Source organism: Rathayibacter sp. AY1F6 (assembly GCF_002932035.1).
Taxonomy (GTDB): Bacteria; Actinomycetota; Actinomycetes; order Actinomycetales; family Microbacteriaceae; genus Rathayibacter.
The window spans coordinates 1-56,715 of the sequence record NZ_PSVD01000004.1; the positions used below are offsets into that span (position 1 = coordinate 1).

Consider the following 56,715-nt stretch of genomic DNA (forward strand, 5'->3'; position numbering starts at 1 on the left):
CCCGTGGATCATCCGCCGCCCCGCCCGCCTCCGTGCGGCGCCGGGCGGCCTCCGGTGGCGCTCGCGACCAACAACGGCGACATCGGCGGCGGCGAGGTGATGCTGCTGAGCATCGCGGAGGCGCTCAAGGCGCTCGAGGTCCCGGTCGTGGTCGTCGGCCCCTCGGAGCCGCGTGCGCTCGTCGTCGCCGCCCTCGCCGCCGGCCACCGGGTCGTCGAGCTCGAGGCCACGGGCAGACCCGCCTGGATGCGCGCGCTGCGGCGCTGGGACGCCTCCTCCCGCGAGGGCGTGCTGTGGTGCAACGGGCTGGTGCCGGCCGTCGCGACCGCAGGGCGTCCGCGGCGGATCGTGCATCTGCACCAGCGCCCGTCCGGCCTGCAGCGGCTGCTCGCGCCCGTGGCTCGCCGCGGCGCGCTGGCGACCCTCGTCCCCTCCCGCTACCTGGCGGGGGTCGTCCCCGGGTCGACCGTGCTGCCGAACTGGAGCCGCCGCGTCGACCTGCCGGAGGCGCGGCCGCGGGAGGACGGGACGACCGTCCTCGGCTTCCTCGGGCGTCCCTCGCTCGCGAAGGGGGTGCGGGTCCTCACCGAGGCGCTGGCGCTGCTGGAGGCCGGGGAACCGGGCGCGTATCGCCTGGTGCTGGCGGGCGAGCCCCGGTTCGTGGCGGAGCGGGAGCGTCGCGAGGTGGAGGCGGCCCTCGCTCCGGTCGCCGCTCTGGTGGACCGGCCGGGGTGGATCGAGCCCGGCGACCTCTTCTCGCGGATCGACCTCCTGGTGGTGCCGTCGGTGCAGCCGGAGTCGTTCGGCCTGGTCGTGACGGAGGCGATGTCGGCCGGCGTCCCCGTGGTGGTGAGCGATAGCGGTGCGCTCCCCGAGGTCGTCGGCCCGTCGATCGACGCCACGTTCCGAGCCGGGGATCCGCGGGCTCTGGCCGAGCTGATCAGAGCCCGGAAGAAGAGAGGACTATCGGAGTCGCGGGAGAGGGATCGTGCCCGCTGGAACGATTCCTACTCCCCGTCCTCCGGGAAGTCGGCTATCGACGGACTTCTGGCGCGGATGGCCCTCTCCGATGATTCCTGATCCTCCCGCCAGGAGACCGATCCGCTTTCCGGGGAATGCCGCGGGGAGCCTCTCCTCCTCCCTCGGGAAAGGACGACGATGACCCGCGAACCGGAAGTCCTCAGAGTGCTCGGACTGTTCCTCAAGCACTCGACACTGCGCCTGGCTCCGGGCGAGCCCTTCGCCCGCGGGAGGCTGCCGTACCGGGCCGACCTCCTCCGGGACGACTCGACGCGGCTCCTCGTCCCCGGTCACGCGTCTCGGCCCGCGCACGTGAAGCTCCGCGACGTCGTGGAGCACCGCACGGGGCTGAACGTGGACACGCAGCTGCGCGCGCTCCGGGCGGTCCGCTCGGCCGACGCGGTGCTCTGCGTGCTCGAGCCGGAGGCGGGCCTCCCCGCCCTGCTCCGGCGCGCGCGGCTCGGGCCGTACGGCCGCACGCCGCTCGTGGTCCTCTCCTGCTGGTGGGCGGAGGAGCTGCTCACCGGCTCGCCGGAGCGGCGCCGACAGGTGGTCCGGCTGCTCCAGGGCGTGGACCGGCTCGTCGTGCTCAGCGAGAACCAGCGCGAGGTCTTCGCCCGCCACGGCGTCGACGAGCGGCGGATCGCACCGGTGCTCTTCGGGGTCGACTCCGACTACTACCGGCCCGTTCCGCCGCGTCCGAAGCGGTTCGAGGTGCTCGCCGTCGGTGTCGACCGCGGGCGCGACTTCGACTCGCTGGTCGCCGCCGCCGAGCGCCTGCCGCACCGGCGGTTCGACATCGTGACCACTCCTGCGCGGCGGCCGTCCCGGGCGCTGCCGGCCAACGTCGTCCTGCACGACCCCGTCCCGGTCGATCGGCACCGCGACAACCTGCGCGACGCCGAGCTCGTCGTCGTCACCAGCCACGACCTCGCCTACCCGACGGGCCAGAGCGTCCTGCTGGAGGCCTCCGGCTGCGGGACCTGCACGGCGGTCACCGCGAGCGCCGCGATGACCGGCTACATCCGCGACGGCGAGACGTCCTTCGCGCTGCCCCTGCACGATCCAGCGGGGATCGCGGCGGTGCTGGAGGCGGTGCTGAGCGACGACGGGAAGCGGGCCGAGGTCGCCCGCGCGGGCCGGGAGCGGGTGCTGGCCGGGCTGAACGCGCGGCGCATGTGGGCGGGCGTCCGCGCGGTACTCCGCGACGCGGTCCGCGAGCGCGGCCGCGCCTGAGCGGCGGTCGGCCGGGGCCGCACCGGGCGACCTCCGCCCCACCGGGAAGGGCCCGCCGACCGGGACCTCCGCGCCCCGGATCCGTGGATCCGCGCCGGATCGGGTGGACGCGGGAGGCGCTACTCCGGCGGCAGAGCGCGGGCGCGGGCGGACTGCTCCGCGAGCAGAGCGAGACCCGCGCCGATCACGACGAACGAGATCGGGGCGAAGAACACCTCGCCCAGCTGCGTCGCGCACAGCAGCACCAGGATGCTCGCCGCGCCGACCGCGTGCCCCGGGCGGCTCCCGGCCCCGGCGGCCGTGGTCGCGAAGCCGGCCACGAGCACGGTGCCGACGACGCCGACGAGCAGCACGACGCCGCCCTCGGCCATCAGCGCCAGGTAGGAGTTGTGGAAGAACCAGTCGATCCCGTCGACCCGCGCGGTCGCCTCTCCGAGCCCGGAGCCGGTCCACGGCGAGAGCGCCACCTTGTCGACCGAGGCGTCGAGGATGCGGGCGCGCAGGGCGTCGGAGCCGGCCCGCTCCACCCCGTAGTCGCCGGCCGTCGCCAGGTTCCGCTCGGCCCAGAGGAACAGCAGGACGAGGCCGCCGCCGAGGAGCGCGCGGAAGAGCAGGCGCAGGTACGGCGCCGCGACGAGCCACACGAGCGCGCAGGCGTAGGCCGCCATGGACGTGCGGGAGTCGGTGGCGACGACCGCGGCGGCCCCGAGCGCGAGCACGCCGACCCGCAGCCACAGCCGCGAGCTGAGCGCCGAGACCAGCAGCGCCGCCGCTCCGTAGACGAGACCGGCCACGTTCTTGTCCTGCAGGTAGCCGGTCAGGGCGCCCTGGTAGCTGTCCGGGGCGAGTCCCGCGACGAACAGCACGGCGTTCAGCGACAGCGCCGCGGCGAGTCCTTTGAGCCCCGAGACCACGTCGATCCGCCCGCTCGCGAGGAAGCCCGCGGCGAGCATGACGAGCGCGATGTTCGCCGCCCGGCGCAGGGCGTCGAGGCCGTCGAAGGACGAGCCGGCGAGGACGAAGGCGAGCAGGGCGAGGCACAGCCACGGGTACCAGGCGGCCCGTCCGAGACGGCGGGTGGGCCGCCGGAAGAGGCTGAGGAGGACCAGGGCGGCCAGCGCCGTCTGGGCCAGCGGGACGCTCCCCGGGAGGAAGAGGGTGGGGAGCCGGTAGACCAGGAGGCCCATCAGGACGGCATCGAGTATCCGAGCGGAATGTGCTATCGGAAAGGCCTCGTGAACGAGCGGGGAACGCCTCTCGACGACGATCTCTCCCCCTGGCGCGGACATGTCGTCATCCTCGCAGAAAGGGCCTCCCGAGGGGTCGGGGACCGCCTAGGGAAAGGCGCTCCGCATTGCTAGCGTGACCGACACCTCAGCATCGTCGTGCGGCGCATGCGCGGCACGCAGAAAGGTGCGCAGTGACTGTCGTCGATCTCATCGCATTCATCCGGCGGAACTGGCGGACCCTCGTGGGCGCCGTGCTCGTCGGAGCTCTGGCGATGGCCGCCTTCTCGTTCCTCACTCCGAAGGTCTACGAGTCGAGCTCGGCCGGATTCGTGATCGCCGCGAGCGACGGCAGCTCGGCCGATGCGATCAGCGGGTCGCAGACCGCGGTGACCCGGGCGAACGCCTACCTGCCGCTGATCTCGAGCAGCGCCGTCTCCGAGCGGATCGAGGCCGACCCGGAGGCGAACCCCGGCGGAGAGGCCCTGAGCGGCCGCCTCACCGCGAGGGTCGCTCCGGGCAGCACCCTGATCGAGGTCACCGCCGCGGCCGGGACCGCGCAGAACGCCGCAGCCCTGGCCAACGGGGCGCTCGCGGCGCTGGCGGCCGTCATCACCGACATCGAGACGCAGTCCACCGCTGACCGCACACCGCAGATCACCGTCGTCCCGCTCGAGAACGCGGAGCCGCCCGCCGCCCCGACGAGCCCCGACTGGGTGCGGAACATCCTGCTCGGCGCCCTGGGCGGCCTGGTGCTCGGCTTCGGTCTCGCCTTCCTCCGCCGGGCCCTCGACATCCGCGTGCGGACCGTCGACGACCTCACCGAGCTCTTCGGCGTCGGCGTCCTCGGGCGCATCCCCAAGGCCGGACGCCCGGGCCGGACCGGCGGCCGCCGCGGCACCGACGCGCTCACCGCGGAGGCGTTCCGCTCGCTCCGGACGGGCCTGCGCTTCTCCAGCGTCGACGAGGAGACGCGCAGCGTCGTGATCACCAGCGCCAACCAGGCCGAGGGCAAGTCCACGATCGCCGCCGGACTGGCCCGCGTCACCGCGGAGTCCGGGCAGCGCACCCTCCTGGTCGACGCGGACCTCCGCCGGCCCTCCGTGGCGCGGATGCTGGACATCGACGGCGCCATCGGCCTCAGCGAGGTCCTCAGCCACCAGATCCCCGTGGACGACGCGATCCGCCCCACCGGCACCGCGGGCCTCTACGCCCTCCCGGCCGGGCACATCCCGCCGAACCCGTCCGAGATGCTCGGCTCCGAGGCGATGCGCGCCCTGGTCGCGCGCCTCTCCAAGGACTACTTCGTCATCATCGACGCCCCGCCCGTGCTGCCCGTCACGGACGCGTCCATCGTCGCGACCGTCGTCGACGGCGTCGTCTTCGTCGTCGCCTCGAACCAGACGCGCCGGCCCGAGGTGGTCGCCGCCCGGCGGATCGTCCAGCAGGTCCGCGCCCGCGTGCTCGGCACCGTGCTCAACATGGTCACCGCCCGCGACGGCGACACCGGGTACTACTACTACGACCGCAAGAACGCGTACTACGCGGAGCCGCAGCCGGCGACGGGGCGCAAGCGCGCGGCGGCGGCACCGCGCCGGTCCGAGCTCGCCCCGGTGGAGTCGCGGGCCCTGCCTCCGCAGACGTCCCGCCGGGCGGCTCGATGAGCGGGCGCCTGCTCCTGCTCTGCCATGCGAACGTGGCCCGGTCGCCCTCGGCCGAGCTGATCGCGGCGCGCCTGCTCGGCGCCGGCTCCGACTGGCGGGTCGAGAGCGCGGGAACGCACGCGGAGGCCGGCCGCGGGCTCGACCCCGAGCTCAGCGATGCGCTGCGGGCCCGCGGACTCTCCACTGCCGGGCACCGCGCGCGCCAGGCCGACGGCCGGATGCTCGCCGGCACCGATCCCGTGCTGGTGTTCGAGGCGGGCCAGCGGGAGTGGGTCACCCGCCACTTCCCGGCCGCCGCGCGCCGCACCACCACGGTCCGCCGGGCGGCGCGGCTGGCGGGAGCCGCCCCCGGCGTCCCGCTCCTGCGGCTGCTCGCCGACGACACCGCCCCCTACGGAGCCGAGGACGACTTCGCCGACCCGTTCGGGCGCGGACCGGACGTCGCCGCGGCGGCCGTCGAGGACATCGACGCCCTGCTCCGGGTGATCCTCCCCGCTCTCGGCGCTCTGCCCGTCGGCGCGGAGCCCCCGGCCGCCACCGTCCGGAGCACCCGCCGCTCGCTCCGCCGGGACCGCGCCGCCGAGACGGTCGCGAGGTGACCGCCGAGGGGGTGAGCGTCGTGATCCCGCACTACGGCGACCCCGCGCCCGCGCTCGCCCTCGTCGAGCGGCTCCGCAGCCAGGAGTCGCCCCCCGCCCTCGAGATCGTCGTCGTCGACGACGCCTCCCCGGTCCCGTTCCCGGCCGGGATCGACGGAGTGGAGGTCGTGCGGCGCGAGCGGAACGGCGGCTTCGGCGCCGCGGTGAACACGGGCGCCGCCCGGGCGCGCCACCCGCTGCTCCTGGTGCTCAACAGCGACCTCGTCGTCGGACCCTCCTTCCTCCGCGACCTGCTCGAGGCGGGACGGCCGTGGCTGCCCGCGGTCGTCGCTCCGGACCTCGTCGACGCGGGCGGGGAGCGGCAGTGGGTCGGCCGGCGCTTCCCGCGGCTGCGCCACTACGTCGTGGAGTGGCTCACTCCGCTCGCGCGCTGGCGCCCGCGGCTGCACGCCGCCGTCGGCCACGACACCCGGTGCGCCCCGGGCGCGACGGTGCCGGTGGACTGGGTGGTGGGCGCCGTGATGCTGCTGCCGGTGGCCGAGTTCCGCGCGGTCGGCGGGTTCGACGAGTCCTTCCACATGAACTGCGAGGAGGTCGACCTCCAGCGCCGGCTGCGCGAGCGCGGCGTGCCCTCGGTCTTCGCCGGCTCCGTCGTCGCCGAGCACACGGGAGGCGGCTCCTCCGACCCCGCGCGCCGGCTGATCTGGCTGGTCGCCTCGCGCCTGCGCTACGCCCGCAAGTGGGGCGGGCGCCCCGCCGCCCTCGCCGCGGCCCTGCGCGCCGCCTCCGCCGTGAACCTCGCCGCCAACGCGGTGCGCGCCGCCGCCGGCAGCGACGTGCGCCCGCTGACCGTCCTCCGGCGCGAGCTCCGGCTCGTCGCCGCCGCCGAGGCGGCGTCCCGGTGAGCGGGCCCGTGCTCGTGGTGAGCCCGGTCTTCCACGGCTACTGGGAGGCGCTCGAATCGGCGCTGGCCCACCTGGGCGACGACGTGGTCGTCCACCGCTACGACGCCGCGACCGGGCTGGGCCACGTGCGCGACGCCCTCGGCCACCGGCTCCCCGGGGGCCGGCTCCGGCGCTCGTCCATGCGCGCCGAGACCGACCGCGCGATCGCGGCGCTGCGGGCCGTCCGGCCCCGGGCCGTCCTCGTGGTGAAGGGCGACTCCCTCGGCGACGCCTGGTGGGAGGAGATCGGCCGCGCCGGCGTCCCCGTGGTGCTCTGGCTCTACGACGAGCTCCGCAACATGGGGCACCCCGTCGACCGCCTGCGCTCCCTCGCCGGGGAGGCGGTGTCGATCGTCAGCTACTCCGCCGCCGACGTCGCCGAGCTCGCCCGCGCGGGGGTTCCGGCCGGGCACCTGCCCGACGCCTTCGACTCCCTCCTCTCCTTCCGCCCCCGCCCCTCCGCCGCGGTGACCTTCGTCGGCGCCCGCTACCCCGAGCGCGAGCGCGTGCTGCGGGAGCTCGCGGCCGGCGGGGTCGCGGTCGAGGCGTACGGGCGGCAGTGGTCGCGGCACCCCTGGGACGTGGCGCGCACCGGCCGCTGGCGCTCGGCCGGCGTCCCCGCCCGCCGCGACGTCCCGCGGGCGGGCTACTACGGAGTGATGGCCGGCTCGACCGCGACCCTGGCGCTGCACGGCGCGGGCCACGGCGGGCTCTCGATGCGCGCCTTCGAGGCGCCGGGCGTCGGGGCGCTGACCCTGATCGACCGCCCCGAGGTGGCGGAGTTCTACGAGGTGGGCAGCGAGGTGCTCGTCTTCGAGGAGCGGGACCAGCTCGTCGAGCACGTGCGGCGGGCGGGCGCGGACCACTCCTGGGCGCGGCGCATCCGCGAGGCGGGCGCGCGACGCACCGGCGCCGAGCACACCTTCGTGCACCGGATGCGGGAGGTGAGGGCACTGTGGCGCTGACGCACCCGACCGACCTGGAGGCCTGGCGCCGCTGGCAGCGCGGCCGCGACCCGCTGCGCACCGCCCGGGCGGCGCTGCGGCGCTCCGAGCCGACCCGCCTGGTGCTGCACGTGCGCGGCGACCGGCCTGCGGTCCTGCTCGCGGTGGAGGCGTCGACTGCGAGCGCCCTCGCCTCGACCGCGGCCTCGCTCGCTCCTCTCGGCGGGGCTCCCGCGGCGGTCCTCGCTCCCTCCGGAGCCGGCGACGCGCTGTCCGGGCTGCTGCCGGGCCGCTGGAGGGCGCACCCGGTCGACCCGGAGGCGGACCCGCCCGCCGAGCTGCGGGGCCTCCGCGCCGTGATCGCCACCGGCCACTTCCTCGCGGCGGGAGCGGCCGCCCACCGCTGGTCCGGAATCCTCGGCGCCCGCTTCCTGGTCGTGCAGCACGGCCTGCTCACCCCCTCCGCCCCGCCGCTCCCGCCCGGAGCGACGCTGCTGGCGTTCTCGGAGGAGGACGCGGCCTTCTGGACCTCCGGCCGCAGCGACGTGGAGACCGAGGTCGTCGGCAGCCAGCTGCTCTGGACCGCGTCGCGCCGCCCGCGCCCCGAGCGGCTCGAGGAGCGGCCCCTGTTCCTCGGGCAGCTGCACGGCGCGGAGCTGCCCCGGCGGACGGCCGCGGCCACCGCCTCCCGCTTCTGCCGCGAGGCGGGCGCCGACTACCGCCCCCACCCCGCCGAGGTCGACCGCCGCTCGCGCTGGCAGCACGCGCAGTGGGAGCGCCGCGGCATCCGGGTGCTCCGCGGCGGCGACCTCGCCGCGCAGGCCCGGCCGGTCGCCTCGATCTTCTCGACCGGGGTCCTCGAGGCCGCGGCCGCCGGGATCCCCGCGTGGGTCGTCTGCGAGGACCCGCCCGCCTGGGTGCTCGAGTTCTGGAGCCGGTACCGGCTCGCGCGCTGGGGCGGGCAGACGCCGACCGCGGCTCCGCCCGTCCCGTCCGTCGAGCCGGCCGTCGCCGTCGCCCGCCGGGCACTCGCCATCGCCGAAGGAGGCACCCCGTGACCGTTCTCTGCGTCATCCCCGTGCGCGGGGGCTCGAAGGGCGTCCCGCGCAAGAACGCCCGCCCCGTCGCGGGCCGCCCGCTGGTGGTCTGGAGCATCGAGCAGGCGCTCGCTGCCGGACTCGACGTGCTCGTGTCGACCGACGACCCCGAGCTGGCCGCGATCGCGGAGGGGGCGGGAGCGGACGTGCCGTTCCTCCGGCCCGCCGAGCTGGCGCGCGACGAGACGGCGACCGAGCCCGTCGTGCTCCACGCGATCGAGCACCGGGCCGCGCTGGGTCGCCGCCCGGACGCGGTGATGCTGCTCCAGGCGACCTCGCCGATCCGGCTCCCGGGCACCCTCGCCCGCGCGCTCGAGCAGTTCGCCTCGACGGGGGTCGACTCGCTGGTGGGCGTCGTCCCGCAGACGCCGTTCCTCTGGCGGCTGCAGGAGGGGGCCGCCGTGCCGCAGTACGACGTCACGGCCCGGCCGCGGCGCCAGGACCTCGCCGAGGCCGACTTCTTCTACCGCGAGACCGGGTCCCTCTACCTCACCCGCACCGAGGTCTACGAGCGCGAGCGCAACCGGATCGGCGGCCGGGTCGGCCTGTTCGTCATGGACGAGGCGGAGGGCGGGGACATCGACACCGAGGCGGACCTCGCGGTGGTCGAGCAGACCCTCCTCAGCCTGTCGGCGGGAGGCGGCGCATGATCATCGACCGGCACCTCGCCCCGTTCATCGTCTTCGCCGAGGACCCGGTGCTCACCGCGCTGGCCAAGATCAACGCGAACAAGCAGCGGATCGTCTTCTGCGTCGACGGGCACGGGATCCTCCGCGGGTCGGTGTCCGACGGGGACTTCCGCCGCTGGATCATCGCGAACCCGACGGCCTCCCTCGACGTCCCGGCCCTCGCCGTCGCGAACACCGCCGTCCGCACGGCGGGAGCGGACGAGCCGGCCACCGCGATCGCCGCCCGGCTCGGCCGCGACGGGATCAGCCACCTCCCGCTCGTCGACGACCGCGGGCACCTCGTCGCGATCGCGGTCGAGGGCGACCGGGCGCTGCGGATCGGCCGCCACGAGGTGGGCGACGGCCACCCGGCCTTCCTGATCGCGGAGATCGGCAACAACCACAACGGATCGGTCGATCTGGCGCGGCGGCTGGTCGACCTCGCGGTCGAGGCGGGCGCCGACGCGGTGAAGTTCCAGCTGCGCGACCTCGACTCCCTCTACCGGCGCGCCGGCGGGGCCACCGCGGGGGAGGACCTCGGCGCCCAGTACACGATCGACCTCCTGCGCCGCTTCTCGCTGCTCGCCGAGCCGCTCCTCCGGGTCTTCGACCACGCGGCCGAGGCCGGGATCGACATCCTCTGCACCCCGTGGGACGCCCCGAGCGTGCAGGCGCTCGTCGACTACGGGATCCCGGGCCTCAAGATCGCCTCGGCGGACCTCACCAACCACGGCCTGATCGAGGACGCTGGCACCCGGGGGCTGCCCCTGCTGCTCAGCACCGGGATGTCCCGCGAGTCCGAGATCCTCGAGTCGGTCGCGCTGCTGCGCTCGCTCGGCACCTCCTTCGCCCTGCTGCACACCCAGTCGACGTACCCGGCGCCCTACCGCGACCTCAACCTCGCCTACCTCGACCGGCTCGCCGAGATCGGCGGCGGCGTCGTCGGCTACTCCGGCCACGAGCGGGGCTGGCACGTCCCCGTCGCCGCCGTCGCCCGCGGGGCCCGCATCGTCGAGAAGCACTTCACGGTCGACCGGGGGATGGAGGGCAACGACCATACGGTGTCCCTGCTCCCGGACGAGTTCCGCCGCATGGTCGGCGAGATCCGCGACATCGAGGACTCGCTCGGCACGCGCGACGCCCGATCGGTCTCGACGGGGGAGTCGATGAACCGCGTCTCGCTCGCGAAGTCGCTGGTCGCCTCCCGCGACCTCTCGATCGGGGACGTGGTGCGCGCCGCCGACGTCGTCGTCCGCAGCCCCGGCCGGGGCCTCCAGCCCAACGAGCTGCCGCAGCTGCTCGGCCGCGCGCTCCACCGCGACGTCGAGGAGGGCGGGTTCTTCTTCGCCGGCGACCTGCGCGAGAGCACGCCGTCCGGCCGGCCGTTCCGGTTCCGCCGCCCCTGGGGCCTGCCGGTGCGGTACCACGACCACGCGGCGCTCGCCGCGGAGTCGAACGCCGACTTCCTCGAGTTCCACTTCTCGTACCGCGACCTGGAGATCGAGCCGGACGACGTGTTCACCCGCCGCCTCGACTCCGGCTTCACCACCCACCTGCCGGACCTGTTCGCGGGCGACTTCCTCGTCGACCTCGCCTCCTTCGACGACGACGTGTGGGAGCGCTCGATCGCGGAGGTGCAGCGCACCGTCGAGACCACCCGGAGCCTCGCGCGCTGGTTCCGCCAGGAGGAGGACCCGATGATGGTCGTCACGATGGGCGGCTTCACCCGGCACGCGCACGTGGCTCCGGATCAGCGCGCTCCCCTCTACGAGCGCGTCGCCGACGCCCTCGAGCGGATCGACGCGAGCGGCGTCCGCGTGCTGGCGCAGACCCTCCCGCCCTACCCGTGGCTCATGGGCGGGCAGCAGTTCCACAACCTCTTCGTGGACCCGCGCGACACCGCCGAGTTCGCGGCCGCGACCGGCACGCCGCTCTGCCTCGACGCCTCGCACACCAAGCTCGCGGCGAACCACCTCGGGCTCGCCTTCTCGGAGGCGGTGGCGCTGCTCGCTCCGCTCAGCGCGCACCTGCACCTCGTCGACGCGACGGGTGTCGACGGCGAGGGGGTGCAGATCGGCGAGGGCGAGATCGACTGGCCGGACTTCGCGGCGTCGCTCGACGAGCTGGCGCCCGGGGTGCCGTTCATCCCCGAGATCTGGCAGGGGCACGTGAACAGCGGCGAGGGCTTCTGGACCGCGCTCGAGCGGCTGGAGGAGTGGCTGTGACCCCGCTCGCGCTCTGGGCGGTGCCGGTCGGCGAGTTCGGCGGGGTGGCCCGCCACGTCCTCGACGCCGCCCGGCACGGGATCCCCGGCCACCGGCTCGTCGTGCTCTGCCCGGAGGGAGCGCTCGCCGAGCGGCTGCGGGAGCAGGGCTCGGCCGTGACGACCGGGTGCTTCGGAGTGTCCGCCGGTGCCGCCGCCTCCGTGGCGACCCTGCGCGCGACCGCGGCGGCTCTCCGCCCGGCGGTCGTCCACTCCCACCTCGCCCACGCCGACCTCGTGACCGCGGCGACCCCGCTGCCCCGCGGGGTCCGCCGCGTCACGACGGAGCACGGCATCGCCGGGCCCGACGTCTACCACCGCACCGCCCTGCGGGCGCGGACGACCGCGGCGGCGCACCACGCGCGGCTGCGGTCCTTCGACTCCGCGATCGCCGTCTCGGAGGCCACCCGCCGCACCATGATCGAGAAGTGGCGGCCGAGCCTGCCGGTGCAGGTCGTGCTCAACGGAGTCGACGCCGCGCCCCGCGACCGCGAGCCGGGGGAGCCCGGGTCGCTCCGGGTCCTCTCGCTCGCGCGCCTGGCGCCGGAGAAGCGCCTGGACGCGCTGCTCGAGGCCTTCGCGGTGCTGCGCCGGCGCGTCCCCGGCGCCACGCTGACCGTCGCCGGCGAGGGTCCGCTCGACGGCACCCTGCGCGCCCGGGCCGAGCGGCTCGGCCTCGGCGACGCCGTGTCGTTCCCCGGCTTCGCCGATCCGGAGGCGGCGCTCGCCGCGGCGGACGTCGTCGCCCAGCTCTCGGTCTGGGAGAACTGCTCCTACACGCTGCTCGACGCGGCCGCCCGCGGGATCGGCGTGGTCGCCTCCGCGGTGGGCGGGAACCCCGAGATTGTCGAGCGGGACTCGCTGGTCGACGCCGACGACCCGGAGGCGGTGGCCGCGGCGCTGGAGCGGCAGGCGTCGAGGGCCGCGGCTCCTCGCGCCGTGCGGGACGTCGCCGCCATGTGCGGCGGGATCGCCGCCGTGTACGAGGGGGTGGCGGCGTGAGCGGCGGGTCCCTGCGGCCGGGGCTGCGCACCCTCCTCTCGCTGGCCGGCGCCGCCTCTCCGGGCTGGATCACCGCCGCCGTCGCGGGCTCCCTCGCGCTCGCGGTCCTCGACACCCTGGGCGTCGCCGCGATGGTGCCGCTCATGGCGCTGCTCACCGGGACCGACACCACCACGGGCGCGCTCGGCGTCCTCTCCGGCGTCCTCGGCTCGACGGACGTCCAGACCCTCCTCCCGATCATCGCCGGCTTCGTCGCGGTCGTCTTCGTGCTCAAGAGCGCCGGGACGATCGTCTTCCGGTGGTGGCTGCTCGGCCGCACCACGCGGATATCGGCCGACGCTGCGACGGAGCTGCTCCGGCGGTACGTCCTCGCGCCCTACGCCGTCCACCGCTCCCGGCGCCTCGCCGAGGTGTACCGGACCATCAACGACGCCAGCGCGCAGGCGGCCGGCGTGCTGCTCGGCGTGATCGGCATCGCCTCCGACCTGCTGGTGCTCGTCGCGATCGTGGCGATCCTGCTGGTCGCCTCGCCGGTCGCGACCCTGTTCGCGGCCGTCTTCTTCGCGGTGCTGCTCGGCGGCGTCCAGGCGCTCCTGCGGCGGCGGCAGGGCCGGATCGGCGAGGAGATGGCGGAGGCGGCGCTGGAGTCGTGGCAGTTCCTGCTCCCCTCGCTCGACGGGTTCCGCGAGGCGCGCCTCACGTCGAGCGCGGCGAGCCTGGTCGCCGGCTTCAGCGGGGCCAAGCGCCGCAGCGCCCAGGCTCTGCGCTCCCTCTCGCTCGTCTCGGAGCTGCCGAAGTACCTGCTCGAGATCGGCTTCGTCGTCGCCGTCGTGGGCGTCTCGGGGATCCTCGTCGCCACCGGCTCCGGCGCCGAGGCGCTCTCCGTCCTGGGCGTCTTCGCGGCCGCCTCCCTCCGCGCCCTGCCGACCCTCAACCGCGTCTCGGCCACCTTCGCGATCGTGCGCAGCGGGCAGGTGGGGCTGCGGATCGTCTCCGAGGCGGCCGAGGAGCTCGCCTCCGAGGGGGCGCACGACGAGAGGCCCGGGCCGGGCGGCCGCTACTCCGGCGACATCGCGCTCGAGCACGTCACGTACCGCTACGCCGACTCCGACGTGGACGTGGTGCGGGACGTCTCGCTGGTGATCCAGCGGAACGCCACGACCGCCTTCGTCGGATCCAGCGGCGCCGGCAAGAGCACCCTCCTCGACCTGGTCCTCGGCCTGCTCCCGCCCACGAGCGGCCGGATCCTCTGCGGTGGGCGGCCGATCGACGAGGACCCGGCGGCCTGGTACGCGGGGCTCGGCGTGGTGCCGCAGGACGTGTTCCTCCTGGACGCGACGGTCGCCGCGAACGTCGCCTTCGGGGTGCCGGCGGCCGAGGTCGACCACGAGCGCGTGCGCGAGGTGCTGCGGACGGCGCAGCTCGAGGAGTTCGTCGGCGGGCTGCCGCAGGGTCTGGACACCCGCGTGGGCGAGCGCGGCGTCCGCCTCTCCGGCGGCCAGCGCCAGCGGCTCGGCCTCGCCCGGGCGCTGTACCGGCGCCCCTCCGTCCTCGTCCTCGACGAGGCGACGTCGGCGCTCGACAACCGCACGGAGCACGAGATCTCGCGGGCCGTCGCCGAGCTGCACGGCAGCATGACCGTCCTCGTGGTCGCCCACCGGCTCTCGACCGTGCGCGGCACCGACCGGCTGCTCTTCCTCGACGGCGGCCGGATCGAGGGGGCCGGCACCTTCGAGGAGGTGCGGGCCGCGCACCCCGGCTTCGCCCAGCTCGTGGCGCTCGGAGAGCTCTCGTGAGCGGGGGAGGCCCGCGGTGGTGACGCTCGGCGACGTCCGCTCGGCACTGCTGGCGCCCCTCCGCCGAAAGGGCACGACGGTGCTGCTGCCCGGCGAGTCGTTCGGGATCGGGAACCTCGCCTACTTCTGGCTGCAGGCCCACGCCCGCCGGAGCCGCGGGGTGCCGACCGCGGTGCGTGCGACGCGGAGGACCGCGGAGTGGGCGGAGGTCTTCCCGCGGGTCGTCGAGGAGCTCGTGGTGCCCCCGGCGGGGATGTCGTTCTTCAGCCCCCGCGAGCTCGGGAGCGTTCACCAGGATTTCGGCGTGGAGTTCACGGCGGACGAGCTGGCGGACTTCGTCGCGACGATGCTGCTCCCGCCCGGCGGCCCGTTCACCGCTCTGGTGGCGGCGGCGCGACCGGAGGCGGACCTCACCGTGAACATCCGGCGCGGCGACTACTACAGCGTCCCGGCCTTCCGCGGCCGCTACTCCTTCGACGTGGTCGAGTACGTCGACGCGGCGCTCGCCCTGGCCCGCGAGCGGGAGCCCGTGCGCAGCGTCCTGATCGTGTCGGACGACCTCGACTGGTGCCGGGTGAAGCTGGCCCGCGTCCTCGAGGGCCTCGAGGTGCGCTTCCCGGGGGCGGGGACGCCGGTGCCGCAGCAGCTCGCCCTGCTGGCCGCGTCCCGCCGCCTGGTGCTGACGAACTCGACCTTCTCGTACTGGGGCGCGCATCTCGGCGACCACGTGCACGGCGGAGCCGACGTGATCGCGGCGTGGTTCCACAGCCGCGCGTGGAACGGCGGGGCGGCGACGCAGCTCGACCCGCGCTGGCGGGTGGTCCGCGACCTCCCCGGCGGCTGGGACGGCTGACGCGGAGAGTCGGAGTCCGGCGGCTGGGACGGCTGACGCGGAGAGTCGGAGTCCGGCGGCTGCGCGGGGCTCGCGGGTACCGGCGGGGGCTGCGGGCGGGCGGCTCCGGGGGCGCGACCGGGCATGGACGGCTGCGGGCGGGCGGATGTGCGAGGACGGCTCCGGGCTCGCGGCTCCGTGCTCTCGGCTCGGCTCTCGGCCGCGGGCTCTCGGCTCCGGGCTCGCGGCTCCGGGCCTCAGCGCAGGACGTGGCCCTCGACGTCGACGGGAGCCCGGGCGGTGAGGCGCTTCAGCCGCATCGCGGGGCGCTCGACCAGCAGCCAGCTCGCCCACGCGAGGGGGACCGTCGCTGCGACCGAGAGCGCGATGTACGCCCAGAGCGGCACGTCGGCTCCGGCTCCGACGATCGCCAGCGAGAGCAGCTGCTGCACGGGGAACGCGTAGATGTACATCCCGTAGGAGACGTCGTGGGTCGCGCCCACTCGGCGCAGGGGGAGCCGGGCGCCGAGCGCGACCATCAGATAGGCGAGGGGGAGGCCGGCGAGCATGCGGTAGAGGCCGGTCGCGATCACGAGGACGAGAAGCACGGCCGCGACGGCGGTGAGCGCGCCCGTCAGGGGGAGGCGGTCGCGGTACAGGTGCACGAGCGCGCCGGCGAGGAAGTACCCGACGAGCGTCACCGTCTGGTTGAGGGGTGCCGGGAACGGGACGAGGTCCGTCGCGAGCACCGCCGCGACGAGGGTGAGGCCCGCGAATCCCGTGACCACGAGGGGCCGCACCCAGCGCGCGGGCGCCAGGGAGACGAGCAGGCCGATGACGACGTAGCTGACGAACTCGTAGAACAGGCTCCAGAGCGAGCCGTTCCACGCGCCCGGGTAGGGCACGGAGCCGAGCATCCCCGCGATCCCGTACTCCCGGATGTAGAGGGTCGCATTGGCGACCACGAAGCGCGCCGCCCCGGCCGCGCTGTACTCGCCGGCTCCGAGGAGGAGCGACGCGAGCGGTGCGGCGACGAAGGCCACGACCAGGAGCGAGACGAGGAAGGCGGGATAGATGCGGAGGAAGCGCCGCCAGAGGAAGTCGACCAGCGATCGCGAGCGCAGCCGGCTCGCGGTGATCAGGAAGCCGGAGGTGGCGAAGAACCCGCCGACCGCCCAGGCGCCGAGGGTGGAGCCGCCGAACCCGGGGTCGTCGCCGTAGCCGCCGAGGGGGAAGGAGTGCGACACGATGACGAGGACCGCCAGCCCGAGCCGCAGGGCGTTGATGCTGTTCGACCGCGGGTCGAAGGCGGAGCCGACGGTCGGGCGCGTGCGTGGCGCGCGGGCGGGCGCGGCGGTGCGCCGGCCGTTCTCCTGGCGGGTCATGCGCACATCCTGCTGACCCCGGCCGCCGCCGTCGATCGGGCGTGGGACGCGCCGCGCTCCTCCCGGAGGGCCCGCGCGCCAGCAACGACGCGCGCTCCCCCCTGCGGACCCGCCGCGGAGCTGACGCGGACTGACGTGCGGCCTGCGGCTGATCCCTCTCCGCCCGGTCGTCCCTCCGTCGCCCTCTCCGCGAGACGCCGCTCCGGTAGCGACACGCCGGAGCGGGCGTACCGGAGCGGCACCTCGTGGCAGGCGGTCGGATCACGCCGGTCGGACCGCGCCGGTCGGATCACGCCGGTCGGATCACGCCGGTCAGAGCAGCCCGTCCGTGAGGTTGTCCGGCGTGCCGAAGCGGTGGGCCGTGATCGACACGGCCTGCTCGCGGAGGAACGGCAGCAGCTCCAGCCGGCCCGCCTCGGTCGCCGGGCCGGCGTAGACCGCGAGGTCGGGGCGCCCGCCCGTCACGGCCGTCACCGTCGCGGCGGACGCGCCCAGCAGGCGCACCCGTCCGGCGCCGTGCGCGCGCACCCGCGCCTCCCACGCCGCGTCGTCCTCGACCACGACGGCGCCGGCCGCCTCGTCGAGACCGGCGGCGAGCTGCGGAGGCAGCGCCGCGGCGCTCGAGACGACCACCCGTGCCTGCGCGGTCGCCGCCGCGACGGCCACCCGCACGAGCGAGCCCAGCGGCTCCCCGGCGGCCAGGCGCACCAGCACGGCGGAGTCGTAGGGCAGGCGGCGGAAGACGTTGCGCTCCGCCTCCAGCCCCGTCACGTCGCGAGGAGTGCCCGCGGCCCACGCCGCCGCGCAGCTGCGCGCCGTCCGCTCCACCGCGGCGTGCTCCTCCGCCGGGAGCTCCGCGCGCGACGCGGCGAGCAGGCGGGCGGCCGGTCCGACGACCGGAGCGGTCGCCTCCGACGGCGCCGCGGTCCAGGAGCCCAGGCCGAGCAGGTAGTCCGGTCCGCCCGCCTTGGTGCCCGGGCCGACCGCCGACTTCTTCCAGCCGCCGAACGGCTGGCGCTGCACGATAGCCCCGGTGATCCCGCGGTTCACGTAGAGGTTGCCCGCCTCGATCCCGTCGAGCCAGGTGCCGATCTCCTCCGGGTCGAGCGCGTGCAGGCCCGAGGTGAGCCCGTAGTCGACCTCGTTGACGATGGCGATCGCCTCGTCGAGGGTCGCCGCCGTCATGATCCCGAGGATCGGCCCGAAGTACTCGGTGCGGTGGAACTCGGAGCCGCGGCGCACGCCGTCGCGGACGCCGGGGCTCCACAGGCGTCCGGAGTCGTCGAGGCTCCGCGGCTGCAGCAGCCAGGTCTCACCGGCGCCGAGCGCGGTCAGGCCGCGCAGCAGCTTGCCCTCGGCGGGTTCGATCACCGGCCCCATCCGCGTCGCGGGGTCGGTCGGGTAGCCGACCGTGAGGGAGGAGACCGCATCGAGCAGCTGCGCGCGGAACCGCTTCGAGCGCGCGACGGAGCCCACCAGCACCACGAGCGAGGCGGCGGAGCACTTCTGGCCCGCGTGCCCGAAGGCGCTCGCCACCACGTCCTTCACCGCCAGGTCGAGGTCGGCCGAGGGGGTGACCACGATCGCGTTCTTGCCGCTCGTCTCGGCGAGCAGCGGGAGGTCGTTCCGGAAGGAGCGGAACAGCTCCGCCGTCTCGTAGGCGCCGGTGAGGATCACCCGGTCGACCTGCGGGGAGGCGATCAGGTCGCGCCCCAGCTCCTCCTCCGGCAGGCGGAGCAGGCGCAGGGCCTCGCGGGGCACGCCCGCCGCCCACAGCGCCTCCGCCACCACGGCGCCGCAGCGCGCGGTCGGACCGGCGGGCTTGAGCACCACGGCGGAGCCGGCCGCGAGCGCCGCGAGGACGCCGCCGGCCGGGATCGCGACCGGGAAGTTCCACGGCGGAGCGACCAGGGTCAGCGCGGCCGGGTGGAAGCGGGCGCCGTCGACCGCGTCGAGCTCGAGGGCGCGCTCGGCGTAGTAGTGGGCGAAGTCCACGGCCTCCGAGACCTCGGGGTCGCCCTGGTCGAGGGTCTTGCCGCCCTCGGCCGCCATGACCTCGAGAAGCTCGGCGCGGCGCGCCTCCAGCTCGTCGCCGGCGCGGTGCAGGATGCGGGCACGCTCCTCGGCCGGGACGTCGCTCCAGCCGCTGCCGCGGGCGCCGGAGAGCACCGACTCCAGCTCGTCGAGGGTGCCGATCGTGGCGGCCTCGATCGCGTCGGCGCCGGCCCGGGAGGAGGGGACGCGCGCGAGGATCACCTGCGCCCACTCGCGGTTCGCGGCGACGGACGGGTCGGTGTCGGGGGTGCTGCGGAAGTCGCCCGGTCCCGGACGGCCGCACGCGGCGAACCGGTCGGGCACGCGGTGCGCCGGGGGGACGGCCCCGTCGAGGGCGGCGACGGAGGCGCGGAACCGCTCCTCCTCCCTCGCGAAGAGCGCCGGGTCGGCCTCGAGCTCGAAGACGGCCGACATGAAGTTCTGGCTCGACGCGCCCTCCTCCAGCCGGCGGATCAGGTAGGCGATCGCCACGTCGAACTCGGCCGGCGCGACGACCGGCGTGTAGAGCAGGAGCGAGCCGACCGTGCGGCGCACCGCCTCCGCCTGGCCCTGGGCCATGCCGAGGAGCATCTCGTACTCGATCCCCTCGCGGACGCCGCGGGTGCCGGCCAGCAGCCACGAGTACGCGACGTCGAAGAGGTTGTGCCCGGCGACGCCGACCCGCACGTTGCGGATCCGCTCCGGGTGCAGCGCGTAGTCGACGACGCGCTTGTAGTTCGTGTCGGAGTCCTGCTTGCTGCTCCAGGTCGCCAGCGGCCAGCCGTGGACCGAGGCCTCGACCTGCTCCATCGGCAGGTTCGCGCCCTTGACCAGGCGCACCTTGATGCCGGCGCCGCCGCGGGCCCGGCGGGCGGCGCTCCACTCCTGCAGGCGGATCATCGCCGAGAGCGCGTCCGGCAGGTAGGCCTGCAGCACGATGCCGGCCTCGAGACCGAGGAACTCCGGCCGGTCGAGGATGCGGGTGAAGACCGCGATGGTGAGGTCGAGGTCCTTGTACTCCTCCATGTCGAGGTTGATGAACTTCTGCGGCGAGGAGGCTGCGGCCCGGGCGAACAGCGGCGCCAGCTCCTCGACGATGTCGTCGACCGCGGCGTCGAAGGCCCACGGGTTGTGCGGGGCGGTGCTCGAGGAGACCTTGATCGAGACGTAGTCGACGTCGTCGCGGGCGAGGAGCCGGTGCGTCCCCTCCAGGCGGCGGTGGGCCTCCTCGCGGCCGAGGACGGCCTCGCCGAGCAGGTTCATGTTGAGCCGGACGCCGTCGCGGCGGATCGCGGCGATGGCCGGGCCCAGGCGGGAGTCGGTCGCGTCGATGATCAGGTGGCCGACCATCCGTCGCAGCACCCGGCGCGCGATCGGCACCACGACGTCCGGGAGGAGCGGCGCCATGACGCCGCCGAGGGCGACCGCGCCGCGCATCGGAGCCGGGAGGAAGGACGGCACGCCGCCCGCGATCGCCTTCAGCGCCGCCGCCGCGACGCGGGCGTCCTCGGGGCGGACGACGCCGTCGACGAAGCCGACCGTGAAGTCCAGGCCGGCCGGGTCCTTCAGCACGCCCGCCAGCTGCGCCCCGGAGGCGTCGATCGGGATCGCGGACGCCTCGCGCAGCCAGCGCCGCACCAGGGCGACGCTCTCGTCGACCAGGCGGGGATCGATCGAATCGGCGGACGGGCCGTCGGCCGCGGGGCCGGTGGCGAGAGCGGGGCTGGCGAGATCCGTCATGGTGCGGTCCTTCTGCTCTGAGGCGGGTGCCTTCAGTATTCGACCGACTACCGTTGAGCAGAAGCGACCGTTTCTTACCGGTACCGGTCAGCTCAGCTGAACGATCGGAGAGACGCCGTGCTCGATGTCCGCCGCCTGGTCCTGCTCCGCGAGGTGGCCATCCGCGGCACTCTCGCCGCCGCGGCCGAGGCCCTCGCCTACAGTCCCTCCGCCGTCTCGCAGCAGCTCGCCGTGCTCGAGCGCGAGGCCGGCGTCGAGCTGCTGCGGAAGGCGGGCCGGCGCGTGCAGCTCACACCCCAGGCCGAGATCCTGGTCGAAGCGGCCGGCGAGGTGATGGCCCTGCTCGAGCGGGCGGAGGCGGCGCTCGCGGCCTCGGGGGAGTCGGTGACCGGGCGGGTGCGCGTCGCGGTGTTCCAGTCGGCCGCGCTCGCGCTCATGCCGGGCGCGCTCCGGGCCGTCGCCGACCGCTTCCCGGAGGTGCGGATCGAGATGGTGCAGCGCGAGCCGGAGGGCGCTCTGCACGAGACGTCGTGGGCGCGGGAGTTCGACCTCGTCGTCGCCGAGCAGTACCCCGGCCACTCGACCTCCTGGCTGCCCGGACTGGTGCGCAGCGACCTGACGTCCGACGCGATCCGCCTCGCCGTGAGCCGCGACTCCGCCGTCGTCGACCTCGCCTCGGCCCGCGACTCCGCCTGGGTGATGGAGCCGCGCGGTACCGCGAGCCGCCACTTCGCCGAGCAGACCTGCCGGGTCGCGGGCTTCGAGCCGGACGTCCGCTTCGAGACCGCCGACCTGCAGGCGCAGATCCGACTCGCCGCCTCCGGCCACGCCGTCGCCCTGATGCCCGACCTGGTCTGGGCGGGCGAGGCGCCGGACTGCCGCCTCCTCGAGCTGCCCGGCACGCCCCGCCGCACGATCTTCACCGCCCAGCGCGAGGCGCAGCTGGCGTCGCCGGCCGTGCGGGTGTTCCGGGAGTGCCTGGCGGAGGTGGCGGGGCGGTTCGCGTGAGGCTGGGGGTGTGCGGGAGTGCGTGAGGCGGGGGCGGTTCGGTGCGGTTCAGGTGAGCGGGGGCGTGTGTGGCGGTGCGGTTCGGGTGAGCGGGGGCGTGTGTGGCGGTGCGGTTCGGGTGAGCGGGGGCGTGTGGCGGTGCGGATCGGGTGAGCGGGGGGCGTGTGTGGCGGTGCGGTTCGCGTGAGCGGGGGGCGTGTGGCGGTGCGTGTGGCGGGGTGTTGCGCCGGTGTCCTGCGCGCGCCGCCCCGAGGACGGCGGGGATGTGCGGTGTCGGCTGCGGTGATCCCTCCCTCCACAGGAGGGCTTCACTCCGGTTCTCCACGGATATGACGATCCGTCGCTTCCGTGTCGGTGGTCGCCGATTGAATACACGTATGACGATGATCAGCGGGTCCACAGCAGCGGAGGCGGTGCTCAGCGAGGTGCGTGCTCGCGGCGACCGAGCCGCGGCGCTGGCCCGCTCGGCGTCCCCGCTGCTCCTGGCCGCGGCCGAGGAGCTGCACGCCGGGCACCGGGCCGCGCTCGAGCGTCCGGAGTCGTTCGCCCGCGGCTCGGCGTCGCACGCGTCGAGCGACCTCGCCGAGCGGTCGATCCGTGCGGAGTTCGCCGTCGCCCTCGGAGTCTCCGAGCGGGTCGCCTCCCGCGAGCTCGACCACGCGCGCCTCCTCGTCGAAGACCTGCCGGCCACCCGCGCCGCCCTCGCCGGGGCGCGCCTGCGGTGGGAGGCGGGCCAGGTCGTCTGCGCCGTCGCGGCCACCCTGCCTCCGGGCTCCCGCGCCGCGTTCGATACGCGGGCGGCCGAGCTCGCGGCCCGCACCACGCCGACCCAGCTGCGGCGCGCTCTGGCGCGGCTGCGGGAGGAGCTCCACGAGCAGCCCCTCGCCGAGCGCCACCGACGTGCCCGCGAGGACCGCGCGGTCTGGCTGACCCCCGAGGTCGACGGCATGGCGACGCTCTGCGCCCTCCTCCCCGCCCCGGTCGCCGTGGGGGCGTACAGCCGCCTCGACCGGATCGCCCGGATCCTCCGCGACGGCGCCGAGGGGCCGGCGGGGGCGGAGCCGCCTGCCGCCACGGATGCGGGCTCCTGCGGGGCGGAGTCGAGCGGGACGACCGGGGCGGAGCCGACCGGAATCACCGGGGCGTGCGACGTCGACGCGATCTCCGGAGCGGGCGACGAGCGGACCCTCGCCCAGCTGCGAGCCGACGCTCTGGCCGACCTCCTCTGCGAGGCGGACGTCATCGGCACGGCGCCCGACCCGGTCGGCGCCGATCGGCCCGTTCCGACTCTCGTCACCGGCGTGCGCGCCGAGGTGCGGGTCACCCTGTCGGCGAGCACCGCGTCCGGCGCCGACGACGCCTCCGCCGAGCTCGACGGCTACGGCCCGATCCCGGCGGACGTCGCCCGGAGCCTCGTCCCCGCGACCGTCACCCGCGTGCTGACCGAGCCCCGGACGGGCGCCGTCCTCTCGGTCGGGCGCACACGCCGACTGCCGCACCGCGAGCTGCGGCTCCTCCTCCAGCTCCGCGACGTGACCTGCCGCTTCCCCGGCTGCACCCGCTCCGCCGCGGGCGCCGAGGCCGACCACGTCGTCGAGTGGCGAAACGGCGGCGGCACCGACCCCGCCAACCTCGCCAGCCTCTGCGTCGCCCATCACCACGTGCGGCACGGCGACCGCTGGACCTACGTCCTCCACCCCGACGGCACCGCCGACTGGACCACCCCCACCGGCCGCCGCATCACCACGCGCCCGCCGGGCCTCGAGGAACGGCTCCGTCCAGGCCCGCCCGCGACTCCGAGGTTCGCGGACCGGCCGCCGCCGTTCTGACACGCTGCCGTGCTGCCGTGCTGCCGTGCTGCCGTGCTGCCGTGCTGCCGTGCTGCCGTGCTGCCGTTCCGCCGTGCACCCCTGAGGGAATCGGCTGTCGGGCGGGTTCGGCCCATTGCGCGGGTTCGCACTGGTGATCGGGCCGTGCTGTCGCTCGGAGGCGAGTGCTCAGCGACCTACCGCCGCGCCACTGACGCTCGGATCTGCGCCTTCGCTCGGGTTCACGCGGCTGCACCGTCGCACCACCGCCGCACCACTGCCGCTGAGGCGCGGACCGTCACCGGGGCCGCACCGTCGCCTGACGCCGTGCCGACACCAGGGCCGTGCCTCCGCCTTGCGCCCTGCCGCCGTTCGGCCACCACGATGCAGCACCTCAGCACTCAGCACCTCAGCACCTCAGCACCTCGGCGGCTCAGCGCGCGCCGTACCGCCGTCACACGCCATCGCGACGGCCCGCCGTTCGGTCAGCGCGTCTCGCGACTGCGCTGGCGCCCCGCACGGCCCCACGGCTGATCCGGCGGGTGCGTAGTCCGGGCGCGCAGTCCGGGCGCGCCCGCGCGGTCAGTCGGCGACGCGGAGGAGCACCTCGCCCGTCGTCCCGCCCCGCGGCCGCCCCGCAGCCGCGACGCAGCCGTCCCGCCGCCGCGACGCTACGCCGCCAGGAAGCGGTCCGCCGTCCGCAGCGAGAGCGCCATCGTCGCGAGCGCCGGGTTCGCGATCAGCGCGCTCGGGAACACCGAGTTGTCGCACACCCAGAGGTTCGGCACGTCGAAGCTGCGGCCGTCCGCGTCGATCACGGCGTCGCCCGCGTCGGTGCCCATCCGCACGGTGCCGAGAGTGTGCGCCGTGCGCGCCATGACCCGCGTGCTCGTCGCGCCGGCCGCCTCCACGATCGCGGTCATCGTCCGGATCGCGTGCCGGTCGATCGCCTCCTCGTTGGCGCCCGCCGAGAACGTGATGCGCGCCTTCGGCACCCCGTGCTCGTCCAGCTCGTCGGTCAGCTCCAGCCGGTTGCCGTCGGCGGGCAGGCACTCGGCATTGATCCCGACGCCCGCCGCGAAGCGGTAGCCGTCGAGCGCGTCCATCAGATCCCTGCCCCAGAGGCCCGCGCCGCGGGCGAGCGTCGTCGCGTAGGTCAGCGGCATCACTCCGAGACTCTGGATCAGGTAGCCGCCCGCGAAGTCCGCGTCGGCCGGGCGGACGGTGTCCTCGGTGATCACCGAGGAGGGGTAGCCGCGGTAACCGCGCATCTCGTTCTCGAAGGTGCCCCAGACCTGGGTCGCCCCGTGCGCCAGGAAGTTGCGGCCCACCTGGCCGCTGCTGTTCGCGATGCCGGTGTGCAGGAGGAGCCGGGGCGTCTCGACGCCGCCCGCGCAGAGGAACAGGGCGGAGCAGCGCTGCCGGTGCTCCACTCCGCCGCTCGTGTAGACCACGGCGCACACGCGGCCCGCGGCGTCCAGCTCGATCCCGTGCACGAACGAGTCGGCCCGGATCTCGGCACCGGCCCGCACCGCCTCCGGCAGGTAGGTCACGTCCATGCTCGTCTTCGCGCCGGTCCGGCAGCCCTGATGGCACTGGCCGCAGTTGACGCAGGAGGGCCGGCCGTCGTCCCGCGGGCCGCTGAGCACGGCGGCGGGCGCGTCGGTCGCGCGCATCCCGATCGCCGCGCAGCCGCGCAGCATCATGTCGGCCGAGGCGTTCCGCGCGAGCGGGCCCTGCAGGTAGCGGCGCGACGGGTCCCACGGGTACTCGGCCGGGCCCGCCACTCCGATCGTCGCCTCCACCTTCTCGATGTACGCGGTGAGCTCGGCGTGCTCGATCGGCCAGTCGCGGCCGACGCCGGAGTCGCTCCGGAGCCGCAGGTCGCGCGGGTCGGGGCGGGGCGTGAACGCGCCCCAGTGCAGCGTCGAGCCGCCGACCCCGCGGCCGCTGTTGTTCTGCCCGAAGGCGGTGGGGGTCTCGCCTCCGCTGAGGCGCTCCTCCATCCAGTTGATCTCGACGGCCGCCGTCTCGTCGGCGGTGTGGCCGAGCGGATCTAATTGCGGCCCGGCCTCGAGGGCGACGACGCGCAGCCCGCGAGCGGCGAGCACCGAGAGCAGGGGCGCTCCGCCGGCCCCGGTGCCGATCACGACGGCGTCGACCGTCTCGTCGAGCGGGAAGCGGCGCATGCCGGTCGTGTTCATCGGTGACTCCTCGTCGTCGGTTCCCAGGTCTCGCGGTCGTCGGCGCCGAGCAGGCGGAAGCCCGTCACGAGCGGCAGCGTGTCGCCGCCACTGGCGTAGCCGTCGTAGCCGATCCGCGCCATCGATGCGGGGTGGGCCAGCCACTGCCTGACGAGGTCGACGCGGCAGTCCTCGAACCAGGCGGTCAGCTGCTCGGCACCGAGCCCGCCGGCCGAGCGGTCGCCGAGCTCCGCGGAGCCGTCGGCGATCGCGGTGAGGCGCGCGTCCTGCTCGGCGGGGCCGAGGCCGGCGAAGCCGCGGAGGGTGTCGAGCGCCAGACCGTAGGCGATCGGGTCGGCCGGCAGGTCGGCGTTGCGCCAGCCGTCGCCCTCACCGTTCGCGAGCTGCGTGTCCACCCGTGCGGCCAGGTCGATCCGGCCGCCCTCCTGCGGGACGACCCGGTCGGCGATCGCGCGCAGCTCCGCGAGCTGGGCGACGGTCAGGGCGCGGGGCGCGTACTCCGGGTCGTCGGCGAGCGCGCGCACGGCCAGCAGCCCGCGCACCCGCGTGGAGGTGCGGGCGGAGGCGATGGCCGCGCCGACGTCGGCCGGGACCGACGGCGCCGTGCCGGCCTCCTCCTCCCAGAACCGGCGGATCGCCGCCGCCACCTCGACCGGGCGCTCGAACGGCAGCAGGTGGCCCGCCCCGGCGAGCGTGAGCAGCCGGGCACGGGAGTAGAGGGAGCCGTTGAGGCGGCGCTGCGCGTCGGCGCCGAGGTCGCCGTCCTCACCGCCCGCGATCAGGAGCGCGGGCACCGCCCCGAGGGCGGCCTCGCCGGTGCGGTCCTCACGGCTGCCGTGCTCGAGCCAGTCCCGCCAGCCCTCGGGGGAGTAGCGGCGCAGCTCGGCCAGCACCTCCGCGTCGGCGTCGGCGGGCAGCGGCGAGCCGACGTTCTGGTCGACGAACTCGCGCGCCTGCGCCTCGTCGAGGTGCCCGTCGGCGACCCAGCCGAGCATGGTCGAGCGGCGCTCCTCCTCCATCGGCTCGGGCGAGAGCGGCGACCCGGCGAGGAGCACGACGCCCGCGAGCCCGAACAGGCCCGAGCGGCCGGTGACCGTGCGGGAGGCCACGAGCGAGGCGATCTTCCCGCCCATGCTGTGCCCGAGGAGCAGCCAGCGGGAGGCGCCGTGCTCGCGGATCCGGCGGATCGTGGCGGCGGTCATCTCCTCGAGCGAGGTCCCGGATCCACCGGGCAGGCCGAGCGCGACGAGGTCCGCGACGTCGGCGAGCTCGCGGCCGAGCGCGTCGAAGGCGCGGTCGTCGAGCCCGAGTCCGGGCAGGGCGAAGAGGGTGGGGCGGGGGCTGGTGGACACGGGCGTCCTGTCGGATCGGCCGCGCCACGGCAGTGGGGAGCGGGAGGGGAGCGGCGGCGGGGGCCGACCCTCCTCATCCGACCACACGGCGTGCGCGCGCCCGGACCCTTGCGCCGACGGGGCTCTCGTGCTGTGCTCTGCGCCACCGTTCCGCGCCACGATGCCGGGCGGTCGTGCCGCCCCTCTGTGCCGCGCCTCCGTGGCGGGCCTCAGAGCGGGGAGGCGAACACCACCAGGTTGTCCCGGTAGCGGCCGATCGCCGCGTCGTACTCGCCTCCGCAGGTCACGAGGATCAGCTCCTCCTCGAGGGTCGCGCCGAAGACGCGGGCGGTGGGAAACGCGGCCTTGGCGTGGGACTCGACCGCCGTCACCCGATAGCGGTGGTCGGAGCCGTCCACTCCGCTCACCGCGATCTCATCGCCCGGGGCGAGCTCGCCGAGGCGGAAGAAGACCGCGGGACCGGACCGCGAGTCGACGTGCGCCGCGATCACGGTGCGGCCGATGCCGCCCGGGCGCCCGCCTCCCGAGAACCAGCCGACGTCGTCGTAGTCCACCGGCACCTCCATCGCCCCGTCCGACTGGATGCCCAGGGCGATCAGCGGCTCGTCCAGGCCCATCGCGGGCACGCTCAGCCGGGCGGGCTCGACGCCGACGGTGCGCGCAGGCGCGGCAGCGGCGGGGTCGGGCGCGGGGACCGGGGGAGGAGTGAGCGGGGGAGCAGAAGCGAGGGCCGGAGGCGCGGGCGCGCTCGCGGGCGTCTCCGCTCCTCCGCTCCCGTCCGCGGCGGCGCACCCCGCGAGGAGCAGCACGGCGCACAGTGCCGCCGCTCCGCTCCTCGACCGGGTGCCCACGATCAGGAGGCGGTGCGCCGGCGGGCGACGACCACTCCGGCCGCGCCGAGGGCGGCGACGGCTCCGAGGCCGGCCATCGCAGCGAGACCGGACGGGCCCGTGGCGTCGCTCCCGGCGGCGGTCGCGCCGCCACCGGTCTGGAGGCCGCCGACCGGCACCTGCGAGAGCTGGCCGCGGACGACGCCCGCCGCGTACGAGGCCGTGTGGGAGTCGGCCGCGAAGGCGGCGGGATCGGCCTCGAGGGCCTTCAGCGTGAATCCGGCGCCGGTGTCCGCCCCGTTCGCCTGGATGCCCGTGGTGAAGGGGCCCTGCAGGCAGCCGCTGCTGGTGCGGGGGCCGTCTCCGACCGGCGCGGGGTTCGGGAACGCGATGCGCGGCGGGCCCGCCTTGCCCAGGGCCGCCTGGTGGATGTGCGTCGCGGTCTTCGCGGGGCTCTGGTAGTCGCCGGTCACGCCGGTGAGGGTGATGTCGTAGCAGATGACGTCGAGGTCGCTGTTGACCCGGAAGGTCATCTCGCCCGTGGCGCCGGGCTGGCCGGGGGTCGCGGCGGAGTCGGCGTTCACGACCTGGTCGGGCGTCGCCATCACCGTGAAGGCGCTGGTGAACGAGGACGGCTCGGCGACCTCGGTCTCGGCCTGGGCCGGCGCGGCGGCGAAGAAGGAGGCGGCGGCGACGGCGGTGATGCCGCCGAGGGAGAGCAGGCGGCGGCCGGCGCGGTTCCGCGCGGGGGACGTCTTCGTCATGGTGGAGCCTTTCGATCGCGAGCGCCGAGCGGGCCCGATGCAGGGAGTACGGCCGGAAGCGGCGCCGCGTTCACTCCATCTGAGAAGATCTTCACGGAGACGGTCCTCGCCTCCGATGAACGCCGCCGCCGCCGCGGCCGTACCCCCTTCCGACGGACCACCGGTCCCGACGAGGAGGCGGTGTGGCGCGCACGGCGACGGCACGACGAGACGAAGGGCCCGCGATGCCGCGCGAGCACTCGGAGGTCCCGGCTCCCGTGGTGCGCCTCGAGCCCCGGACGGCGGAGTTCGACCCGGCCGCCGCCTTCGACGAGCACGGGTCCGCCCTGCTCGGCTTCGCGCTCAACGCCCTGCGCGACCGCGGCCTCGCCGAGGACTGCGTGCAGGAGACGTTCCTGCGCGCCTGGCGCTCGCGGGCGAGCTACTCCGCCGAGCGTGCCAGCACCCGCACCTGGCTCTTCGCCATCGCACGCAACGTCGTCATCGACGTGCACCGCTCGCGGCAGCGCCTGCCGCGCCTGGTCGAGGCCGAGGTTCTGGAGGAGGTGCCCGCGGAGGACCGCGACCCCCTCGAGCCGCTCGCGATCGCCGAGGCGCTCGCGCGGCTCTCCGCCGAGCACCGGCAGGTCGTCGTCGCCGTCCACGTGAACGGCGAGACCTACGCCGAGCTGTCGGCCGCCACGAGCGTGCCGGTCGCCACCCTGCGCAGCCGCGCCTTCTACGCTCTCCGAGCGCTCCGCGGTCACCTCGCGGGCGCCGGACCCACGGACGAGGAGAGATCGTGATCGACCGAGACCAGCCCGACGGAGACGAGCCCGGCGGCCGGCGCGAGGGGCTCCTCGCCGCGGCCCTCGCCGGCGACCTCTCCGCCGAGGAGACGCGGGAGTTCGAGAGCCTGCGCGCTGCCGACCCCTCGATCGACCGCGAGCTCGCGTCGTTCGGCGCGGTGGTCGACCGGCTCGGCGCACTGGGCCGCTGGGAGGAGGCGGAGCCGTCGCCGGAGCTGCGGTCGCGCGTCGCGGCGCTCGCCGGGGAGCGGCCCGAGCGCGGGGAGAGTCTGCGTGCCTCGCGCCGCCGGGCCCCGCGCCGCCGTGCCTCGCGTCTCCGTGCCGTCCTGGCCGTCGCCGCGGCGGCCGCGCTCCTCGTCGTGGGCGGCGTCGCCGGAGCGGCCCTGCGGTCTGCCGAGGAGCGCCCCGTCGCGGGACCGCCCGGGACGCTCGGCGCCGTCGAGGCGATTGCCTTCGATGAGCGGACGGAGGGCGTGACGCTCGACGGCTCGCTCGTGGCGCACACCTGGGGCACCGAGACGATCCTCCGCGGGACCGGCTTCGCGCTCGGCGAGAGCTACGACCTCGTGCTGGTCACCGGCTCCGGTGAGCGGCTCCCGTCCGGCTCCTTCCTCGGCAGCTCCGCGGAGCTCGACTGCGAGATGAACGCGGCCGTCCTGCGCGAGTCCGTCGCCGCCGTCGAGATCACCGACGCCGGCGGCGCGCTCGTCGCCTCGGCCGCCCTCCCCGCCGTCACCTGAGAGCCGGCGGCGCGGGCTCGCGGCGCGGCTTCAGCTCGCTGACGAGCGTGCCCGCGACGATGAACCCCGCCCCGAGCAGGGCGAGCGCGGGGAGCCGGTCGCCGGCGAGGCGGCCGATCAGGCCGGCCCAGACGGGCTCGGCGGAGTAGATGATCGTGGCGCGCGACGGCGAGACCGAGCGCTGAGCCCAGTTCATCGTCAGCTGGATCAGGCAGCTGCTCGCCCCGAGCGCGAGCGCGGGGATCAGCCAGGCCCCCGAGAACGCCGGGACCGCCTCGCCCGCGAGGGGCATCGAGGCGAACCCGAGCGCGCCGGCGACCAGCAGCTGCACCACGGTCACCCGGCCGGGGTCGACGCGTCCGGCGACGAGGCCGATCAGGATGATCTCGGCCGCGATCGGCAGCGTGCTCACGATCGTCGCCACCTCGCCCGCTCCGAGCGCGACGCCCGGCTGCGGGCCCGCGATCAGGAGCAGTCCGACGAACGCCAGCGCGACGCCCACCAGCGTCAGCACGCCCGGACGGCGACGGAACACGACCCACTGGAGCAGCGGCACCAGCGGCACGTACAGCGCGGTCAGGAACGCGGAGGTGCTGCTCGGGATCGTCTGCAGCCCGTAGCTCTGCAGGCCGTAGCCCGCGAAGATCATCACCCCGATCGCGACGCCGGCCGCGAGGTCGATCCGCCGCATCCCCCGGAGCGACCGGTGGAACACGACCGCGCTGATCAGCCCCGCGATGGCGAACCGCATCCCGACGAAGAACAGCGGCCCACTGTCCTCCATCGCGATGTGCACGGCGAGGAAGGTCCCGCCCCAGATCGCGGTGATGCCGATGAGCGCCCACTCCGGACGCGTGAAGCGGAGGCCCCGGAGAGGAGAGATGTGCATCATTCTGCACATCCTAGGAGCATCAGGGGCGTGTCGGTGCAGAATAGTGCGCATGTCGGCTCCCGTCCTCGCCCACCTGGGCGGCAACCTCCGCCTCGCGCGGCGCGGAGCCGGGCTGAGCCAGACCGCGCTGGCGGCGCGCTCGGGCATCAGCCGGCGGACGATCGTCGCGGCCGAGGCCGGCGAGGCCAACATCTCGCTGACCGGAGTCGACCGCCTCGCGACCGCCCTCGGCACCACGTTCACTGCACTCGTCTCGGCCCCGGGATCCGCGCCCGCGGCGATCGACCAGGTCGCCTGGCGGGGAGCGGGCGAGGCGAGCGTCGCCGTCCTGCTCTCCTCCGTCCCCGCGCGCCGGGAGGCCCAGCTCTGGACCTGGACGCTCGGCCCCGGGGACCGCTACGACGCGCAGCCCGACCCCGAGGGGTGGCACGAGATCCTGCTCGTCACCGCCGGCGCGCTCCTCCTGGAGCGGGAGGGCGAGGAGCCCGTGCGGCTGGAGCCCGGACGGCACCTCGCCTTCCCGACCTCGCGGCACTACTCCTACGTGAACGCGGTGGATGCCGTCACGACGCTCGTCCGGATCGTGGTCGACTGACGGGTCGGCGCCTCAGGCCCGCGAGCGCAGGGTCTCGAGCAGCGCCGCGGGGGTCTCGGGGTCGTCGAGGCTGATCGCGAACTCGCGCGAGCGGTCCGTCGTCACCACCAGCCCCGGCCCGGCGTGCAGGATGACCGCCGAGCGGCCAGGCATCACCCGGTACCCCCAGCCGCCCCACTCCGACGGCTGCAGCTGGGCCGTGCCGGCCGAGGCGATGGTGTCGAGCGGGATGCGGCGCAGCGGGATGCCGAGGGCGGTCGTGACGACGCGGAGGCCGCGGCGGTCGGCGGTCACCCTCAGGCGGGAGAAGGAGAGGAGCACCAGCGCGACGACGCCGAGGACGACGGCCGTCGCGATCGCCGGACCGGTGGCGCCCGCCGCGGCGAGCGTCGCGAGGGAGAGGGCCGCGCCCGCCGCCGTGGCGACCGCGGCGACGGCGAACACCGGGCCCGTCAGCGTCTGCGACCAGGCGCCGGTCTCCTCCGCCGCGAGCGGCAGGCGGCCGGCGGCCAGGCGGGAGGCGCGCCGGGTGCCCGGAGCGATCAGCGCGGGCACGACGGCGAAGAGCATCCCTCCGAGCAGCGCGAGCAGCCACCCGCCGAGCTCCGCCCCCTCGGCGCGCCCGGCCGCGAGCGTCGTGCCGACCGAGGTCGCCCAGGCGGAGGCGCCCAGCCCGGCCACGAGGCCGAGGGTCGCCAGCAGGAGCCGCGCGGCGCGCCCGACGGCCGCCGCCACGACGCCCGCGACGGCCGGGAGCCCGGAGAGCACGAGGGCGATCGCGAGCAGGGCGCCCGTCGCCGCGGTCGCATCGGCAGCCCCGGTCCCCGACCAGTGCGAGGCGAGCTCCGCGGGCAGAGCGTCGTCCAGGACGAGGCGCGAGACGAGCACTCCGGCGGCGGGGAGCAGGAGGGACGCGGCGGCGAGGAGCTCGCGGCGGCGGTCGGCGGTGGCGGTCATGATCCGGTCCTCTCGATCAGGCGGACGAGCTCCGCCGGGGTGATGCCGCTGCGGCGGGCCTCCGCGAGCAGCTCGTCGACCAGGGCGGTGACGCGCACGAGCCCGGGCCCGGCCGACTCCGTGATCCACGCGCCGCGGCCCCGGCGCATCTGGAGGATCCCGTCGTCGCGCAGGGCGGCGTACGCGCGCAGCACGGTGTGCATGTTGATGCCGAGCGAGTCGGCGAGCTCGCGGGCGGGCGGCAGGCGGTCGCCCGCCGAGAGCTCGCCCCGGGCGACGGCCGAGCGCACCTGCGACTCCAGCTGGTCGGCGAGCGAGCCCGCCGCGGTGTGGTCGACACGGAACAACATGTTCACAATGTTAGTAGAACAAGCAGTGCACCACTAGGCCCTCAGTGCAGCGCGAGCGACACCGCCAGCACCACCATCACGACCGCCACGGCCGCGTCGAGGATCCGCCAGGCCCCGCGGCTCCGGAACAGCGGCCGCAGCGCGCGCGCCCCGAAGCCGAGAGCGGTGAACCACAGCACGCTCCCGGCCGCCGCCCCCGCCCCGAACCACCAGCGCTCGGCGCCGTGCGTGTTCGCCACCGACCCGAGCAGCACGACCGTGTCGAGGTAGACGTGCGGGTTCAGCAGCGTGAGCGCCAGGCACGTGCCGATCGCCGTGCGGAGCGACGTCGAGGCGCCGGCCGGATCGCCGTCGAGGGTCCCCGGCCGCAGTGCGCGCCTCGCCGCCATCACCGCGTAGGCGAGGAGGAAGGCGATGCCGCCCCAGCGGATCACCACCAGCAGCCACGGCGCCGACTCCAGGACCGCTCCGATCCCCGCGATCCCGAGCACGATCAGCGCGGCGTCGCAGAGCGCGCAGATCGCGACGACGGCGGGCACGTGCTCGCGGCGGAGGCCCTGGCGGAGCACGAAGGCGTTCTGCGCGCCGATCGCGATGATGAGCGAGAGGCCGAAGCCGAGGCCGGAGAGGGCGACGAGGAGGGGGGACACGCTCCGACGCTAGGGCTGGGCACTTCTGTAGACCAGCTCATGCTCCTTCAGTACCGTAAGCAATACTGATGCTGACCGACGATCTCGACCTCTCCCGCCTGCGCGCGCTCGCCGCCTCCGTCCGGTTCGGCTCCTTCGACGCCGCCGCCCGGGCCCTGCACATCACCCCCTCCGCCCTCAGCCAGCGGATCAAGGCGCTCGAGACCGCTGCCGGCCGCGTCCTGCTGGTGCGCTCGCGCCCGGTCGTCGCGACCGAGGCCGGTGCGGGGCTCCTCCGCCTCGCCCGCCAGATCGAGCTCCTCGCCGACGACGCCGTCCGCTCGCTCGGCGGCGAGGACGCGGCGGGGGCGGGCCCGGTCGTCCTCCCGCTCGCCGTCAACGCCGACTCCCTGGCCACCTGGGTGCTGCCCGCGCTCGCCTCCGTCCCCGACGTCGTGGTGGAGCTGCACCGCGAGGACCAGGCGCACACCACCGCGTTCCTCCGCGACGGCACCGTGCTGGCGGCCGTCACCGGAGAGTCGGAAGCGGTGCTCGGCTGCACCGTCGCACCGCTCGGAGTGATGCGGTACCGCGCCATGGCCGCGCCCGCGTTCGCCGAGCGCTGGTTCCCGGACGGCGGCACGGCCGGTCTCGCGAGCGCTCCGCTGGTCGTCTTCGACGAGAAGGACCGCCTGCAGGACGACTTCCTCCGAGCCGCCGGCGTCGAGGGCCGCCCGCCGCAGCACCGCGTCCCCGGATCGACCGACTTCGAGCGGGCCGTGCGCCTGGGCATGGGGTGGGGGATGCTGCCCGAGCTGCAGGCCCCGGTCGGCGGCGACGGCCTGGTCGAGCTGGGCGGCGACCCCGTCGACGTCCCCCTCTACTGGCAGCAGTGGGCCCTGCACACGCCCGCCCTCGACGCGGTCGCCGCGGCCGTCTCCGCCGCCGCGCGCGCCGCGCTCCGCTGACCCGCGCGCTGATCTGCGCTGCGCTGACCCGCGCGCTGACCCGCGCTGCGCTGACCCGCGCCGCCGGGGAGGCGCTCAGACCGCGAACACGTCGCGGAGGGTCACCGTCTCGAGCGAGCGCTCGCGGAGGATGTCGACGAGCCGCGCGTAGACCTGCGTCACAGGATCGAAGTTCGCGTGCCCGATCACGATGTGCTGCGGCAGGAACCACTGGTCCGCGAAGCCGACCACCTGCTCGGGCGTGATCCGCCCCGAGTCCGAGAGCGAGCCGTACCAGAGCACCGTCGCCGTGTAGCCGATCGCCGCCGCGGCGGCCCGGCTCCGCTCGTCCGTGTAGCCGAACGGCGGCCGGTAGAAGGGCGCCGCCTCCACCCCGTAGGTCGAGCGGATGAAGTCGCCGTTGCGGCCCAGCTCCTCCTGCACGCCGTCGCTCGAGAGGCTCGTCAGGTCGGCGTGCGACCAGGTGTGGTTCGCGAGCTGCACCTGCCCCGAGGCGACGAGCGGAGCCAGCAGCGGCGCGTTCACGGTCCACGAGTCGTACTTCCCGTTGAGGAAGAAGGTCAGCCGGGTTCCGGTGTCGCGGGCGAACTGCGCGTAGGCGGCGACCACGTCGGAGTCCGCGCCGTCGTCGACGGTCCAGGCTAGCGTGCTCCCCTCGCCGGGCAGCTCCGAGATCGTGCCGGAGGGCAGCGGCGCCTTCCGCCGCACCGGAGCCGCCGCGGCGGTGGTGGTCGGCACGGGGCGGGGAGGGGTCGGGACGGCGGTCGGAGCGGCGGTCGGCAGCACCGCCGCCGGCGCCGTGCTCGGCGGGAGCGCCGCGGGAGCGGGCCGGGCGGGCGTGCACCCCGTCAGCGCGACCGCCGAGGAGGCGATCCCCAGCAGCAGCGCGCGTCGCCTCAACCGGTCCACGGGCCCCCCTCGCGAGCTCCGTCCCCCGGAGCGTCCCCGCGACCGTAGCGGTCGGGGAGGGAGCGGGCAACGCGGCGCGACACCCCTCCCTCCCCGCAGCCTCTACCGGAAGGTGCGCCTGACCGCGTTGTTCGCCGGTGTGGGATCGGCGGCGGCGGTCGACACCCTGGCGTCGATCGTCGTGGCGGCCGGCCGGTCGACCAGCGTCACCGAGTAGGTGGTGCTCCGCCCGGCCGAGACGCTCGGCGCGGTCCAGGTGAGGACCGTCGTGCCCGCGGCCGAGCCCTTCGTCTGCACGGCGCCGGGCGCACTCGCCACCGTTCCGCTGACGACGACCCGGGTGGTCGTCGTCGCCGCGTCCCGGGTGCCGGTGTTCCGGACGGTGATCGTGCCCGAGAGCGGGGCCGTCGCCGCCAGTCCCGGCGCCGGCGCCAGCGTCAGCGTCAGGTCGGCGCGGGTGGAGGACTTCACCTGCAGCGACTGCGTCACCGAGGTCGCGGCGAGCCACGCGGAGTCGCCCGCCTGCGTGGCCCGGACGGTGCAGCTCGCCGCGCCCGTCAGCCGCACCGTCGCCGTGCCCGCGCCGGTGGCGGTCAGCGTGCAGCTGCCGCTCGCGTACAGCTTCACGGGCAGACCGGAGGAGGCGGTGGCCGCGACCGGGTAGGCGATCCCCTTCTCGGGCGAGGACGGCATCGCGGTCGAGAAGGCGACCTTCTGCGCCTTCTTCTTCTGCGGGACGACCGCGGTGACCGCGATCGACTGGGTCGCCCGGGGAGCCGCGTCGTGCGAGGCGTCGCCGGCCTGATCCGCGGTGACGGTGCAGGTGCCGGATCCGCTGAAGGTCACGACGCCGCTCGCGAGCGAGCACGCGCCCGTGGCGCCGATCGTGACCGGCAGGTCGGAGGAGCCGCCCGCCGCGGTCGGCGTGTAGCGGCCGCCCGCGGTCGCCGTGCTCGGAGCCGCGGAGGTGAAGGCGACGGTCTGCAGCGCCTTGCCGATCGGGAAGGTCCGGACGACCTGCTCCGCGGGTGCGTGAGCGTCGTCGCCGGCCTGGTCCAGCGTCAGCGTGCAGGTGCCGACGGAGTCGTAGGACACCGTGCCGTCCTCTCCCAGCGAGCAGGAGTCGGAGGCGTCGAGCACCGGGTCGGCGCTCGACGGGCCGCGGACGATCGACGGGGTCCAGGAGCCGCCGATCCGGGCGTCCGTCGGAGCGGCGTCGCGGAACGTCACCGCTCCCGCTGCCGCGCCGACCTCCACCGACTGCGAGATCCGCGGAGCCGCCGAGTGGCGCTCGTCCCCGGCCTGGTCCGCGGTCACCGTGCAGGTGCCGGAGCGGGTGAAGGTCACGACGCCGTCCGCGACCGTGCAGGACCCGGCCGCTCCGAGCACCACGGGGGCGCTCGACGCGCCGGCCGTCACGACGGGCGTGTAGGAGCCCCCCGCGACCGCCGCGTCGGGGACCGGCGAGGCGAACGCCAGCGTCTGGCCGAGGGCGCCGATCGCGAAGGTGCGGACGGCCTGCGGAGCGGCGCCGTACCGCGAGTCGCCCGCCTGGTCGAGCGTCAGCGTGCAGGTGCCGACGGAGTCGTAGGACACGACTCCCGCGGCCGCCGAGCATGCTCCGGAGGCGGTCAGCACCGGACGCGCCGTGGAGGGCCCGGCGATGATCCGCGGGGTGGTCGTCCCGCCGACCGTCGCGCCGGTCGGCGCGTTGCCGCCGAAGGAGACGGTGCCCGCGAGCAGTCCGACCGCGATCACCTGCGAGGCCCGCTCCGCCGCGTCGTACCGGGCGTCGCCCGTCTGGTCGGCGGTCACCGTGCAGGTGCCCGATCCGGTGAAGGCGACGACCCCGTTGGTGAGCGTGCAGGACCCGGAGGCTCCGAGCACCACGGGCCGCCCGGAGGCTCCTCCGGTCGCGGTCGGACGGTAGGTGCCGCCTGCGAGCGCCGAGTCCGGCGCCTGCGAGGTGAAGGCCACGGTTTGCGCGGTCCGGGTGATCTCGAAGCTGCGCACCGCCGTCGGCGCTGCGCTGTGGCGGGAGTCGCCCGCCTGGTCCAGCGTCAGCGTGCAGGTGCCGGCGGAGTCGTAGGAGACCAGTCGGAAGGGCCCGACGGAGCAGGCGCCGGAGGCCGTCAGCACCGGGGGAGCACTGGAGGGGCCGGCGACGACCGCGGCCGTCGAGGAGCCCCCGACTCGGGCCTCGGCCGGAGCATCGCCGCCGAACGCGACGGTGCCCGCGAGCTGCGAGACCGCGACGGTCTGCGAGGCCTGCGCCGCCGCCGCGTAGCGCCCGTCGCCCGCCTGGTCCGCCGTGACGGTGCAGGTGCCGCTGCCGGCGAAGGTGACGACGCCGTCGGCGAGCGTGCAGGCGCCGGTCGCTCCGATCGTCACGGGGAGCCCGGACGCGCCGCCCGTCGCGGTCGGAGTGAGCGTGTCGCCGGCCGCGGCCGTCGACGGCGCGGTCGAGGTGAAGGCGACGGTCTGCGCGATCGCGGTGATCTCGAAGGTTTGGACCGCCCGCCCGGTGCCGTAGGTGGCGTCGCGGTAGTGGATCGCCGTCAGCGTGCAGGTGCCCGCGGAGTCGAACCGGACGGCGCCGTTCTCGCCGTCGGAGCAGGCGCCCGAGACGCTGAGCACCGAGGGGCCGGAGGACGGTCCGCGCGTGAAGGCAGGAGTGAAGGATCCGCCGACCTCCGCGTCGGTCGGGACGGCGGTCGTGAACGCCACGGAGCCGGGCGCGTAGCCGACCTCCACCTCCTGCACGGCGGGCCGGGCGCTGTCGTACTGCCGGTTGCCGTTCTGGTAGGCGAAGACGCCGCAGACGCCCTTCGTGGTGAAGGTGACCACGCCGTCCTTCGCCGAGCACGACGCGGTGGTGAGGAGGAACGGAGCGATGCCCGAGGCGCCGCCCTCGATCACGGGGCGGTACGTGTCCCCGAGGACGGCGCCGACCGGAGGCGCGCTCGTGATCCGGACCGTCTGCGGGAGGAAGTAGATCGAGTACTCCTGCTCGGCGTGCCGCGCGGGCCAGTAGCCGTCTCCGGGCTGGTCGAGGGACAGCACGCAGAGCCCGGCCCCGTCGTTCCGCACGGTCACTCCGTCCGGGAGGATCGAGCAGTCTCGGCTCGCGGAGAGCACGGGCACGCCCTTCGACGGGCCGGGCACGATCGTCGGCCGGTACGTCTCGAGCGACATCGCGTGCGGGGGCGCGGTGCTCCCGAAGGAGAGGTTCCCCTCGGGAGTCCCGACCGTGATGACCTGCCGGACCTGCGGAGCGGCGTCGTGCCGATCGTCCGCGGCCTGGTCGATCGTCACCGTGCAGGTGCCGTCGCCGAAGAACGTCACCACGTCGTCCGCGATGGTGCAGTTGCCGTTCTCGATCACCGCGATCACGAGCGGGTTGCCCGAGCCGCCGCCGGTCGCCTCGACCGTGTACCGGTCGTCGGTGAACACCCGGTCGGGCGGAGTCGAGGTGACGACGACCGTCTGGGGGATCCGCGAGATCGGGACGAAGCGCACCAGGCCGTCGGCGGCCGCGTACACGTCGTCGCCCGGCTGGTCGAACTGCACGCCGCAGGTCGAGGGCTCGGTGTAGGTCAGGATCTGCGCACCCGTCGCGTCGGGGGCGACGGTGCAGCCGAAGAAGGTCCTGACGAGCACCGGCAGTCCCGAGCTCGAGGTCGCCGTGGCGACGCCGGTCGACTCCAGGACGCCGGTCTTCGGCACCGCGACCGTCAGCGTCTGCGACGCCTTCGCGACCTCGAGATCGAAGGAGGCGCGCCCCGCGGTGTAGTGGTCGTCGCCGGCCTGGTCGGCGGTCACGGTGCAGGTGCCGCTCCGGGTGAAGGTCACGACGCCGTCGGCGATCGCGCAGGATCCGGTCGCTCCGATCGAGACGGGGCTCCCGGAGCCGCCGCCGGTGGCCGTCGGAGTGAAGGTGCCCAGCGCCGTCGGCGCGGTCGGCCGCGAGGAGGTGAAGGCGACCGTCTGCGAGAACTTCCGGACCGTGATCCGGAACGAGGACGTGCCGGTGTTGCCGGCCTCGTCGTCCGCGGTGCAGTCGACCGTCGTGTCCCCGATCGGGAAGACGCTTCCCGAGGCGGGCGTGCAGGTCGAGCCCACGGCTCCGTCGACCGCGTCCTGCGCGGAGGACGCGAAGGTGACGACGGCGCCGGAGACGTCGGCCGGCTCGGCCGTGACGGCGGCGGGCACGGTCACGACGGGGGCTGAGCGGTCGGCCAGCGCGAAGGTGCCGGGGATCGACCGGAGGGTGTAGTTCGGCCCCGCGTCGCCTCCGTCGCACCGCGTGACGTAGTCGCCGACGGGCGTGCGCGCTCCGATCGTCACCTTCCCGGTGCCGTCCGCCGTGTAGTAGGCGCCGGTCGGCTCGGTGACGAACCGGTCGGTTCCTGCGAAGCCGTCGGCCGTGCAGGTGACCGTCGGGGCGGTCGCGGTGCCGTGCGCCTGCGTCCCGGGGCTCGACGCGGTCACCGAGAGGGGCGCCGGCGAGATCGTGAGCGCGCCGTCGATGGTGATCAGCTGTCCCGAGGGGTTCGTCAGGCCGGAGCAGCGCGTGGGGTAGCGGCCGACGGGGGTCGTCGCGGAGAGCGCCAGCGGCGTCGTGAATCCGGTGTCGGACGCCGCGAAGGCGCCGCAGGAGACCGTCCCGGAGGGGGAGCCGGTCACGGAGGCGGTGATCGCGGGGGGAGTGGATCCGTAGGTCGACGAGGGCGAGGAGGCGGTCACCATCGGGACGGCCGCGACGATGCGCAGCGCGCCGTCCTTGTACCCCGCGATCGTGTAGTCGCTGCTGACCTTCGCGCCGCTGCACCGCGTGGTGAAGGTGGTGAAGGTGGAGGTGGGCCAGTTCGGGATCAAGCGGTAGATGACGTCGTCCGCCGTGACGATCGGCCGGTAGACGCCGGCCGTGAGCGGGGCGCCGAAGGTGTCGGTGCCGACGAAGGCGGCCGTGCAGCGCAGGTCGGGGGACGGCGCGCCTCGCGGGTAGTCGACCGTCGGGGCGGTCACCGTGAGCGCCTTCGGCTTCGCCGTGAAGCTCTGCAGGGGCTCGCCCGCCCAGCCCAGAGGAGCGAGCGCGTCGAGCCTCGCCGCGAGCGTGCAGACGCCGGCGTGGAGCACGGTCACCCTCATGCCGCTGACGGAGCAGGTCTCGGCGGTCCTGCTGCTCAGGACGATCGAGCGGCCGGGCACATCGACGGCCTGCGCGTAGGGGCTCGCGTCGAAGGAGTCGCCGTACGCCTTCTGCGGGAGCGTCGACAGGTCGAAGCGCACGCCGCCCACCGCCACGGTGGCCGGCTCGCTGCGGACGCTGCCCCCGCAGGTGGTCAGGGTCGCCCGGTAGCGGTAGGAGCCGGTGGGATCGGGGCCGGCCTCGAGGAACGCGGTCCCGTCCTCCCGGGCGCCCGCCCGGCCGAGCGCGGGCTTCCACGTGGCGCCGCCGTCCGTGGACCTCTCCCAGGACACGGCGGGGATGCCGCCGTAGACGGCCGAGACGCTCACGCCCATCGTCAGCGTGTAGACCTGGTTGGTGACGCCCGCGATGTCCGAGGGCTGCCGGGTGATGACGGGTGCCGCCGCGCACGCGCGCACCTCGTGGCGCAGAGCGGGGAGCGCCGACCAGCTCCCTCGTCCCGCCTCGGCGGGGGTGATGGTGTCGGGGTAGTGCGCGCGGATCTCGTTCCAGCCCTGCGGGATGTCCCTCGTGGTCAGCACGCCGACGCCGTCCGCGTCGAGGGTCACCCTGCTGGTACCTGCACCGGTGAGGATCTCGACGGTGCCGCCGGCGGCCACCGGCCGGCCCAGGCTCGGGATGGTCACCTTCGCGGTGACGGTGACCTCCTGCCCGAGCATCGAGAAGTCGGGGGTCCGCGTCACGGTCACGGCGGTGTCGTACACCGGAGCGACCACGGGGTCGGCCGCCGTCGGGCCGGCCGTCTGCGAGATCCTCGTCACGCTCGGGTGCACGTAGCTCGAGCCGCCGCCGCCGGCGCCGGGGTCGTTCATGACGCCGAGGGTGTCGTTCATGCTGCCGAACACGTAGGGCGATCCGCCGCCGCCGCCGTACCACCAGCCGGCCCCGCCGCCGCCGCCGCTGTGGCCGGGGAACGAGCAGTTGCCGCCGCCGCCGCGGGAGGCGCCGGCGTCGGCGCCCTTGCCGTCGTTGAGGAACACGCCCCACTGGCCGTTGTTGCCGTCGGCGCACTCGCCGAACGTGCTGTAGCCGCGGGCGCCGGGCGAGCCGCCCGAGCTCTGCCCGGCCGCGCCGCCGCCGCCGCCGTCGGCCGCGTTGTTCCTGCCGCCGTTCCCGCCGCCCCTCGCGCCGCTGCCGGCGTCGGCGTCGCCGCCGACCGAGGACCGCCCGCCGCCGCCTCCGCCGCCCGCCGCCACGGCGAGGGCGTGCTGACAGCCGTCCGAGCCGGCCGTGCTGAGGTACTGGGCGTCGCCGCCCGCGCCGCCGGAGTCGCCCGCGTAGACGCCGCCGTTCACGTAGCGCGTGGCGCCTGCCGCTCCGGCCGGGGCGCCCGTGAGGCGCCCGATCTCCAGCACCTGCCCGGGCGTGACGGGCACCTCCACGACGAGGCTGGAGCCGCGTCCGCCGGCGTTGCCCGTCCCGAGGCCGCTCGCACCCTTCCCGCCGTTCTGGCCGCTGAGGACGGCTCGGACCGTCGAGACCCCGGTCGCGGGAACGGTGTACTGCGACACCGGCGAGACCTTCGGGGAGGTGAAGCACGCGGTGCTGAAGACCGGCGCCGCCGACGCGGTCGGCGCGGCCACGACGCTGAGTCCTGCGCCCGCTACGAGCACGGCCGCGGCGACGAGGGAACGGAGGAAGGACTGGCGCATGTGCTGCTACTCCCGGCTGCTGCCGGGAGCGGGCGCCCGCGGTCGGCTCAGAGTAGGGCGGTCGTCGACCCGCGAGGAAGGCGCAAGATACACGAACGCCCTGCTCGGGGGGTACGGGAGGCCACTTGTGCCGGAACCTCCCAGGAAGTCCCCGTGCACGTCCGGGCAGCGTCCCCACCCTGTCCGGGCAGTGTCCCCACCCTGTCCGGGCAGTGTCCCCACCCTGTCCGGGCAGTGTTCCCACCCTGTCGGGAGAGTGTCCCCACCCTGTTGCGGCCGCCGCCCGGGTCGCGTAGCCTAGCGAGGTTGCGTGCATCTGCACGCGCTTGCGTGCTGCCCACCGGGCAGGAGCTCCGGCTCCGGCCGGACAGGCGGGCGGTGCGCCGACAAGTGACCTTGGGTGGGTCGGGCGGGGCTTCCTGCCGCGCGTGATCCACGGTAACCACACATGGAGGAAACCATGGCAGCAGTCTGCCAGGTGACCGGAGCCGTCCCCGGCTTCGGGCACGCCATCTCGCACTCGCACCGGCGCACCAAGCGCCGCTTCGACCCGAACGTGCAGAAGAAGACGTACTACGTGCCGTCGCTTCGCCGTAACGTCACCCTGACCCTCTCGGCCAAGGGCATCAAGGTCATCGACGCCCGTGGCATCGAGTCCGTCGTCAAGGATGTTCTCGCTCGCGGGGTGAAGATCTAATGGCCAAGCAGCAGGACGTCCGTCCGATCATCAAGCTCCGTTCGACGGCCGGCACCGGTTACACCTACGTGACCAAGAAGAACCGCCGCAACGACCCCGACCGTCTCGTGCTCAAGAAGTACGACCCCGTAGTGCGCAAGCACGTCGACTTCCGCGAGGAGCGCTAAGTATGGCCAAGAAGAGCAAGATCGCCCGCAACGAGCAGCGCAAGGTGATCGTCGACCGCTACGCCGCCAAGCGCCTCGAGCTGAAGAAGGCCCTGGTCGACCCGGCCGGGACCGACGAGACCCGTGAGGCCGCCCGCGTCGGCCTCCAGAAGCTCCCCCGCAACGCCTCGCCCGTCCGCGTCCGCTCGCGCGACGCCGTCGACGGCCGCCCCCGCGGCAACCTCACGAAGTTCGGCATCTCGCGTGTCCGCTTCCGTGACATGGCGCACCGCGGCGAGCTGCCCGGTATCACCAAGTCCAGCTGGTGACCGAGCGCCGCTAGCGGCGTGAACGACCGAAGGCCCGTGATCGAAGGATCGCGGGCCTTCGTCGTCCCGCCGGCGGACGTAAAATGTGCGGATGACCGACTCCAGCCTGCCCACCGTCGCCGAGATCGCGGCGCTCATCGACCACGCGATCCTGAAGCCCGAGCTCACCCGCGCCGAGGTCGACGCCCAGCTCGACGAGGCGCGCGCGTCCGGCGTGTTCAGCGTCTGCGTCCGCCCCTCCGACATCGCCCACTCGGTCGCTCGGCTCGAGGGCTCCGGCGTCCTGGTCGGCACGGTCATCGGCTTCCCCCACGGCACCACCTCGACCGCAGCGAAGGTCGCGGAGTCGCGTCAGGCGCTCGCCGACGGCGCGTCCGAGCTCGACATGGTCGTCAACATCGGCCGCCTCCGCAGCGGCCTGCTCCAGGACGTCGAGGACGACGTCCGCGCCGTGGTCGAGGCCGCCGAGGGCCACGTCGTCAAGGTCATCCTCGAGACGAGCCTCCTCGACGACGAGCAGGTCGTCGAGGGCAGCCGGGCCGCCGAGCGCGCCGGAGCGGACTTCGTGAAGACCGCCACCGGCTTCGCGGGCGGAGGCGCGAACGAGCACGACCTCCGCCTCATGCGCGGCGCCGTCTCGGAGGCCGTCCAGGTGAAGGCGTCCGGCGGCGTCCGCGACCTCGACACGCTCCTCGCCTACCGCGGCCTCGGCGTCACCCGCTTCGGCACCAGCGGCTCCGCGACCATCCTCGGCGACCTCGCCGCGCGGCACTCGGGCGACTCCTCCGCGGCACGTGTCGACTCCGCCTCCTACTGACGGAGCGGCCGACGAGGGCCGCACCGCACCCGCCGACCGGATGACGCCCGTGCGCCTGCGCCCGGGCCGCGCCGGCCGGTGGGCGGAGCGGACCCGCCGCCCCCTCGACGAGATCGCCCGCGCCCTCAAGGAGCGCGTCTACGCGACCTTCACGGGCCTGGCCGTGGTGATGATCTACCTCGTCGGCGACCACCCCGACGCGGTCCACGCCCTCCAGAGCCTCGTGATCTCGATCATCGGGATCTCGGCCGCGGGCTTCGTCGCCGAGGTGATCGCGCACCAGGTCGTGCACGCCTCGGCGCCCTCGCGCTCCGAGACGCACACCATGCTGCGGATCGCGGGCGGGGCGCTCGCCTCGGCGTCGCTGCCGGTCCTCGCGCTCGGTGCCGCGGCGCTGGGCTGGATCGACGCGACGGTCGCGCTGCGGATCGGCGCGGGCGTCTACGTCGCCACGCTCGCGGGGATCGCCCTCATCGCCGTCGTGCGCGCGGGCCTCTCCCGGAAGGAGAGCATCTTCTCGCTGCTCGGGATCGTGGGCCTCGGCGTGCTGGTCGTCGGCGTGCTCGCGCTCGCGCACTGATCCGGAGGCGCCGCCGCGCGTAGGCTCGGACGGATGACGTCACGCACCAGGGTCGAGCTCGGCCGCCGGGAGGACCTCGGCGCCGACTGCGCGAACTGCTTCGGCCTGTGCTGCGTGGCCCTCGCCTTCGCCCGCTCCGCCGACTTCCCGTTCGACAAGCGCGCCGGGGACCCGTGCGTGAACCTCGACGGCGCGGACGCGTGCACGATCCACCGCCGGCTCCGGCCGCAGGGCTTCGTCGGCTGCACCGTCTTCGACTGCTTCGGCGCCGGCCAGAAGGTCTCGCAGCACACGTTCGGCGGCGTCTCCTGGCGGTCGGATCCGGCCGTGCGCGAGCGGATGTTCGCGGTGTTCCCGCTGATGCGCCGCCTGCACGAGCTGCTCTGGTACCTCGACTCCGCACTGGCGCTTCCCGGTGTCGGCGCGCCGCTCCTCGACGAGCTGCGCGAGCGGTTCGACGCGGTGCACGCGCACACCCTCGGTGAGCCGGAGCAGGTGGTCGCGGTCGACGTCGACGCGGAGTACGGAGCGTCCCGGCCGCTCCTGATCGCGGCGAGCGCGGCCGCTCGCGCAGGAGCGGCGCCGGCTGCCCGCCGGTCGAGGGGCCGTCGGCTCGCTCCGGGTGCCGATCTGGCGGGCGCACCACTCCGGAACGCGGACCTGCGGGGAGCGGATCTGCGGGGCGCGCTCCTCCTGGCTGCGGACCTGCGGGGTGCGGATCTGCAGCGGTGCGACCTGCTGGGGGTGGACCTTCGCGATGCGGACGTGTCCGGCGCGCGGCTCGCCGAGGCGGTCTACCTCACCCAGGCGCAGGTGAACAGCGCTCGAGGGGATGCGGCGACCACGCTGCCGTCGCACTTCGAGCGCCCGTCGCACTGGGGCGGCTAGGCCGCCACGTCAGAGGCTGCGGGGGCCGCCCAGCGACTCGTCGCCGCCCTCGTCGTCGACGCCGAGGGCCTCGACGACCTCGCGGCCGAGGAGGTGCGCGCCGCTCCAGCCCTCGATGACGCACCGGGGGAACGCCTCGCGGTCCGGCGAGCCGAGCCATGCGGCCGCGGCCTCGCGGGCCCATGCCTCCGAGGCGTACACGCCGATGATCTCGGTGCGGTCGTCCCACGGCGTCGCGGTCGAGAGCACGAAGTGGTCACCGTTCACGATCGGATCTCCTCCGGCTCTCGGGGTTCAGCGACCCCGTGGGAGTGCGGGACCGGACCGGACGCTACCCGCGGGCGGGGGAGCGCGTCTCCGGGGTCGACACGAGCGCGGATGAAGGCTACGGGAACGTCGAGCGCGGCGCGATCACCCGATGGTCCCACGCAGGCGGGCGTTCAGCCCACCCAGAGCCGTCGCGATCTCGTTCTCGTCACTTCCGGGGAGGAGGGCTCCGCCCTGCTCGAGGCCGTGGCGCAGGGCCTCGACCTCCTCAGGGGGGAGTCCGCCGCTGTCGAGGAGGGCCTGGAGGGCGGCGAGGATGCCGACGAGGGCGACGGCGTCGTCCAGGTCGAGGGGGCGGACGCAGGACTTCTCCATGTCATCGCTCCTGTTCGGGTCAGACGACGCGCGGGTCGGACTCCTGGGTGTCGTCCTCGGGGATGTGGACGTCCTGGACGGTCACGTTGATCTCGGCGACCTCCATGCCGGCGATGTGCTGGATGGCGTCGGCGACGGCGGAGCGCACGTCCTCGGCGACCTTCTGCAGCGGCGCGGGGTACTCGGCGACGATGGTGATGTCGGCGGCGACCTGGCGCTCGCCGACCTCGACCTTGACGCCCTGGCCGCGGTCGTCGTTGCCGATCGCACTGCGGATGGCGCCGATCGCTCGGGCCGCTCCTCCGCCGAGGGCGTGGACGCCCGGGACCTCGCGCGCGGCGATGCCGGCGACCTTGGCGATGACGCCGTCCTCGATCACGGTGCGTCCGGATCCGGTGCTGGTCTGACGGGTGGTGGTCGCGGTGGTCTCGGCCATGGTCTCCTCTTTCGCTCGGGGCCCGATCGCTCGATCAGGCGGGGTATGCAGGTAGGACGCTCCGTCGACGCCGAACGTCACGGTCGGATCCGGCCCGCCCAGGCAACTGCCAGAGAGGAGGGCCGGGCCGGGCCGGTCCTCTCAGGAACGCGGTCGACGCCCGTCGATTCGCCCTCGGCCCGGTGCTGTGGTGGCATGGAGCCGTGACCGACGCGACCGCCCCGCAGGCGCCCCTCCCCGATCGGACGGCCGCGCGCATGCGCCCGCGCGCCCTGCTCGTCCTGGCCCTGATCGGCGCGGTCGGCGGGACCCTGTCGGGCGCGTTCGGCGTCGGCGGCGGGATCGTGATGGTGCCGATGCTGATCGCGTGGGCCGGGATGGACCAGCGCCGCGCCTCCGCCACCTCGCTGCTCGCGATCGCTCCGACCTCGGTCGCCGGAGCGTTCGGCTACGCCCTCGCCGGTCAGGTCGCCTGGGTCCCGGCGGCGGTGATCGCGGCTGCGGCGATGCTCGGGGCGGTGGCCGGATCCTGGCTGCTAGCGCGGCTGCCTCTGGGCGTGCTGCGCTGGATGTTCGTGGCGCTGCTCGTGGCCGCGGCGGTGCGGATGGCCGTGTTCGGCTCGAACGACACCGGCGACGTCGCCGAGGGCTGGGGCGTGTGGCCCGGATTCGCGGGGCTCGGCATCGGGATGGGCGTCGCCTCCGGCCTCTTCGGCATCGGCGGCGGAGCGATCGCCGTGCCGGTCCTGGTCGGGGCCTTCGGGCTCGCGGACCTCCTGGCCAAGGGCACCTCGCTCGCCGCGATGATCCCCACGGCGGTCATCGGCTCGATCGCGAACGCCCGGCGCGGCCTGCTCGACGTGCGCGCGGGCCTCGTGGTCGGGCTCACCGCGACGGCGTTCTCCTTCGCAGGAGTGGCGCTCTCCTTCCTCCTGCCGGCGCGCGTGTCCGGGATCCTCTTCGCGGTCCTCCTCCTGCTCGCGGCGGTGCAGCTCGCCCTTCGCGGGCGGCGCCGCTGAGCCCTGCACGACGCGGATCCCCGCCGTCAACGCCCTGTCCGATCCGTCGCAGACGCTCGTAGCGTCGTCGCGATCGGGCGCGGGCCCGGAGGGGCGGGAGCACGATGGAGCAGCAGCAGCAGCGGGATCAGCAGCACCGGCAGCAGCGGCGAGGGGGCGGCGCGAGCCTGCACCGGGACGTCGCACCCGGGGTGCACCGGCTCGAGCACGCCTGGACGAACCTCTACCTGATCGAGGAGGCGGGCCGGCTGACCGTCGTCGACGCCGGACTCCCGAGGACGTGGCCGCACCTGGTCCGCGCGCTGGAGGTGCTCGGCCGCTCGCTCGGCGACATCGACGCCCTCGTGCTGACCCACGCGCACTTCGACCACCTCGGCGTCGCCCGCAGCCTCGTCCGGCGGGGCGTCCCCGTGCACCTGCACGCGGCCGACGAGCCGCTCGCCGCGCAGCCCTACTCCTACCGCCGCCAGCGCACCCCGTTCGTGTACCCGCTGCTGCACCCCTCCGCGATCCCGGTGCTCGGAGCGATGGCCCGTGCGGGCGCGCTCGCGGTGCCGCCCGTGCACGGGACCCTGCCGCTGACCGCCGGAGCGGTGCTCGACGTGCCCGGATCGCCCCGCGTGCTCGCGACTCCGGGGCACACCGACGGGCACGTCTCGCTGCACCTGCCCGAGCGCGACGCGGTGATCGGCGGAGACGCCCTGGTCACGCTCGACCCCTACTCCGCGCGCACCAGCCCGCACCTGGTCGCGCGCGCCGCGACCGCCGACACGGCGCAGTCCCTCGACTCGCTGCGGGTCCTCGCCGGGACCGGGGCGCGGACACTGCTCCCCGGCCACGGCGCGCCCTGGCGCCTGGGCGTCGCGGCGGCGGCCGAGCTCGCGGCGCGGACGCCGATCGCCTAGGGCGCGCCGCCGCAGGCCGCTCAGAGGCCGGTGGCCTGCCTCCCCGGCCGACCCGGCCCCGCAGCCGTGGCACCATCGGAGGTGATGTCGATCCCCGGTCCCGCATGAGCGCGGTCAGCTACCAGGCCGCGTCGATCCCCCTCCGCCTGGCCAGCGCCGGCATGGTCGTCGCCCTTCCCGTCCTCGCCGTCGAGCGTCTCGGCGACGTCGCGCTCGGCGGCGCCCTGACCGGAGCGGCGCTCTTCCCCGCCGTGATCGCCGCGCCGCTGGTCGGCACGGTGCTCGACCGGGTCCGCCGCCCCCGCCGGCTCCTGGTCGGCGCCGCGCTCACGACCGCCGTCGCCTTCGCGGTCGCCGCCTTCCTCGGCGAGGTGCCGACGCCGCTCATCGTGGTGCTGCTGCTCCTCGCGGGGCTCGCGACGCCCGTCTACATGGGCGGCATGTCGAGCTTCGTCACGAGCGCCATCCCGGAGCCGCGCCGCGCCTACGCGCAGGACTCGCTCTCGTACACGGTCGCCTCGATCAGCGGGCCGGCCATCGTGGGCCTCGCGGTCGGAGTCGGGGGAGCGCGGACCGCGATGCTCGCCATGGCGGTCCTCGCCCTCATCGGCGTCGTCGGGTCGCTCGGCCTCGCCATGGAGGCCCGTCCGGCGCCGACCGTCGGCGTGCTGCGGACGATCGTCGCGGGCGTCACCCACCTCGTGCGGCACCGTCCGATCGCGGTGGTCACCTCGGCGGGCACGCTCAGCCAGGTCGCGGGCGGAGCGGCGGGAGTCGCGGCGATCAGCCTCTCGGTGGAGCGGCTGGGCAGCACCGACGCCGCCGCGTGGATCCTGACCGCCTTCGCCGTGGGCGGCCTGCTCGGCGCCCTCGCCGTGGCGGCCCGCCGCTGGACCCGCCGTCCGCCGGCGTGGACCATGGGCGCCGCCTACATCGCGACCGGCGCCGTCCTCCTGGTCGCCGTCCCCGACCTGGGCGTCGTCGTGGCGATCGCCGCCTTCGCGGTCGCGGGCGTCTTCACGGCCCCCTCGAACGCGGCGATGCTGCTGTTGCGCGACCAGGAGAGTCCCGCCGCCGTCCGCTCGCAGGTGTTCACGATCGGCGCGGGGCTGCGCTCCGCCGCCGCGGCCGTCGGCGCCGTGCTGGCGGGAGCGGCGTCCGGCCTCGGAGCCTCCTGGCTCGTCGCGGGGATCGCCGTGGTCTGGATCGGCTCCGGCCTGCTCCTGCGGCTGTTCCCCGCGCGCGACCGCGACTGACCCCGGCCGCGCGCGGAGCGCTCGGCGGGACCGGCACCACCGCGCGCGGGGATCGCGATCAGGCCGCGACGCCCGCCAGCGTGCCCGTGCTCGGCCCGTTCGGGTCGGTGATCATGCAGTTGATCGTGCGGTCGCCCGTGCCCCAGCTCTCGGCGGTCGGGTAGTAGTAGCTGAAGTCGTACGCCGAGTCCTGGTAGCCGATCCCGGTGAACGACTCGAACGCCGTGACGCAGTCGGTCTCGGCCTGCTCCGTCGCGACCGACTCGCCCGGGTACTCGTCGGCGTCGGCCATCGTCAGGTTCTGGAACACCTCGTAGACGTGCGGGTCGGTGCAGGGCACGGTCGGCACGTCGGTGACCTCGGTCGCCTCCTCGCTGAGCTCGCCGTTCAGGCAGTCGCCCACGCGCAGCTGGAAGACGTCGGTCGTCCCGCCCTCGGTGATCTCCCCGGTCTCGTCGTCGCGGGTCTCGCCTCCCATCAGGCCGTTCAGGCCCGAGCAGCCGGTCAGGCCGAGGGCGAGGGCCGCGCCGGCGGCCAGGACGAGGGCGGTTCTGCGGCGGTTCATGGCGACTCCCGGGATCAGCGGTACGGAGGTGTTCCTGTGACGACTCCCAGGCTAGGGGTGCAAGGCATCCGTCCCGAGGGGGATGCACTCGATCCGGATCTCCACTTTCCGGAGTAGCGGACGCTCAGCCCGGTCCGGTCGAATGGGGTCATGGCTCAGAAGACGGTCGCAGACCAGCTCATCGCTCAGCTCATCGACGCCGGCGTCTCCCGCATCTACGGGATCGTCGGCGACTCGCTGAATCCGATCGTCGACGCGGTGCGCCGCAGCGGCGGATCCGAGAAGGGAGGCATCGACTGGATCCACGTGCGCAACGAGGAGGCGGCCGCCTTCGCCGCCGGCGCGGAGGCGCAGCTCACCGGGCGCCTCGCCGTCTGCGCCGGCAGCTGCGGCCCCGGCAACCTGCACCTCATCAACGGCCTCTACGACGCGCACCGCTCCTCCGCCCCGGTGCTCGCCATCGCGAGCCACATCCCCAGCAACGAGATCGGCTCGTCCTACTTCCAGGAGACGCACCCGGACAGGCTCTTCGTCGAGTGCTCGAACTACCGCGAACTGATCTCGACCGCCGCCCAGGCTCCGCGGGTCGTCAACGCCGCGATGCGCAGCGCGGTGGCGCTCCGCGGAGTCGCCGTGGTCACCCTCCCCGGTGACATCGCCGAGCTGGAGGCGGTCGACGGCTTCCCCGCGTTCGTGCTGCCGTCGACACCCGTCCTGGTCCCCGCCGACGCCGACGTCCGCGCCCTCGCGGCCGCGATCGACCAGGCGCGGACCGTCGCGATCTTCGCGGGCGCCGGAGTGCAGAACGCGCACGACGAGGTCGTCGCCTTCGCCGAGCTGGTGGGCGCGCCCGTCGGGCACAGCCTGCGCGGCAAGGAGTGGATCCAGTACGACAACCCCTACGACGTCGGCATGACGGGCCTCCTCGGCTACGGAGCGGCGCACGCCGGCATGCACGACGCCGATCTGCTCCTCCTCCTCGGCACCGACTTCCCCTACGAGCAGTTCCTCCCCGACGCCTCGAAGGTGGTGATCGCTCAGGTCGACAGCGACGCCTCGAAGCTCGGTCGCCGCGTCAGCGTCGCGCACCCCGTCCACGGCGACGTGGCGGCGACCCTCACCGCGCTGACCCCGCTCGTGCAGCGGAAGGACCACCGCTTCCTCGACAAGACGCTGAAGAAGCACGAGAAGCTGGTCACCGGAGTCGTCGGGAAGTACACCGAGGTCGGCACGCGCAGCCCGATCCACCCCGAGCTCGTCGCCTCCACGCTCGACGGCCTGCTCTCCGAGGACGCGATCGTCACCGCCGACACCGGCATGGGCAACGTCTGGCAGGCCCGCTACATCACCCCCAACGGGAAGCGGCGCCTGCTCGGCTCGTACATGCACGGGTCGATGGCGAACGCGCTGCCGCAGGCGGTCGGCGCGCAGCTCTCGCACCCCGGTCGCCAGGTCGTCTCGCTGAGCGGCGACGGCGGGCTCTCCATGCTGATGGGCGAGCTGGTCACGGTCGCCGCCTACCGGCTGCCCGTGACGATCGTCGTGTTCAACAACTCCACGCTCGGGCTGGTCAAGGTCGAGATGCTGGTCGACGGCTTCCCGGACTTCGCCGTCGACGTGCCGATGGTCGACTACGCGAAGGTGGCGGAGGCGATCGGCATCCGCGGCATCCGCGTCGAGGACCCGCGCGACGTGGAGGAGGCCCTCCGCTCGGCTCTCGCCGACGGCGGCCCGGTCCTCGTCGACGTGGTGACGGATCCGCTCGCCCTCTCGCTCCCGCCCACGATCACGGGCGCGCAGGTGAAGGGCTTCGCGCTGGCGGTCTCGAAGATCGTGATGAACGGAGGAGCGGGCGAGGCCGTCGCGCTGGCCCGCACCAACATCAAGCACGCTCTCCGATGATCGACGCCCGAGCGCTCGCGAGCGGCACCTGGTTCGTCCGGGGCTCCTCGCTGCCGCTCTGGCGCTCGCGGTCGGGGGTGGCGATCACGTACGCGCCGCTCCCGACCGGCGGGATCGGCGACGTCGTCAGCTGGCGCGGCCGCACGCGCTCGCACTACGTGGTCGGGATCGACATCCCCGACCCGCACGATCCGTCCGGCTTCCGCTGGCGGGGCGTCGAGCCGCTGACCCTCCTCGTCCGCAGCCGCTGGTCGTTCGTGGCCGCCGACGACGAGGCGGGCTGGGCGCTCACCCGCTTCGCCCGGACGCCGTTCACGCCCGCCGGCGTCGACGTGTACGTCCGCGAGCCGCACCCGGCCCGCGGCGTCCTCGCGGCGGCGCTCGCCGCCTGCGCCGCCGACCCGCGCACGTCCGCGCTGCGCCCGCGCCTCTTCGAGGTCGCCCCCTGACTCCTGAGCGCGCGCCCTCCCGTGAGGCGTCACGAACGGTCGTCATCCCGCTCGGATGACGACCGTTCGCGACCCCTCGGCGGTCGTCGATGCGGAGCCCGGTCGGCGAGTGCTCGTCGCAGGCGCTCGACGGAGCGCTCGGGGTGGGGGACGAACTCGGCGCCGACGATGCGGACGACGCGGACCCCGATCGAGGCGAGGTCGTCGTAGCGGCCGAGGTCGCGCGCGAAGCGCCGGTTGCTGGTGCGATGATCGTCGCCCTCGTACTCCCACGCGACCCGCTCCGCGGGGTACCAGCGGTCCGGCCGCCCGACGAAGACCCCGTCGGAGTCGAGCAGCGGCTCCTGCAGCACCGGCTCCGGGAGCCCTGCCCGGAGCGAGGCGAGCCGGAACCGCGACTCCTGCCGCGAGTCCGCCCCGTCGCGCACCAGAGCGAGTGCGGCGCGGAGTCGCACCGAGCCCCGACCGCGGAAGGCCGACACGCGCTCCCGCAGGTCGGGCAGAGGCACCCAGGGCCGTCGATCGGCCGGATCGCCGACGACCGGCGTGCGCACCAGCGCGTCGCCCACCGCGACGAGGTCGTCCGGCTCGAGGAGCGCGGAGAGATGGCAGAAGAGCGAGGCCGGATCGGTGAGGGGCAGTCCGCGGCGCAGGACGCGGCGGACGTCGGGATCGGCGAGGGCGTGGCCGACGACGTTCCGGTGCCGGGGAGCGCGTCCCGGCCGGCGGACGCTGACGTGCACCGGCTCGTCCGCAGCGGCGGGCGGGAGGTCGAGCGGCCAGAGCCGCGCCGCCGGCACGTGGCTCAGGAGAGCCTGCGGACCGACCAGCGCGAGGAGCGCCTGCGCGCGCAGGCGCAGGTCGGGGTCGGGGTCGGCGGTGCGGACCCCGTGGAAGGGCCGGTGGAGGTCGGAGCTGCGGAGCCGCCCGCGGCTCAGACCGCTCGCGCGAGCGTCAGCGACGGTGAAGGCGCGGTCGCGGAGTCCGATCGGAAGCGGCGAGGGATCGTGCATCCGGCCACTGTCCCGCCTCCCGATCCTCGTGAACCGGTTCTCCACAGGTCGGATCCCCCGCCCACCCCGCTCGACCGCGTCCATGCGTCACGAACGGCCGCCATCCCGCTCGGATGACGACCGTTCGCGACCCCTCAACGAGCCGGTGCGCGCATGTGCGAGCGCGTCACTCGCCGAGCGTGATCGCCTGCGCCTCGACGAGCTCGGGCTCGGGCTCGTGGGCGTCGGCGCGGGCCAGGGTGCGGCGTCCGAGCAGCACGATCAGCGCGGCGACGGCGACGGCCCCCGCCGCGGCGTACATCGGGAAGGCCGGCGAGATCGCGGCGGCCAGGGCGGAGGCGGCGGGCGGGGCGATCGCGCCGCCGAGGAAGCGGACGCCGGAGTAGGCGGACGAGGCGACGGAGCGGGGCAGGTCGGTCGCCTCCATCACGCACTCGGTGAGCACCGTGTTGACGACTCCGAGCAGCAGGCCGCCGACGATGATGCAGACGATCAGGCCGACGCGCGACGAGATCACGAGGCCGCCGGCGATCAGGTCGAGCGCGAGCAGAAGCAGCACCGAGCGCAGCACGACGGTGCGCGGGAGGCGCCGGGTGAGCAGCGGAGCGACGAACACGGAGGTGACCGCCACGCCCAGGCCCCAGCCGAAGAACGTGAAGCCGAGGCCCATCTCGTCCAGCCCGAGCGGGTAGGGCGTGTAGGCGAGCAGCACGAAGAAGCCGATGTTGTAGAACAGGGCGGCGCCCGCCAGCGTGCGGATGGCCGGGACCTTGAGGGCCGCGAAGGGCGCCGAGAGCGGAGTCGGAGCGGGCTTCGGGCCGTCCTCGCGCAGGAGCGTCGCGATGGCGATGAAGCCGACGGCCATCAGCACGGCGGTCCCGAAGAACGGGCCGCGCCACGAGACGCTGCCGAGAAGCCCGCCGAGCAGCGGGCCGATGGCGATGCCGATGCCCAGCGCGGCCTCGTAGAGCACGATCGCCGCGGAGGAGCCTCCGCTCGCCGCGCCGACGATGGTCGACAGGGCGGTCGAGATGAACAGCGCGTTGCCGAAGCCCCAGCCCGCGCGGAAGCCGATGACGCCCTCGACGCTGCCCGCCGTGCCGGCGAGCGCGGCGAACACCACGATCAGCACCAGGCCGATCATGAGGGTCTTCTTGGCGCCGATGCGGCTGGAGAGCCAGCTGGTGAAGAACATCACGACGCCGGTGATGACGAGGTAGCTCGTGAAGAGCAGCGAGGTCTCGGTCGGAGTCGCCTGCAGGCTCTCGGCGATGGCCGGGAGGATCGGGTCGACCAGGCCGATCCCCATGAAGGCGATCACCGCGGCGAAGGCGACGGCCCAGACGGCCAGCGGCTGCTTCAGGATCGAGCCCTGGGCGGGCGAGTGGGGGGAGGTGGTCACGGCGTGGAGCCTTTCTCGGGGGAGGAGGGGACGGGGGTGCCGGCGATGCGGGCGACGCGGGCCTCGACGAGGATCGCGGCGCGCTCGAGGGCGAGGCGGTCGTCCTCGTCGAGGTCCTCGAACAGCGGGGCCAGGGCGGCCTCGAGGCGGAGCCGGTGCTCGGCGAGGGCGTCGAAGCCGGCGGGAGTTCCCTCGATCAGCCAGGCGCGGCCGTCGCCGGCGTCGTGGAGGCGGCGGATCCAGCCGGCCTCGTCGAGCCGGGCGATGATCCCGGTCATCGTCGGCTGGGTGACGCGGGCCCGCTCGGCGAGCTCGCCGAGGCGGGAGGGGGAGGCGGTGCGCAGCTCGGCGAGCGTCGACCAGACGGCTCCGGACTGCGCGCCGAGCCCGGTCGCGCCGCTCGCCCGCCCCGCGAACCGCGTGAGGGCGGTGGCGGCGGAGGCGAGACGCACGGGGGCACTGGGATCGGGCACGAGAAACAATATAGCACGCCTATGTAGTTCGGTGGAGGGCGCTCCGAGTCCACCCTCCATCGGGCGCACTCACTGACGTTCTCCTCCGCTTCTGTGACAGGATCGTCCGTATTCGCGCGTCCACTCCCGCGATCACCGACGGAAAGAGAAGTCATGTCCCCCAGCGAGCACGACGTCGTCGTGATCGGAGCCGGTGCCACCGGACTCACCGCGGCGCTCCGGCTGCAGCGGCACGGCCTCGACGTCGTCGTCGTCGAGGCGCGCGAGCGCGTGGGCGGGCGGCTCGAGACCCGCGTGGTCGACGGGCAGCTCCTCGAGCTCGGCGGCCAGTGGGTCTCGCCGGACCAGACGGCGCTCCTCGAGACCCTCGACGAGCTCGGCCTCGGCACCTACTCCCGCTACCGCGAGGGCGAGAGCGTCTACATCGGCGCCGACGGCTCCGCTCGCCGCTTCACCGGCGACATCTTCCCGGGGAGCGAGCGCACCGAGTCCGAGATCTCCCGCCTGATCGAGGTGCTCGACCGCCTCGTCGCCGAGACCGATCCGGCGGCGCCGTGGACGCACCCGCTCGCCCGCGACTACGACCGCATCACCTTCGCCGCCTGGCTGGAGCAGCAGAGCGACGACGAGGAGGCGCGGGCCAACATCGCCCTCTTCCTCGCCGACGCCATGCTCACCAAGCCGGCGCACGCCTTCTCCCTCCTCCAGGCGCTCCTCATGGCCGCGAGCGCGGGGAGCTTCAGCAACCTGGTCGACGCCGACTTCATCCTCGACAAGCGCGTGATCGGCGGCCTCCAGCAGGTCCCGGAGCGGCTCGCCGAGCGCCTCGGCGCCGAGCGCGTCCTGCTCGGGTACCCGGTCCGCTCCGTCCGCTACGGCGACGGCGGGGTCGAGGTGCGCGCCGACGGCGTCGTCCTCCGCGCCCGCCGTGCGATCGTCGCCGTGCCGCCGAACCTCGTCGGCCGCATCTCGTTCGACCCGCCGCTCCCGCGCCTGCGGCAGCAGGCCCTGCAGCACCAGTCGCTCGGCCTCGTGATCAAGGTGCACGCCACCTACGCCACGCCCTTCTGGCGCGCCGACGGCCTCTC

General features: G+C 74.9%; 50 protein-coding genes (1 of these 50 only partly in view). 30 read left to right on the plus strand and 20 right to left on the minus strand.

All coding sequences use genetic code 11. The features are described from left to right. Together C5C44_RS05020 and C5C44_RS05025 are read left to right on the plus strand one after the other, a co-directional pair. A partial coding sequence (locus tag C5C44_RS05020; protein WP_219827832.1) for a glycosyltransferase family 4 protein occupies positions 1-1,080 on the plus strand: 1,080 nt, incomplete at its 5' end. Positions 1,081-1,158: 78 nt separating this feature from the next. After that, positions 1,159-2,256: a glycosyltransferase family 4 protein gene (locus tag C5C44_RS05025; RefSeq protein WP_104333735.1), complete on the plus strand. Its 1,098-nt coding sequence runs from the start codon at positions 1,159-1,161 to the stop codon at positions 2,254-2,256. 119 nt (positions 2,257-2,375) lie between these two features. Here C5C44_RS05025 and C5C44_RS05030 read toward each other — a convergent pair whose 3' ends face one another. Beyond that, a complete protein-coding gene (locus C5C44_RS05030) occupies positions 2,376-3,443 on the minus strand; it encodes an O-antigen ligase family protein (RefSeq protein WP_104335441.1) in 1,068 nt (355 codons plus the stop codon). A gap of 233 nt (positions 3,444-3,676) precedes the next feature. Here C5C44_RS05030 and C5C44_RS05035 point away from each other — a divergent pair, with 233 nt between their 5' ends. Genes C5C44_RS05035 through C5C44_RS05080 form a run of 10 tightly spaced genes read left to right on the plus strand, consistent with a single transcriptional unit; the run spans position 3,677 to position 15,312 of the window. Next, a complete protein-coding gene (locus C5C44_RS05035) occupies positions 3,677-5,146 on the plus strand; it encodes a polysaccharide biosynthesis tyrosine autokinase (RefSeq protein ID WP_104335442.1) in 1,470 nt (489 codons plus the stop codon). After that, a complete protein-coding gene (locus tag C5C44_RS05040; protein ID WP_104227202.1) occupies positions 5,143-5,745 on the plus strand; it encodes a hypothetical protein in 603 nt (200 codons plus the stop codon). Before C5C44_RS05035 ends, C5C44_RS05040 begins: the two co-directional genes overlap by 4 nt. Then, positions 5,742-6,650: a glycosyltransferase family 2 protein gene (locus tag C5C44_RS05045; RefSeq protein WP_104267845.1), complete on the plus strand. Its 909-nt coding sequence runs from the start codon at positions 5,742-5,744 to the stop codon at positions 6,648-6,650. The genes C5C44_RS05040 and C5C44_RS05045 overlap by 4 nt, the downstream gene beginning before the upstream one ends. After that, on the plus strand, positions 6,647-7,654 hold the full coding sequence (locus tag C5C44_RS05050; protein WP_104335443.1) for a glycosyltransferase: 1,008 nt from the start codon (positions 6,647-6,649) through the stop codon (positions 7,652-7,654). The genes C5C44_RS05045 and C5C44_RS05050 overlap by 4 nt, the downstream gene beginning before the upstream one ends. After that, entirely contained in the window at positions 7,645-8,691 is a 1,047-nt protein-coding gene (locus C5C44_RS05055) for a hypothetical protein (protein ID WP_104335444.1), read from the plus strand. The genes C5C44_RS05050 and C5C44_RS05055 overlap by 10 nt, the downstream gene beginning before the upstream one ends. Beyond that, positions 8,688-9,380, plus strand: coding sequence for a cytidylyltransferase domain-containing protein (locus C5C44_RS05060; protein ID WP_104329399.1), 693 nt, complete (start codon positions 8,688-8,690; stop codon positions 9,378-9,380). Before C5C44_RS05055 ends, C5C44_RS05060 begins: the two co-directional genes overlap by 4 nt. Beyond that, the gene (locus C5C44_RS05065; protein WP_104335445.1) at positions 9,377-11,623 is read left to right on the plus strand and encodes an N-acetylneuraminate synthase family protein; all 2,247 of its coding nucleotides are present in this window, start codon (positions 9,377-9,379) and stop codon (positions 11,621-11,623) included. Before C5C44_RS05060 ends, C5C44_RS05065 begins: the two co-directional genes overlap by 4 nt. Continuing rightward, the gene (locus C5C44_RS05070; protein ID WP_104227196.1) at positions 11,620-12,663 is read left to right on the plus strand and encodes a glycosyltransferase family 4 protein; all 1,044 of its coding nucleotides are present in this window, start codon (positions 11,620-11,622) and stop codon (positions 12,661-12,663) included. The genes C5C44_RS05065 and C5C44_RS05070 overlap by 4 nt, the downstream gene beginning before the upstream one ends. After that, positions 12,660-14,459 carry an ABC transporter ATP-binding protein gene (locus C5C44_RS05075; RefSeq protein WP_104335446.1) on the plus strand — a complete coding sequence of 600 codons (1,800 nt, stop codon included), beginning with the start codon at positions 12,660-12,662 and terminating at the stop codon, positions 14,457-14,459. The genes C5C44_RS05070 and C5C44_RS05075 overlap by 4 nt, the downstream gene beginning before the upstream one ends. A 19-nt stretch (positions 14,460-14,478) precedes the next feature. After that, complete coding sequence (locus C5C44_RS05080) at positions 14,479-15,312, plus strand: alpha-1,2-fucosyltransferase (protein WP_181132722.1); 834 nt, start codon at positions 14,479-14,481, stop codon at positions 15,310-15,312. A gap of 236 nt (positions 15,313-15,548) precedes the next feature. Here the strand turns inward: C5C44_RS05080 and C5C44_RS05085 are convergent, their stop codons facing one another. Together C5C44_RS05085 and C5C44_RS05090 are read right to left on the minus strand one after the other, a co-directional pair. Further along, positions 15,549-16,676 (minus strand): acyltransferase, encoded by a 1,128-nt coding sequence (locus tag C5C44_RS05085; RefSeq protein WP_104335448.1) that lies wholly within the window; start codon positions 16,674-16,676, stop codon positions 15,549-15,551. Positions 16,677-16,988: 312 nt separating this feature from the next. After that, entirely contained in the window at positions 16,989-20,450 is a 3,462-nt protein-coding gene (locus tag C5C44_RS05090) for a bifunctional proline dehydrogenase/L-glutamate gamma-semialdehyde dehydrogenase (protein ID WP_104335449.1), read from the minus strand. Between the two features lie 117 nt (positions 20,451-20,567). On the opposite strand from C5C44_RS05090, the gene C5C44_RS05095 reads away from it, so the two are divergent. Then, positions 20,568-21,458: a LysR family transcriptional regulator gene (locus C5C44_RS05095; protein WP_104269522.1), complete on the plus strand. Its 891-nt coding sequence runs from the start codon at positions 20,568-20,570 to the stop codon at positions 21,456-21,458. Between the two features lie 377 nt (positions 21,459-21,835). Beyond that, a complete protein-coding gene (locus C5C44_RS05100; RefSeq protein WP_181132724.1) occupies positions 21,836-23,287 on the plus strand; it encodes an HNH endonuclease signature motif containing protein in 1,452 nt (483 codons plus the stop codon). Between the two features lie 650 nt (positions 23,288-23,937). On the opposite strand, the gene C5C44_RS05105 is transcribed toward C5C44_RS05100, so the two are convergent. The 4 genes from C5C44_RS05105 to C5C44_RS05120 all read right to left on the minus strand — a co-directional run bounded on the left by C5C44_RS05105 (position 23,938) and on the right by C5C44_RS05120 (position 28,416). Beyond that, positions 23,938-25,470 (minus strand): GMC family oxidoreductase, encoded by a 1,533-nt coding sequence (locus tag C5C44_RS05105; protein ID WP_104335451.1) that lies wholly within the window; start codon positions 25,468-25,470, stop codon positions 23,938-23,940. After that, positions 25,467-26,822, minus strand: a complete 1,356-nt coding sequence (locus C5C44_RS05110) for an alpha/beta hydrolase (protein ID WP_104335452.1) — start codon at positions 26,820-26,822, stop codon at positions 25,467-25,469. The genes C5C44_RS05105 and C5C44_RS05110 overlap by 4 nt, the downstream gene beginning before the upstream one ends. Positions 26,823-27,031: 209 nt before the next feature. Then, the gene (locus tag C5C44_RS17290; protein WP_181132726.1) at positions 27,032-27,673 is read right to left on the minus strand and encodes a class F sortase; all 642 of its coding nucleotides are present in this window, start codon (positions 27,671-27,673) and stop codon (positions 27,032-27,034) included. Positions 27,674-27,675: 2 nt separating this feature from the next. Continuing rightward, positions 27,676-28,416, minus strand: a complete 741-nt coding sequence (locus tag C5C44_RS05120) for a CHRD domain-containing protein (protein WP_104319943.1) — start codon at positions 28,414-28,416, stop codon at positions 27,676-27,678. Positions 28,417-28,640: 224 nt separating this feature from the next. Between C5C44_RS05120 and C5C44_RS05125 the strand changes: the two genes are divergently transcribed. Together C5C44_RS05125 and C5C44_RS05130 are read left to right on the plus strand one after the other, a co-directional pair. After that, positions 28,641-29,201 carry a sigma-70 family RNA polymerase sigma factor gene (locus tag C5C44_RS05125; protein ID WP_104256617.1) on the plus strand — a complete coding sequence of 187 codons (561 nt, stop codon included), beginning with the start codon at positions 28,641-28,643 and terminating at the stop codon, positions 29,199-29,201. Beyond that, the gene (locus C5C44_RS05130; RefSeq protein ID WP_104335454.1) at positions 29,198-29,944 is read left to right on the plus strand and encodes a hypothetical protein; all 747 of its coding nucleotides are present in this window, start codon (positions 29,198-29,200) and stop codon (positions 29,942-29,944) included. Before C5C44_RS05125 ends, C5C44_RS05130 begins: the two co-directional genes overlap by 4 nt. Here the strand turns inward: C5C44_RS05130 and C5C44_RS05135 are convergent. Further along, positions 29,937-30,836: a DMT family transporter gene (locus tag C5C44_RS05135; protein WP_258066671.1), complete on the minus strand. Its 900-nt coding sequence runs from the start codon at positions 30,834-30,836 to the stop codon at positions 29,937-29,939. The two genes, C5C44_RS05130 and C5C44_RS05135, sit on opposite strands and share 8 nt — an antisense overlap. A 49-nt stretch (positions 30,837-30,885) precedes the next feature. Between C5C44_RS05135 and C5C44_RS05140 the strand changes: the two genes are divergently transcribed. After that, complete coding sequence (locus C5C44_RS05140; RefSeq protein WP_104292936.1) at positions 30,886-31,431, plus strand: helix-turn-helix domain-containing protein; 546 nt, start codon at positions 30,886-30,888, stop codon at positions 31,429-31,431. 12 nt (positions 31,432-31,443) lie between these two features. On the opposite strand, the gene C5C44_RS05145 is transcribed toward C5C44_RS05140, so the two are convergent. The 3 genes from C5C44_RS05145 to C5C44_RS05155 are packed head-to-tail and all read right to left on the minus strand — an operon-like array spanning position 31,444 to position 33,388. Continuing rightward, entirely contained in the window at positions 31,444-32,388 is a 945-nt protein-coding gene (locus C5C44_RS05145) for a hypothetical protein (protein ID WP_104335455.1), read from the minus strand. Further along, positions 32,385-32,738 carry a GntR family transcriptional regulator gene (locus C5C44_RS05150; RefSeq protein WP_104335530.1) on the minus strand — a complete coding sequence of 118 codons (354 nt, stop codon included), beginning with the start codon at positions 32,736-32,738 and terminating at the stop codon, positions 32,385-32,387. The genes C5C44_RS05145 and C5C44_RS05150 overlap by 4 nt, the downstream gene beginning before the upstream one ends. Positions 32,739-32,779: 41 nt before the next feature. Continuing rightward, positions 32,780-33,388, minus strand: a complete 609-nt coding sequence (locus C5C44_RS05155) for a LysE/ArgO family amino acid transporter (protein WP_104335456.1) — start codon at positions 33,386-33,388, stop codon at positions 32,780-32,782. Positions 33,389-33,456: 68 nt separating this feature from the next. Between C5C44_RS05155 and C5C44_RS05160 the strand changes: the two genes are divergently transcribed. Continuing rightward, entirely contained in the window at positions 33,457-34,335 is an 879-nt protein-coding gene (locus C5C44_RS05160; protein WP_104227346.1) for a LysR family transcriptional regulator ArgP, read from the plus strand. A gap of 75 nt (positions 34,336-34,410) precedes the next feature. Here C5C44_RS05160 and C5C44_RS05165 read toward each other — a convergent pair whose 3' ends face one another. Both C5C44_RS05165 and C5C44_RS05170 read right to left on the minus strand, forming a co-directional pair. Next, positions 34,411-35,244: a polysaccharide deacetylase family protein gene (locus C5C44_RS05165; RefSeq protein WP_219827833.1), complete on the minus strand. Its 834-nt coding sequence runs from the start codon at positions 35,242-35,244 to the stop codon at positions 34,411-34,413. 102 nt (positions 35,245-35,346) lie between these two features. Then, complete coding sequence (locus C5C44_RS05170; RefSeq protein WP_146084308.1) at positions 35,347-42,108, minus strand: HYR domain-containing protein; 6,762 nt, start codon at positions 42,106-42,108, stop codon at positions 35,347-35,349. A 460-nt stretch (positions 42,109-42,568) separates the two neighbouring features. On the opposite strand from C5C44_RS05170, the gene rpmB reads away from it, so the two are divergent. From rpmB to C5C44_RS05200, 6 genes are all read left to right on the plus strand, one after another. Then, positions 42,569-42,805: a 50S ribosomal protein L28 gene (rpmB, locus tag C5C44_RS05175; RefSeq protein ID WP_056038148.1), complete on the plus strand. Its 237-nt coding sequence runs from the start codon at positions 42,569-42,571 to the stop codon at positions 42,803-42,805. Beyond that, positions 42,805-42,972 (plus strand): 50S ribosomal protein L33, encoded by a 168-nt coding sequence (gene rpmG, locus C5C44_RS05180; RefSeq protein ID WP_027692168.1) that lies wholly within the window; start codon positions 42,805-42,807, stop codon positions 42,970-42,972. The genes rpmB and rpmG overlap by 1 nt, the downstream gene beginning before the upstream one ends. A gap of 2 nt (positions 42,973-42,974) precedes the next feature. After that, complete coding sequence (gene rpsN / locus C5C44_RS05185; RefSeq protein ID WP_104225107.1) at positions 42,975-43,280, plus strand: 30S ribosomal protein S14; 306 nt, start codon at positions 42,975-42,977, stop codon at positions 43,278-43,280. A gap of 91 nt (positions 43,281-43,371) precedes the next feature. Continuing rightward, on the plus strand, positions 43,372-44,097 hold the full coding sequence (gene deoC, locus C5C44_RS05190) for a deoxyribose-phosphate aldolase (protein WP_181027245.1): 726 nt from the start codon (positions 43,372-43,374) through the stop codon (positions 44,095-44,097). Further along, entirely contained in the window at positions 44,075-44,677 is a 603-nt protein-coding gene (locus tag C5C44_RS05195; protein ID WP_146084309.1) for a hypothetical protein, read from the plus strand. Before deoC ends, C5C44_RS05195 begins: the two co-directional genes overlap by 23 nt. 33 nt (positions 44,678-44,710) lie before the next feature. Next, positions 44,711-45,565 carry a pentapeptide repeat-containing protein gene (locus tag C5C44_RS05200; protein ID WP_104335458.1) on the plus strand — a complete coding sequence of 285 codons (855 nt, stop codon included), beginning with the start codon at positions 44,711-44,713 and terminating at the stop codon, positions 45,563-45,565. Positions 45,566-45,574: 9 nt separating this feature from the next. On the opposite strand, the gene C5C44_RS05205 is transcribed toward C5C44_RS05200, so the two are convergent. From C5C44_RS05205 to C5C44_RS05215, 3 genes are all read right to left on the minus strand, one after another. Beyond that, positions 45,575-45,832, minus strand: coding sequence for a hypothetical protein (locus tag C5C44_RS05205; RefSeq protein ID WP_104225104.1), 258 nt, complete (start codon positions 45,830-45,832; stop codon positions 45,575-45,577). A 144-nt stretch (positions 45,833-45,976) separates the two neighbouring features. Then, entirely contained in the window at positions 45,977-46,207 is a 231-nt protein-coding gene (locus C5C44_RS05210; protein ID WP_104225103.1) for a hypothetical protein, read from the minus strand. A 19-nt stretch (positions 46,208-46,226) separates the two neighbouring features. Continuing rightward, the gene (locus tag C5C44_RS05215) at positions 46,227-46,643 is read right to left on the minus strand and encodes an Asp23/Gls24 family envelope stress response protein (protein WP_104225148.1); all 417 of its coding nucleotides are present in this window, start codon (positions 46,641-46,643) and stop codon (positions 46,227-46,229) included. Positions 46,644-46,846: 203 nt separating this feature from the next. Between C5C44_RS05215 and C5C44_RS05220 the strand changes: the two genes are divergently transcribed. From C5C44_RS05220 to C5C44_RS05230, 3 genes are all read left to right on the plus strand, one after another. Next, the gene (locus C5C44_RS05220; RefSeq protein WP_104335459.1) at positions 46,847-47,662 is read left to right on the plus strand and encodes a sulfite exporter TauE/SafE family protein; all 816 of its coding nucleotides are present in this window, start codon (positions 46,847-46,849) and stop codon (positions 47,660-47,662) included. Positions 47,663-47,766: 104 nt separating this feature from the next. Further along, positions 47,767-48,567, plus strand: a complete 801-nt coding sequence (locus tag C5C44_RS05225; RefSeq protein WP_104335460.1) for an MBL fold metallo-hydrolase — start codon at positions 47,767-47,769, stop codon at positions 48,565-48,567. Between the two features lie 104 nt (positions 48,568-48,671). Continuing rightward, positions 48,672-49,823, plus strand: a complete 1,152-nt coding sequence (locus C5C44_RS05230) for an MFS transporter (RefSeq protein WP_104226087.1) — start codon at positions 48,672-48,674, stop codon at positions 49,821-49,823. A gap of 58 nt (positions 49,824-49,881) precedes the next feature. On the opposite strand, the gene C5C44_RS05235 is transcribed toward C5C44_RS05230, so the two are convergent. Next, a complete protein-coding gene (locus C5C44_RS05235; RefSeq protein ID WP_104226088.1) occupies positions 49,882-50,388 on the minus strand; it encodes a septum formation family protein in 507 nt (168 codons plus the stop codon). 150 nt (positions 50,389-50,538) lie between these two features. Between C5C44_RS05235 and C5C44_RS05240 the strand changes: the two genes are divergently transcribed. Together C5C44_RS05240 and C5C44_RS05245 are read left to right on the plus strand one after the other, a co-directional pair. After that, the gene (locus C5C44_RS05240; RefSeq protein WP_104226089.1) at positions 50,539-52,290 is read left to right on the plus strand and encodes a pyruvate dehydrogenase; all 1,752 of its coding nucleotides are present in this window, start codon (positions 50,539-50,541) and stop codon (positions 52,288-52,290) included. Then, positions 52,287-52,739 carry a hypothetical protein gene (locus C5C44_RS05245; protein ID WP_104335461.1) on the plus strand — a complete coding sequence of 151 codons (453 nt, stop codon included), beginning with the start codon at positions 52,287-52,289 and terminating at the stop codon, positions 52,737-52,739. The genes C5C44_RS05240 and C5C44_RS05245 overlap by 4 nt, the downstream gene beginning before the upstream one ends. A gap of 29 nt (positions 52,740-52,768) precedes the next feature. Here the strand turns inward: C5C44_RS05245 and C5C44_RS05250 are convergent, their stop codons facing one another. The 3 genes from C5C44_RS05250 to C5C44_RS05260 form a co-directional block, all read right to left on the minus strand. Continuing rightward, positions 52,769-53,752 carry a hypothetical protein gene (locus C5C44_RS05250; RefSeq protein ID WP_104335462.1) on the minus strand — a complete coding sequence of 328 codons (984 nt, stop codon included), beginning with the start codon at positions 53,750-53,752 and terminating at the stop codon, positions 52,769-52,771. A gap of 166 nt (positions 53,753-53,918) precedes the next feature. After that, positions 53,919-55,154 (minus strand): MFS transporter, encoded by a 1,236-nt coding sequence (locus C5C44_RS05255; RefSeq protein ID WP_104273861.1) that lies wholly within the window; start codon positions 55,152-55,154, stop codon positions 53,919-53,921. After that, positions 55,151-55,627: a MarR family winged helix-turn-helix transcriptional regulator gene (locus C5C44_RS05260; RefSeq protein WP_181132728.1), complete on the minus strand. Its 477-nt coding sequence runs from the start codon at positions 55,625-55,627 to the stop codon at positions 55,151-55,153. Before C5C44_RS05260 ends, C5C44_RS05255 begins: the two co-directional genes overlap by 4 nt. 153 nt (positions 55,628-55,780) lie before the next feature. On the opposite strand from C5C44_RS05260, the gene C5C44_RS05265 reads away from it, so the two are divergent. Next, on the plus strand, positions 55,781-56,715 hold the 5' portion of the coding sequence (locus tag C5C44_RS05265; RefSeq protein ID WP_104335464.1) for an NAD(P)/FAD-dependent oxidoreductase. 466 nt of this gene lie beyond the right edge of the window; 935 of the gene's 1,401 nt are visible here — the first part of the coding sequence; its start codon is at positions 55,781-55,783; the stop codon falls past the right edge of the window.

Coding starts and splice junctions, on each gene's coding strand:
- C5C44_RS05025 (WP_104333735.1), top strand. CDS start 1,159: ATGACCCGCGAACCGGAAGTCCTCAGAGTGCTCGGACTGTTCCTCAAG.
- C5C44_RS05030 (WP_104335441.1), bottom strand. CDS start 3,443: ATGGGCCTCCTGGTCTACCGGCTCCCCACCCTCTTCCTCCCGGGGAGC.
- C5C44_RS05040 (WP_104227202.1), top strand. CDS start 5,143: ATGAGCGGGCGCCTGCTCCTGCTCTGCCATGCGAACGTGGCCCGGTCG.
- C5C44_RS05065 (WP_104335445.1), top strand. CDS start 9,377: ATGATCATCGACCGGCACCTCGCCCCGTTCATCGTCTTCGCCGAGGAC.
- C5C44_RS05085 (WP_104335448.1), bottom strand. CDS start 16,676: ATGACCCGCCAGGAGAACGGCCGGCGCACCGCCGCGCCCGCCCGCGCG.
- C5C44_RS05090 (WP_104335449.1), bottom strand. CDS start 20,450: ATGACGGATCTCGCCAGCCCCGCTCTCGCCACCGGCCCCGCGGCCGAC.
- C5C44_RS05100 (WP_181132724.1), top strand. CDS start 21,836: ATGACGATGATCAGCGGGTCCACAGCAGCGGAGGCGGTGCTCAGCGAG.
- C5C44_RS05105 (WP_104335451.1), bottom strand. CDS start 25,470: ATGAACACGACCGGCATGCGCCGCTTCCCGCTCGACGAGACGGTCGAC.
- C5C44_RS05120 (WP_104319943.1), bottom strand. CDS start 28,416: ATGACGAAGACGTCCCCCGCGCGGAACCGCGCCGGCCGCCGCCTGCTC.
- C5C44_RS05125 (WP_104256617.1), top strand. CDS start 28,641: ATGCCGCGCGAGCACTCGGAGGTCCCGGCTCCCGTGGTGCGCCTCGAG.
- C5C44_RS05135 (WP_258066671.1), bottom strand. CDS start 30,836: ATGATGCACATCTCTCCTCTCCGGGGCCTCCGCTTCACGCGTCCGGAG.
- C5C44_RS05140 (WP_104292936.1), top strand. CDS start 30,886: ATGTCGGCTCCCGTCCTCGCCCACCTGGGCGGCAACCTCCGCCTCGCG.
- C5C44_RS05145 (WP_104335455.1), bottom strand. CDS start 32,388: ATGACCGCCACCGCCGACCGCCGCCGCGAGCTCCTCGCCGCCGCGTCC.
- C5C44_RS05150 (WP_104335530.1), bottom strand. CDS start 32,738: ATGTTGTTCCGTGTCGACCACACCGCGGCGGGCTCGCTCGCCGACCAG.
- C5C44_RS05160 (WP_104227346.1), top strand. CDS start 33,457: ATGCTGACCGACGATCTCGACCTCTCCCGCCTGCGCGCGCTCGCCGCC.
- C5C44_RS05170 (WP_146084308.1), bottom strand. CDS start 42,108: ATGCGCCAGTCCTTCCTCCGTTCCCTCGTCGCCGCGGCCGTGCTCGTA.
- rpmB (WP_056038148.1), top strand. CDS start 42,569: ATGGCAGCAGTCTGCCAGGTGACCGGAGCCGTCCCCGGCTTCGGGCAC.
- rpmG (WP_027692168.1), top strand. CDS start 42,805: ATGGCCAAGCAGCAGGACGTCCGTCCGATCATCAAGCTCCGTTCGACG.
- rpsN (WP_104225107.1), top strand. CDS start 42,975: ATGGCCAAGAAGAGCAAGATCGCCCGCAACGAGCAGCGCAAGGTGATC.
- deoC (WP_181027245.1), top strand. CDS start 43,372: ATGACCGACTCCAGCCTGCCCACCGTCGCCGAGATCGCGGCGCTCATC.
- C5C44_RS05200 (WP_104335458.1), top strand. CDS start 44,711: ATGACGTCACGCACCAGGGTCGAGCTCGGCCGCCGGGAGGACCTCGGC.
- C5C44_RS05210 (WP_104225103.1), bottom strand. CDS start 46,207: ATGGAGAAGTCCTGCGTCCGCCCCCTCGACCTGGACGACGCCGTCGCC.
- C5C44_RS05215 (WP_104225148.1), bottom strand. CDS start 46,643: ATGGCCGAGACCACCGCGACCACCACCCGTCAGACCAGCACCGGATCC.
- C5C44_RS05225 (WP_104335460.1), top strand. CDS start 47,767: ATGGAGCAGCAGCAGCAGCGGGATCAGCAGCACCGGCAGCAGCGGCGA.
- C5C44_RS05230 (WP_104226087.1), top strand. CDS start 48,672: ATGAGCGCGGTCAGCTACCAGGCCGCGTCGATCCCCCTCCGCCTGGCC.
- C5C44_RS05235 (WP_104226088.1), bottom strand. CDS start 50,388: ATGAACCGCCGCAGAACCGCCCTCGTCCTGGCCGCCGGCGCGGCCCTC.
- C5C44_RS05240 (WP_104226089.1), top strand. CDS start 50,539: ATGGCTCAGAAGACGGTCGCAGACCAGCTCATCGCTCAGCTCATCGAC.
- C5C44_RS05245 (WP_104335461.1), top strand. CDS start 52,287: ATGATCGACGCCCGAGCGCTCGCGAGCGGCACCTGGTTCGTCCGGGGC.
- C5C44_RS05250 (WP_104335462.1), bottom strand. CDS start 53,752: ATGCACGATCCCTCGCCGCTTCCGATCGGACTCCGCGACCGCGCCTTC.